Below are 57,671 nucleotides of genomic sequence, written 5' to 3'. Positions count from 1 at the left end.
ACTTCAAGGATATCTGGCAACCGTTTTATCTGCCGATGAAGCTAAATTAATCGGCGAACAGGCTTCCGGAACCGGATGGATCGGAGGAAGTGATGCAGAAACTGAAGACATCTGGAAATGGGTTACAGGTCCAGAAGCCGGAACTGTTTTCTGGAATGGAAATGCAAATGGATCAACCCCTAATTTTGCCTTTTGGAATTCTAACGAACCAAATCAGCAAGGCGATGAGGATTATGCTCATATTACCCAGCCGGGAGTTGGAATTAGAGGTTCATGGAATGATTTGTCCAATACCGGATCATTAAACAATGGTGATAATTATCAACCAAAAGGATACGTTGTCGAATATGGCGGAATGCCTGGTGAAAGTCCGTTAGAAATTGCTGCAAGCACAAAAATCACCATTCCCGCAGTTACGCCGGGAGGCACCCCGGCGGCCGTTTGTGATTCGGGAAGTTTTACATTTAATGCCACAGCAAATATTGGAACTATCAATTGGTATGATGCTGCAACAGGAGGAAATTTACTCGCTACAGGAACGACTTACACTACACCAATAATTAATACAACTGCTGTTTATTATGTTGATGCAGGCTGTGAAATAAACCGTAAATCGGTGACTGCAACTGTAAACACAACTCCACCACCACCACTTGCCGAACAAAATGAGTATTCGAATTGCGGTGCGGGATCTGTAATTATAAAAGCCACCTCAAATATTGGAAGTATAAACTGGTATGCTTCATCAACGGGAGGCACTAGTTTATTTACCGGAACAAATTTTACAACACCCACAGTTTCGTCCAATACCACTTATTATGCCGAAGCTTCCAATAATGGTTGTATCAATCCTGACCGTACTCCGATAAATATAACCATTTATACTCCACCGGTTGTTACCAACGAAACCCTTACTATATGTCAGTCTGAAACTATAACTTTAGATGCCGGAATTCCCGGAATGAATTACCTGTGGTCAAATGGAGCGACTACTCATTCTATTGCAATTAATACCGGAGGCACATATACAGTTGACGTTACAAGCCCTTCGCCAGAGAACTGTACGAGTAGAAAAAGCATTTTGGTTGAAGAAAGAAAAATTCCACAAATTGATCGCGTTGATGTTGAAGGAACACGAGCAATTGTATATCCTGTCAAAACCGAAGATTACTTTGAATATTCTGTAGATGGCGTTAATTATCAGGACTCCAATATTTTCTTTGACGTTCCCGGCGGACTTCAGACAGCTTACATCAGAGAAAAAAGCGGATGTGGAAATGATGCTGTAAAACAATTTGTTGTACTGGTTTTTCCTCCTTTTTTTACTCCGAACAATGATACGTATAATGATGTCTGGGAAGTTACCGGAATGGAAAATTATCCTCAGGCTGTTATTACTATCTTTGACCGATATGGAAAATTAATTGCCCACCTAAGCAGATCCAAAATGAGCTGGGACGGCACTTTAAAACAAAGTCCGCTTCCCGCTTCTGATTACTGGTACGCTTTAAAAGTAGATGATTCGATGCCCATTTTAAGAGGCCATTTTACTTTGAAAAGATAATTTAATTAGAAAATTCGTTAATTTGATAATTAGATAATTTCTGCTGCGCGCTCCAAATTAATTAATTTTCTAATTGTCTCATCTCAAACTCAATTAGAAAATTCGTCAATTTGATAATTAGATAATTTATACTGCACACTTCAAATTAATTAATTTTCTAATTGTCTCATCTCAAACTCAACTAGAAAATTCGTCAATTTGATAATTAGATAATTTCTGCTGCGCGCTTCAAATTAATTAATTTTCTAATTGTCTCATCTCAAACTCAATTAGAAATTTTCTTCTGAATTTCTTCAAGAATATAACTATAATCTTCGTGTTTCTTTACAAAATCACGATCAGAAACGTCAATAATCAAAACATTCAAATCTGTTTGCGATTTGATATATTCTAAGTAACCGTTATTGATTTTTTCTAAATAATCAGCTTCGATATTTTGTTCGTAATTGCGTCCTCGTTTTTTAATATTTTGCAGCAGCCGTTCTGTATTCTGATACAAATAAATATAGAGATCGGGTTTTGGCATTTCTTTGTAAATGATATCAAAAAGATTTCTGTACAAACGATATTCATCTTCTGCAAGGGTTATTTTGGCAAATATCAGGGATTTAAAAATATGATAATCAGCTACAATGAAATCTTTAAATAAATCAAACTGAGCCAGATCATCTGATAATTGCTGATAACGATCGGCTAAAAAAGACATTTCTAAAGGAAAAGCATAGCGGTTTTGATCTTTATAGAACTTAGGCAAAAACGGATTATCTGCGAAGCGCTCTAAAACGGTTTTAGCATTAAAATCCTCGGCAATTTTTTTTGCCAATGTTGTTTTTCCCGCACCAATATTTCCTTCAAAAGCAATATAATTAAACTGATTGAGCCGAATTTCACTCAGCGGATTTTTCAAATCGCTTACCACGCTGCAGACACTTTCGTCCGGGCTCACTGCGATAAGTTCCGAAATTGTTTTCTGCAAAACAGGATGTTTCCAGTTTAGCTTTAAATCCTGCATCGGAAGAAGTACAAAATTTCTGTTTTGCATAAGCGGATGCGGAATCTGAAGTTTTTCAGAATCAATTATCTCATCATCAAAAGCAATCACATCCACATCAATAATCCTTGACTGATACCCTTCCTGATTCAAACGAATTCTTCCCAGTTCTTTTTCTACTTTTAAAACCTGACTAAGTATTTTATAAGCAGAACAATTGGTATGCAAAAGAAGAGCACAATTATAAAACGCATCGCTTTCAAAACCCCATGCCGGAGTCTCATAAAGTTTGGAAACCTGAATAACAGTCCCAACATTCTGATGTATTAAATCAATACAATTTTGAATGTTTTCCAGTCTGTTGCCCTGGTTGCTGCCTATCGATAAAACGACCTGATGCTGTAATTTCATAATTAATGCAAATTAACTAAAACTATTTTAGAATTAACCAATATATTTGTGAAACGACGTTGTAAAACTTAGCAATAATTTACATGTCTAATTTGTAACATTTTGCCCCTTTTCGCTACTTATTAAAAAAATATACTTATGAAGTTTTTAGGAAATGTACTTGCCACGGTAATTGGTATTTTTGTTTTTATGATGCTCTTTTTTTTCGGAGTAATCTTTCTTGGAGCCATTTTTGGCGGAGACGACGCCGTTTCTGTTAAATCTGACTCGGTTATCGAACTAAATTTAAAAGAAATTAATAATGACTACGCGGGGAAATATAAAGATCCGTGGGTTACTGTCTTTTCAGACAAAAAAGGCATTGGGTTAACCGATGTAATTAATGCCATTGAAGCCGCTAAAACCGATGATAATATCAAAGGAATTTCGATTCTAAACGATGAATCTTCTCTTGGTCTGGCACAATATAAAGATTTAAGAAATGCTCTTGAAAGTTTTAAAAAATCAGGAAAATTTGTCTGGGCTTATGCCAATACTTATTCCCAGAAAGAATATTATTTAAACTCTGTAGCCAATACCGTTTATATTAATCCGGCGGGAGATTTAGATTTTAAAGGACTTTCTTCTGAAATTATGTTTTTCAAAGATTTTCAGGATAAATCGGGAATTCACATGGAAGTTATCCGTCACGGAAAATACAAAAGTGCTGTTGAACCTTTCTTAGAAAATAAAATGAGCGACGCCAACAGAGAGCAGATTACGGCGCTTTTAAATTCGGTTTGGTCTACTATTTCTACAGATATTTCTAAAAGCAGAAATATTTCGCTTCCGAAACTAAATGAAATTGCAAACGGACTTTTAGCCCGAACTCCCGAAATGGCAAAACAGCAGCGTCTGGTAGATATTGTTGCTTATGAAGATGTTTATCATGATGCCATCAGAAAAGCGCTAAAAGTAGACAAAGAGGAAGATTACAATAAAATTTCCATCTTAGATTATACTCAAAATAACATTACAACAGCTTTAGCCAATACAGCTACTGATCAAATCGCTATTATTTACGCTCAGGGCGAAATTATGGGTGGCGAAGGCGATGTAAACACAATTGGGGAAGGTTCTATGCGTCGCTCCCTGCAGGAAGCGAGAAAAAACGATGATGTAAAAGCTATCGTTCTTAGAATTGACAGTCCCGGCGGAAGCGCCTTAACTTCAGATTTAATCTGGAGAGAGATTGAAATCACTAAAAAAGTAAAACCGGTAGTGGTTTCTATGGGAAATTATGCCGCATCGGGAGGATATTATATTGCCTGCAACGCTAATAAAATATTTGCCGAAAGCAACACTATTACGGGATCTATCGGAGTTTTTGGAATTTTACCCAATTTCAGTCCGCTTGCGAATAAATTAGGGATTAATTCTGAACAAGTTAAAACTCACGAAAACGCAGCCAATTACAGTCCGTTTCGTCCTGTTGATGAGAACTTTAAAGCTTTTACGTTAGAAGGAGTAGAAAAAATCTACAATACTTTTGTTACTCATGTTGCAGAAGGCCGTAAAATGACTTTCGAACAAGTTGATGCGATTGCACAAGGCAGAGTATGGTCTGGAAGTGAGGCTATTAAAATTGGCTTAGTAGATAAAATCGGCGGATTGAATGACGCTGTTGCGGAAGCAGCACGAATTGCTAAAATAAAAAAATACAGCACTCAGAATTATCCTGAATATGAAAAAACTCTAAATGACTTACTTTCTGGTCTTCCTTTTGCAAAATCAAAAGAAGCCTTTATTAAGGAAGAAATCGGAGAAGAAAATTATCTTCTGCTGGAGCAGGTAAAAAAATTACAAAAACAAAAAGGAGTGCAGGCGATATTGCCTTACGGAATCAATATTTATTAATTGAAAGATGAATAAAGTAATTCTTTTTTTAACAGTTTTATTTTGGAGTTTTATAAATGCACAAAATAAAAAAGAAATCACTTTTAAGGAAACTCCCGCAGTTCTTAAAATAAATAAAGATCAGATTTTTGGTACACTGACAACTCCGGATCTGACAAAAAAATATCCTGTTGCTTTAATTATTGCCGGATCCGGGCCAACGGACAGAGACGGAAATAATCCGATGATGAAGAACAACTCGTTAAAAATGCTGGCCGAAGCGCTAGCCAAAAACGGAATTGCTTCATTACGATTTGACAAGAGAGGAATTGCCGAAAGTAAAACCGCGGGAGGAGTTTCTGAAAGCCATTTGGTTTTTGAAAATTATGTAGAAGACGTTAAAAGCTGGATAAATTATCTAAAACAAGACAAACGCTTTTCTAAAATTATCGTAATTGGTCATAGTGAAGGTTCCTTAATAGGAATGTTGGGCGGCTTAAAAGCTGATAAATTTATTTCGATTGCAGGAGCCGGAGAATCTGCCGATCTGCTTTTAAAAAAGCAAATTGGTTCTAAGTCGGTCAAACAAATTGAAAATATGACTTTTCCCATTATCGACAGTTTAAAAAACGGTTTTACGGTAAAGAAAGTCGATCCAATGCTGAATTCTCTTTTCAGGCCAAGTGTTCAGCCCTATTTAATCTCGTGGTTCAAATACAATCCTCAGACAGAAATTAAAAAGCTGACCATACCGGTCTTAATTTTACAGGGAAACAATGACATACAGGTTTCGGTTAAGGATGCCGAAAATTTATCTCAGGCAAACAAAAACGCAGAACTTCTAGTTGTAGACAAAATGAATCACATCATGAAAATTGTTGAAGGTGACATTCAGGCTAATATGGCAAGCTATAGTAATGAAACACTTCCGGTCTCAGAAACCCTGATCGACAAAATAGTCTCATTTATACATAAATAAATAAAATAAAGACACTTAAAAATCCGTTTTGAATTATATCAAAGCGGATTTTTTTTTTAAAAAATTACATATTATTCTTACATTTTAAGAAAAATTTATCTTTGGGCTCTCCTAAAAAAAACTATTTTTGTGAAGTCAATTCTAAAACCCTCAAATCTATTAATATGCTAAAAAAAGTTTTAAAAATAAGTGCCATTGTTCTGGTGGTAATTATTGCGGCATTATTTGCCATACCGTATTTATTTAAAGATCAAATTAAAGCCAAAATTGTCGATGCCATTAACGAAAGTGTCGATGCTAAAGTAAGTTTTGCAGATGCCGATTTAAGCTTATTCAGGAACTTTCCCAATGCTACCGTGGGAATTGAAAAGCTTGTAATTATCAACAAAGCTCCTTTTGAAGGCGATACATTGGTTTCTCTAGGCGAATTGAATTTAAAAATGAGTATTAAAGAACTTTTCAAAGGAAAAGAAGAGCCTTTAAACATTGAAGGCGTTAGTTCTTCTAACGGATTAGTTAATATTATTTTTAATAAAGACGGTGTCGGAAACTTTGATATTGCTTTAAAGGATAAAAAGGACGATAAAAAAGAGGAAGCAGGAAAACCGCTTTCATTGAAAATTCAGAACTATAAAATCGAAAATTTCACTTTCAGATACATCGATCAGGGTTCTAAAATTAAAATGGTAATTGACAGTCTGAATCACGAAGGAACAGGAGACTTTACCAATTCCAAATTAGACCTGAACACCAAGACTACCGCTAAAGTGTCTCTGGATATGGATAAAATGAATTACATGAAAAATGTAAAGCTGACTCTGGATGCAGTTCTTGGGATTGATCTGGACAAAAGCAAATATACTTTTAAAGAAAATAAGGCTTTAATTAACCAATTGCCATTGGAGTTTGACGGATTTATTCAAATGGCTGAAAAAGCTCAGATCTACGACTTAAAATTTAAAACTCCTACCTCATCCTTTACCAACTTTTTAGGCTTAATTCCTTCAGCTTATTCTTCAGGGCTTGATGGCGTGAAAACGACGGGAGATTTTACAGTTAATGGTTTTGCAAAAGGAGAATTAACAGAAACGACAGTTCCTAAATTCAATATTGAGATTGCATCCAACAATGCTTCATTCCAATATCCAAATCTGCCAAAATCTGTTCAGAATATTGTAATTGACACGAAAATCATCAACGAAACCGGTATTTTGAATGATACCTATGTCAATTTAGATAAGCTGTCGTTCAGAATTGATCAGGATGTTTTTAGCGCTAAAGCGAATATTAAAAATATTACCGTAAATCCAATTGTCGATGCGGCTTTAAAAGGAACAATTAATTTGGCTAACCTTTCAAAAGCTTATCCAATTAAAATGGAAAAACCTTTAGCAGGTATTTTAAAAGCAGACGTGACTACCAATTTTGATATGGCCTCTGTAGAAAAAAGTCAATATCAAAACATCAAAAATGCAGGTACTATGAGTTTGTCAGGATTTAAATATACTGATGAAAACAACAAATCAATGAACATTAGTACAGCATTAGTGCAGTTTAATACAAGTACAATCAACCTGAAGCAATTTGAGGCAACAACCGGAAAAAGTGATTTGAGCATAAACGGAGTTTTGGAAAACTTCTACGGTTTTATGTTTAAAAAACAAGAACTGAAAGGTAACTTCAATATGAGTTCTAACCAGTTGGCTGTTGATGATTTTATGACATCGGGAGAACCGGCGAAAACAGAAAGCAAAACACCGGCGAAACCTGCTGAGGCAATGAAAATTCCGGCTTTTCTGAATTGTACCTTAAATGCAAAAGCTACAACTGTTTTATATGACAATCTAAAACTAAAAGATGTATCCGGAAAACTGATTATCAAAGATGAAAAAGCAATTTTAGAGAACTTTAAAACCTCAATTTTTGGCGGTTCGATTGGTTTGACCGGGACAGTTTCTACAAAAGAAAAAGTACCGACTTTTGATATGAACTTAGGCTTTAACCAAGTAGATATTGCGCAGACTTTTACGCAGTTGGACATGATGAAAAAAATCGCTCCTATTGCCGGAATTATCAATGGAAAATTAAATTCTACTATTAAGCTAAACGGAAATCTGGATGCAAAAGAACTGACTCCTGATTTAAAATCTCTATCGGGAGATTTATTAGGGCAATTACTTTCTACTACTGTAAATTCTAAAAATTCTACCCTTTTAAATTCGTTGAGTTCAAACGTTAAATTTCTGGACTTAAACAAATTAAACCTAAACGATTTAAAAATGGCTTTGACTTTTGATAACGGAAAGGTCAACGTAAAACCTTTCGATATTAAATATCAGGATATTAAAGCAACCATTGGAGGAACTCACGGTTTTGACCAAACCATGAATTACAATATCAAATTTGATGTACCGGCTAAATACTTAGGAACAGAAGCTAATAATCTGATTAATAAGCTCTCATCTGCAGATGCTGCAAAACTGGACAATATTCCGATTAATGCTGCTTTGACAGGAAACTTTTCCAATCCTAAAATTAGTACCGATATGAAAGCTGCTGTGAGCAACCTGACTACACAATTGGTAAATCAGCAGAAAGAGAAACTTACACAAAAAGGAACTTCGGCCTTAACAGATCTGATTAATAAAAACACTAAAGCAAAAGACACAACACAAGCTGCAAAGACAGAAAAAGAGCAAAAAACTCAGGAAGTGACTAAAAAAGCAAGTGATTTATTAAATGGTCTTTTTAAGAAAAAATAAAGACGTTACCAGATACTTAGTTAGTGAGGAACTAAGCTTTTATTATAAAAAGAAAATCCTGTTCAGATGAACAGGATTTTCTTTTTTACTTATTCAGAACTTTATCAATTGCTTTAATGAAATCGGGAATTCCTAAAACTTGTGTATCTAAGCCTCTGCTTCCATTTCCGTACGGTTCATATTTTTTCATGTTGGTACTTGAAAACAAACCTAAAGTTGGTGCTTTTGCAGCACTTGCCAAATGCATAATTCCACTGTCTGCTCCTACAAATACATCAACATTTGCGAGAACAGAACCAATTTCGCGAACATCCTTACTGTAAAAAGTTGGTGCTTCAAAATTGATTTGGGAAACATTTTCGACTGGGAGAACTTCTATAATATTACATGCGCTGTATTCTTTTTTTAGGGCTGTGTAAAATTCATTCCACCATTCTACGCTATAACATTTTTCTCCTGTTGCAAAGGTAAAAATGGCAATTGTCTTTTTAGCAGGATCAATAATCGCGTTCAGAATAGCTTTTCCGTTGGCAATTTCTTTTTCTGATAATTTTAAATCTAAAAGCGCAACAGGTTCATTTTTATTTTCAATTCCAACCTGATTTAAAAAATACCTGAAATTATATACAGGATATTTTGCAATATGATCGTAATCTTCATTGTCGAGAGTTACACCTTCAGGAAGATTTCCGAAAAATTTATATTTAGCGCTTGAAAATTTAACAGCTAATCTTCCGGAAGAAGAGTTCTGATCGACGTTTATAGCGATATCATAGTTTTGTTTTCGAATTAAGGTCCAGACTTTAAAATATTTTATTAATTCTTTAAAAGGCTTTTTAGGAAGGGGAATAATTTTATCTACGTTCTCGTATTCTTCAAAAACAATTGGCGCGACAAAACCCTTTACAAAAACATCAATTTTGCATCCGGGAAAAGTTTTAGATACTTCCTGTACCAACGGCGTAATTAAAAGCATATTACCTAATCGACCATTTGGTCTGGAGATTAAAACTTTTTTTATTTTACTCTTATCAATTGGTCCAACATTGCCACTGCCTGAATTACCAACATTCTTGGTTAAACTCTGCATTAGCGAACGTCTAAAAGCATTTACTTTATTTTTGTTACTCATGTGGTACTTGTTTTTGAAAGATTAAATTAGCTTCTTTACTTCAAAGCTATAATTATTCATCAAGTAATTAACACAAAAAGGCAAATAAAATTGCAAATTTTAAATTAAAATAACTTAAACCTAAAAAAGGGAAACAATTTAGTAATAAAATATTACACGTTAATTGTTACGACATAACCTTCTGAACCGCGAATATTAAAAACAGTTCCGTTTTCAAATAGTAAGTACTGTCCTTTAATTCCAGTTAATCTTCCGGTAAAAGAAGGCGTTTTGTCCAGATTTAGACTATTTACTTTTGCAGGGTAACTTAAAACGGGATATTGTAACTCGTACAAATCATCTTTTTGAGTATAAAAATATTCTCGCGCTTCTGCGGGAATTAAGTTTTCTAATTTTGCTTTCTCTGCTATTAAATCGAATGTTTCAACCGAATTTTGAAGCATTTTTCTCCAATTGGTTTTATCTGTATAATATTCTTTTAAAGCAACCTCTGTAATTCCCGCAAGGTATCGATTTGGAACCTCAATAACAGCTATAGCCTGAGAAGCGCCCTGATCGATCCAGCGGGTAGGAACCTGCGTTTTGCGTGTTACGCCAACTTTGATTTCGCATGCCGATGCCAGATACACAATATGAGGCTGTAACTGCACTTTTGTTTCGTAATCCAGATCGCGGTCGGCAATTCCTAGATGTGCCGTACTTAATTCGGGTCTCATAATCCAGTCTCCCACCGCAGGACTGGAATAAAAGCAGTCGTAACAAAAACCCTGTCTGTATATTTTTTTCTTTTTACTGCAATTTAAACATTGAAAACCAACAAAATTAATTTCAATTTCTTTGTCCAGCAATTGGTTAACATTCAGAAAACTATCTTCAAAAACCAGGTAATATTGAATTGGACTTCCAAGTTCTGTTTGCATTTTTGTCAGGACACCTTGATATTGCATTCGTATTTTATTTATGTTGCTGATTTATAATTATCAAAAGAATTAAAGATTTTAGTGTTAAAATTCGACTTAATGTATAGAATCTTTATCCGAAATCTCATGGTTTTTTACAAAAAAACATTATTTTTGATATGGTGACAAAGTTACTGTTTGTCTGGCTATATTCAAATTTTAAGTTTTTTGTTTTACACAATTGTAAGATTAAAAACAAAAGTAATCTAAAAAACAAATTCATGCCTTTATCTATAATTAATTCGTTTGCATCCTGGGTTCTGAAACAAAGAATTCATCAAATTGAACTATTCTTAAAATATCCAAATGAAGTTCAGGAAGAATTACTGCACAACTTATTAACGGCATCTGAAAATACGGTTATTGGCAAGCAATATGAATTTTCCAGTATTAAATCTTACCAGACATTTGCAGAAAGAGTACCAATTGCAACTTATGAAGAACTGCAGCCTTTGATTGAGCGCACTCGACTGGGAGAACAAAATGTTTTTTGGGAAACCCCAATTAAATGGTTTGCCAAATCAAGTGGAACTACTAACGCTAAAAGCAAATTTATTCCGGTAAGTAATGAAGCTTTGGAAGACTGTCATTATAAAGGCAGTAAAGATTTATTGTGCCTTTATCTGAATAACAATGAGGACTCAGAATTATTTTTAGGAAAAAGTCTCCGTCTGGGAGGAAGTTCTCAGATTTACGAAAATAACAATACTTATTTTGGAGATTTATCTGCAATTTTAATTGAAAATATGCCAATCTGGGCAGAATTCAGCAGTACGCCAAGCAGTAAAACTTCGCTGATGAGCGAATGGGAAACGAAAATTGAGGCAATAATCAACGAAACGAAAAATGAAAATGTGACCAGTTTTGCAGGTGTACCTTCGTGGATGCTGGTTTTGATGAATAAGGTTCTGGAAAATACCGGAAAGCAAAGCTTACTGGAACTTTGGCCAAATCTGGAAGTTTATTTTCACGGTGGCGTGAGCTTTTCTCCGTACAAAGAACAATATAAAAATATACTTCCAAGTAAAGATTTTAAATACTATGAAATCTATAATGCTTCTGAAGGCTTTTTTGCCATTCAGGATTTGAATAATTCCAGCGATTTACTGTTAATGCTTGATTACGGGATTTTTTATGAATTTATTCCAATGGAAACTTTTGGAACTCCGGAGCAAAAAGTAGTTCGTCTTGCCGAGGTAGAACTGAATAAAAACTATGCGATTGTAATTACGACAAATTCCGGTTTGTGGCGCTACTTAATAGGTGACACGGTTCGCTTTACTTCTTTAAATCCGTATCGAATCAGAGTTACCGGAAGAACCAAACATCATATTAATGTTTTTGGCGAAGAATTGATGGTAGAAAACACTGATCAGGCTATTGCTAAAGCCTGCGAGGTTACAAAAACAGAAGTAATCGATTATACTGTAGCTCCTATTTTTATGCAGGACAAGGAAAAAGGGGCACACGAATGGATGATTGAATTTAAAAAACATCCCGCCGATGTTGGCCTTTTTCAAAAAGTGCTGGATGAAACGCTGCAGACGTTAAATTCTGATTACGAAGCAAAACGTTACAACAATATGACATTAAATCCTTTGGTAGTAAATGTTGCCAGAGAAAACCTTTTTTATGACTGGCTAAAAGAAAGAGATAAATTGGGCGGTCAGCATAAAATTCCGAGACTTTCGAATCAGAGAGATTATTTGGAGCAGCTGAAGGAGATGTGTTAATTTTTTCGCCACGAATTCACGAATTAAAAATTGACAAACGCATTGATATTCTAAAACTATTTTATTTAATAACATGATGAAAAATACAAAATTCAGCGAAATGACCACAGAAGAACTGATTAAAAATCAGAAGACTTTGAAAACGGTCAATAGTATTTTTGCAGTTGTGTTGTTGATGTTATTTGCTCTTAACGTATATATCGTTTTGAGAAAAGGTTTTAGTGCTATGAATGTCGTTCCTGTTGCTTTGTTGCCAATTCTTTTTTTGAATATTAATAATTTGAAGGAGATTAAAAGGGAATTGGAATCGCGAGAATAAAAAGCTATTTTAACTTTCACTTCTAACTTTTTTGAATTGCCACTAGCTTTAGCTAGTGGTTTGTAAAAAAGTCTCATTAGGGGCTTTAGCCAAATTTAAACTATTTGGCTAAAGCCTTTTTTTTGTATTTTCCAAACCTCCAGCTAAAGCTGAAGGCAATTCATAGTTTTTTTTACTTTTAAAATTATATTTCAATGAAAAACCATAATTCCACTAAACCCGCATGAGGGATAGAAGTGGAAATCCTTTTTTGTCTCGTTTTTTAACGAGACAAAAAAGATTGGGAGCGGATATGGCGGGTCATGCCCAAATAAAAAACCTCAGATCTCTTACTAAGAACTGAGGTTTTGTTTTTTTATTTTGTTGTTGAGCTACTTGCGTTCCTTCTCCCGAAGCCTCGGGATCGATCAGGATGACAAAACTATCGTGACTATTTTATTAATAGATCTACATCATATCAATATACCTGTCATGATAACCTAAAAGATATAAAACTCCGTCAAGACCTAAACTGGAGATTGACGTTGAGGCACTTTCTTTTACTTTCGGTTTGGCATGGAAAGCAATTCCTAAACCTGCGAGATTAAGCATTGGTAAGTCGTTTGCTCCGTCACCTACTGCAATGGTTTGGTTAATGTGAATACCTTCTTTATCTGCTATTGCTTTTAAGTGTTCGGCTTTCTTCTGACCGTCGACAATATCGCCGATATATTTTCCGGTTAGTTTTCCGTCTTTAATTTCTAATTGATTGGCATGAACGTAATCTATTCCCAGTTCTTTTTGAAGGTATTCTCCAAAATAAGTAAATCCTCCGGAAAGAATGGCCGTTTTGTAGCCGTAATATTTTAAAGCTTTCATTAAACGATGCGCGCCTTGTGTGATAGGCAGATTGATGGCAACGTTTTGCAAAACTTCTTCGCTCAAACCTTCGAGCAATGCCATACGCTGTTTGAAACTTTCGTTGAAATCAATTTCTCCATTCATAGCCGATTCTGTAATGGCACGCACCTGCTCGCCTACTCCGTTTAGTTCGGCCAATTCATCTATTACTTCGGTCTGGATTAAAGTAGAATCCATATCGAAGCAAACCAAACGGCGGTTTCTTCTGTAAATATTATCTTCCTGAAATGAAATATCGACATTTAATGTTCTGGAAATTTCCATGAAACTTGCTGTCATGATAATCTTGTTGACAATTTCGCCCGTTACAGACAATTGAATGCAGGAACGCGGATATTGCTCCTTTTCGACAATCGATGTTCTTCCAGTTAATCTGATTATCGAATCGATATTCAGGTTCTGATCTGACATTATTTTGGTTACTGCTGCCAATTGGGAAGCGGCCAGTTTTTCTCCTAAAATATTAATTATGTAACGTTGTTTGGATTGCGATTTTACCCAGGTTTCGTAATCTTCGATGGAAATCGGAATAAATTTTACTTTTATTTCAAGTTCATAAGCTTTAAACAAAAGATCTTTTAAAACCGGTGCAGAAGAAGATCCCGCTTCGATTTCGAATAAAATACCTAAAGAAAGTGTGTCATGAATATCAGCCTGGCCGATGTCCAGAATATTAGCGTTATAGGCTGCCAATACAGCTGTTAAACCTGCCGTTACTCCAATTTTATCATGTCCTGAAACTTTTAATAAAATTATCTCTTTATCTTCTGCTGTCATTTTTTCCTGTGAATTTGAAGCGACAAAAATCGACAATCTCCCGTTGATAAAAAAGAATAATCTTTGTTTTTTTGAAAAGAAAAAGCACATTTTCATGTGCTTTTTCGAGTAATTTAACAATTATGTTCCGCTATTAAAATAACGTAACTTTTAAGTTATTTATTTGGAACATTCTTATCAAAATTAACCATCCAATTTATTCCGAACTTGTCTTTAAACATTCCAAAATAAGCTCCCCAGAAAGTATCATTTAGAGGCATTTCAACTTTTCCTCCGGCAGATAATCCGTTAAAAATTTTTTCTGTTTCTTCTCTGCTGTCGGGGTTTACTGTTACAGAGATATTATCTCCAAAAACAACATCTCCATATCGGGGATGACTGTCGCTTCCCATTAAGATGGTATTTCCAATTGAAAGGGAAATATGCATGATCTGATTTGAATCTGCTTCAGATAAAGGTGCTTCTCCATCTTGTAAAGGAGCATCTTTATACCTTCCAACATGTGGAAATTCACCGCCAAAAACGGATTTGTAAAATAGAAATGCTTCTTCGCATGTTCCGTTAAATAATAAATAAGGGTTTACTGTTGCCATTGTTTTTTGTTTTTTTTTAGTCCTTAGTTTTTTAGTCCTTAACCCATAGGGTCTGTTTTTTAGTATTTAGTTCCTAGTATTAATTAGTGTTCTAATCTAAAGACTAAAAAACTAAGGACCAGGGACTAAGTACAAGACTATTTTTCAGCCAGTTCTTTTATAACTTGTAAGCCTTTAGGAAAAGCTTCTTTAAAATAATCTATATGTTTTTCTATTACATCCACTTCAGACTGAAGATCGACCATATCTCCCTTTTGAGTGAGTCGGTAGGTTTCCATGGCACCAACCCACTTTTGGGTTTCTTCGTTTGGCGGCACTTCTTTAAAATCTTTAATTTCTCCCATATGCTTAAATGCCATGTATTCGTTCGGAATTTTAGTTTCTATAATACTATTCATTCCTTCTCCGGTAGGTCCTAAAAAATAAATTTTATCACCTTCGTTCCAGTTCGTTTCAACGTAACTTCCTTCACAGAACGCGCTTGTCCATTTTCTGTAAGTTTCGTCATCCCATAAAACTTTCCAGACTTTTTCTCTGGTAGACTTGATACTGATATTAAATACTAATTTTTCCATCTTAATTGGGTAATTTATTAAAGTCCATGAATAAAACATTCCAGCGATGACCATCCAAATCGGCAAATCCGAAGCCGTACATCCAACCCTGACTCTCGGCAGGAGGAGCAAAAACAGTTCCCCCGGCATCCTCTACTTTTCTTGCCAGTTCATCAACTTCTTCTTTACTTTCTGCATCAATAGAAATCAAGATTTCCGAACTTGTTTGGGTATCTGTCAGACTGTTTTGCGAAAAACTGGAGAAAAGCATTTCTTCAAAAAGCATTACCACAAAATGTCCTTCACCCACAACCATACAAGTAGAACTTGGTGTATCGTGCTGTTCATTAAACGAAAAACCAATTTTCCAGAAAAAATCTTTTGCTTTTGCTACATCCTTTACAGGAAGATTCAACCATATTTGTTTTGTCATTTTTTTTTATTTTTTGTGTTAGATATTTTGTAAGATATATACTTTTTGCAATTAATTTTATGCTTTAATCTCGGTTGCCCTATTGTGCACGTTGAATCTAATTTGACTCCACATAAGTTTTAAAATTATTTAAAATTGCCTGCCAGCCGCCTTTTTGCATCTCTTCTGAGTTTTCACTTTCGGGTTCAAAACGTTCCGTTATTACTACTCCGTCCGGAGTTTCGGCGAAGGTTATTTCTACTTTCCTGCCGTCGCCCATTGTATAATTTATGGCCTCGTTATCTCTGACCAAAGTATATTCTCCCCAAAAATCAAAACTCATGCTGCCGTCTTTGGCCGCCATAGTTGTTGAAAATTTACCACCTTCCCTCAAATCATTTTCAGCTTTTGGTGCGTGCCATTCCGGCGAAGCAAAAGCCCATTGCATTACATGTTCAGGCTGGTTCCAAAATTTCCAGACTTTTTCAGGCGATGCGTTTACGGTTGTTTGTATTGTTATCATTTTTAGTTTTTAAGAATTATATTACTATCTTTTAATGTAGTTCTGCATATTTTTTGAAATTGTCAATTACAGCCTGACACCATTCTTTCTGCATATTTTCCGAATCATGAATATTCGGCTCAAATATTTCAGAGATTGTGACAAGACCATTGTTCTCTTCAAAATGGATACTCCCCTTACGGTTATCAAAAAGTTGATATTCAATTAAGGAAAAATCTTTTAAATTGGTATATATTCCTTCAAAATCAAACCCTGTACTTTGGTCTTTAGCCTGCATGGTATATTTAAACTTACCATTGATACTTAGATCATTCTCTGCAAAAGTAGTATGCCATTCCTGCGAAGGATAATTCCACTTAATAATGTGCTGTGGCAAAGTCCATAATTCCCAGACTTTTTCAATCGATGCGTTTATAATGGTTTGTACCGAAATCATTATGAATTACTCGGAATGTTGTTTTCATCCATATAAAACACTTCCCAGTGATGTCCGTCTATATCAAGAAAAGTTTTTTGGTACATCCACCCATAATCATTTGCCTGATTATAATCGGTTCCACCGGCTTTTACCGCTTTTTGCATTATTTCATCTACTTGTTCCCGGGAATCTACAGAAATCGCAATAAGAACTTCGCTGGTAGTTTTGGTGTCACAAATTTGTTTTTTGGTAAACGTTTGATAAAACTCTTCCACCAAAAGCATTACGTTTATATTTTCTCCCACAATCATACAAGTTCCCTTGTCGTTAGTAAACTTTTCGTTAAACGAAAAACCCAGCTCAGTAAAGAAAGCTATGGAACGGTTTAAATCTTTTACGGCAATATTTAAGAAAATTTTTGTTTGCATCTTTATAAAATTACGAATTTATTAAAACAAATTTAAAATATTAAGATTAGTATAAAATGCCATTAAAAGTCATTTTTAGGGTCATTTAAGACAAATTGACTATTTTTGCATGGAAGCAGAATTTCAAAAATCACAAAATTATGAGTACGAAACTAGGTTTAATCATACCTCACGATTATAAATTACTAAGTATTGCTGCCATTTTAGAAGTATTTGAAACAGCAAATAAACTGACATCCGGAAAAGAAAAACCATTTGAAATTATAATTTTCCAGTCACAGGATCAAATCGATCACGGCAATTTATTTGGCTATAAAAGCAACGTAATTGAAACTTCGGATATTGTTCCGGATCTGATTTTGATTCCAGCCTTTACAACAGACAATATGGGTGAAATGATTAAGAAGAATAAAAATTTTATACCGTGGTTACAAAAACAACATCGCAGCGGCGCAGAGTTGGCCAGTTTTTGTACAGGTGCATTTTTATTTGCGGCGTCAGGTTTATTAAATGAAAAATTAGCTACTACTCATGTCGATGCCTGCAGTGCTTTTACAAAAGCATTTCCGATGGTTAAACTCAAAGCCGAAGAAACCCTGACCGCCGACGGAAGTCTATACACCAGCGGCGGATCTACTTCCACTTTTCATTTATTAATTCTTTTGGTTCAGAAATTCTGTGGAAACGAAATGGCTGTAAAAATCGCCAAAATATTTTCCATCGATTTAAATCGCTACAAACAAAGTTATTTCAGCACTTTCAGACCCAATCATTTACACAATGACGCCTTAGTCGCCCAATTGCAGCAAAAGATCGAAAGTCAATATCATTCTATCGAAAAACTCGAAGAAATCACAAAAGATATTCCGACCAGTGCCCGAAACATGACACGTCGTTTTAAACAGGTTACGGGAATTCCTCCAATTGAATATCTTCAAAATATCAGAGTAGAAAGTTCAAAAAAATATCTGGAACAGACACAACTTTCCATTTCTGAAATTATAGAAAAAACAGGTTATAATGACCCAAAGGCTTTCCGGAAAGTTTTTTACAAAATGGTTGGTATGAAACCTATTGAATACAGGGAGAAATTTAGGGTTCAATAATTTTTAGAAGCAGAAATTTAGTTTTCAAAAGACCACCATTCCTGCTCTACGCTATATCTTTTGCTCTCAACCCGAGAGCAAAAGGATGCCGCTTCGATCAGGGCTAAAGTAGAAGTTTTATTTTTCAAAAGAAACGATGATATGTATTCGTGCACATTAAACTCGCTTTTTGTCTTAGCTAAATTTCTTGTTTCTGAGGCTTTTCCTAAATAAAAACAAAATAGACAAAACAGAATTTATTGGGCTGAATGTTAGAGTTGGTCACCAAAAAACACTCACTTCAAAACGATAGATTAACTTATTCATAATTTCATTTTAGCAGTTAAAACACAGGAAATACTTTATGTTATGGATATAAAAAAACCTGCTCAAAACTGAACAGGTTTTTAAAAATATAATTTCAATATTTAAGAAGCAATTTCCATACGCTTCAATAAGTTTTTACTTAGTGTATGTTCTGCATATTCTCTGTCGATTGTCAAAGTGGTATCATTAGAAGTTGGCAATTCGTACATCGCATCTGTTAAGATTGCTTCACATAACGAACGTAATCCGCGAGCCCCTAATTTGTATTCTAACGCTTTGTCAACAATAAAATCTAATGCTTCGTCTGTAATGGTAAATTCTACTTCATCCATTAAAAACAATTTCTGATATTGTTTAATCAGTGCATTTTTAGGTTGTGTCAAAATTGCACGCAATGTTTCTTTATCTAAGGGATCCATGTGCGTAAGAACTGGCAGACGACCAATAATTTCAGGAATTAAACCAAAATCTTTAATATCTTTTGGAATAATATATTGCAGTAAATTGTCTTTATCAATATTATCTGCATTTTTTGAAGTAGAATATCCAACTGCCTGACGGTTTAAACGTTTAGAAATAATACGCTCTACACCATCAAAAGCTCCTCCTGCAATAAACAGGATATTTTGAGTATTTACCTCAACAAATTTCTGGTCCGGATGTTTACGTCCTCCCTTCGGCGGTACATTTACAACTGTTCCTTCCAATAATTTTAATAATGCCTGTTGTACACCTTCTCCGGAAACGTCACGGGTAATTGACGGGTTGTCGCTCTTACGGGCAATTTTATCAATTTCGTCAATAAATACAATTCCTCTTTCGGCTTTAGCCACATCATAATCGGCTGCCTGAAGCAAACGTGTCAAAATACTTTCTACGTCTTCTCCAACATAACCGGCTTCTGTTAATACAGTTGCATCAACAATTGCCAAAGGAACGTCTAACATTTTAGCAATTGTTTTTGCTACCAATGTTTTTCCTGTTCCGGTTTGACCAACCATAATAATGTTACTTTTTTCAATCTCTACTTCGTCATCTAATTGCTGTTGCATTAAACGTTTGTAGTGATTGTAAACCGCAACCGACATTACTTTTTTTGTCTGATCCTGACCAATAACATATTGATCTAAGAAAGCTCTGATTTCTTTTGGTTTCTTTAAAATTAAGTCGCCAACTAATTTTGCGCTTCCGCTAGATTTTAATTCTTCTAATACAATTCCATGTGCCTGCTCAATGCATTTATCACAGATGTGCGCATTGATTCCAGCTATTAATAAATTAGTTTCTGGCTTTTTTCTTCCACAAAACGAACATTCTAATACTACTTTTGCCATTCTTTATTTAAGTTATTAAGCTGCAAAGATACTAAGTTTCTGAGCTTTTATAGTTTTAAGCTTAAAAAGTTAGCAACCTATTAACTTTTTTATTTTTGTTTCAGGTTTAAATGTTTCAGGTTTCAGGTTAAAAGCAAACGCCTGAAAACCTGAAACCTGAGACTTGAAACTATTTTTATCCTCTCCTCAAAACTTCATCAATCATTCCGTATTCTTTTGCTTCGTCTGCTTTCATCCAGTAATCACGCTCACTGTCTTTGTGCACTTTATCAAAAGTTTGTCCTGTATGTTGTGAGATGATATGGTACAATTCATCTTTTAATTTCAACATTTCTCGTAAATTGATTTCCATATCTGTTGCAACACCTTGTGCTCCTCCCGATGGCTGGTGAATCATTACTCTTGAATGTGGCAATGCAGAACGTTTTCCTTCTGCTCCTGCACATAAAAGCACTGCTCCCATAGAAGCTGCCATTCCTGTACAAATTGTAGCCACATCTGGTTTGATGTACTGCATAGTGTCATAGATTCCTAAACCTGCATAAACGCTTCCTCCCGGAGAGTTTAAGTAAATCTGAATATCTTTTGAAGCATCAGCACTTTCTAAAAACAATAACTGTGCCTGAACAATATTAGCGATCTGATCATCTATACCTGTTCCTAAAAAGATAATTCTGTCCATCATTAATCTGGAAAAAACATCCAATTGAGAAACATTCAGCTGGCGCTCCTCTATAATATAAGGTGTCATGTTTGTCGGGTTCATAGCTGCAACGATTTTATCGTAATACATCGCATTTACTCCCTGGTGCTTTGTAGCAAATTTTTTAAATTCTTTACCGTAGTTCATATGTGTCTGTTCTAAGTTTATGTTTATAATGATATAATTCTCTTATCAAAGGTTGTACCTCTTTCTAAAGAATGTCAATTTGTCTTCTTTTTTTTAAAATTGTTTCAGGTTTAAAGTTTCAAGTTTATTGAAGTTCTAAAACCTGAAAACTAAAACGAAAAAAACTGAAATAAAAAAAAAACGTCGATAGAAATAACTTCCATCGACGCTAATATAATTATTTTTCAGAAATTATTCTCCGTAAGACGCAGCAATAAATTCTTCATAAGTAACTTCTTTTGTTGTTGGATTTGCTTTTTCTTTAAATAAATCTAACAATTTAGCGGCTACAACCTGCTCAGAAAGTCTTTTCACTTCTTCCTGGTTAGATAAAACTCTTGCCACAATTCCTTCTACTTCTTCGTCAGTTGGATTTGTTTGTCCAAACTGAGCCATTTGTTGTCTGATTGCTCCTGAAGTAAATGATTTTAAGTCTTCGAAAGTAATCTGAATATTACTTTGAGCCATTGCTTTTCCTTCAATTAGCTGGAAACGTAAACCTTTCTCAGATCTTGCGTATTCCACTTCTGCTTCTTCCGGAGTAAGTTGTTTTTCTCCAACAGTCTGCAACCATTTTTTAAGGAATTCTGCAGGTAAATCAAATTTTGTATTTTCGATAAGGAAATCCTGAACGTCTAACAATAATTTTTGGTCAGCCTGCTGTGCGAATTGTGCTTCAGCATCTTCTTTAATTTTTGCTTTTAAATCTTCTAAAGAAGCTACTTTTCCTTCTCCAAAAAGTTTATCAAACAATTCCTGGTTTAATTCTGCAGGCTCAGATCCGTTGATTGCGCTGATAGTAAAATCAACTTCAACATCTAAACCGTGAACACCTTCGTGGCTTACTTTTAGGTAATCCATTAATTGGTGATCATCATCAAATAATCCTTTAGTACTTACTTTAACAACATCTCCAACTTTTTTACCGATGAATTGCTCTGCAGCAGCTTTACTAAATGCACCAACAGCTATTGTAGTTGTGTTGTCGATTCCGTTTGCTTCGTTTGAGAAGGTTCCTGTCAAGTCAGAATCTGCATCAGATACTTCTTGTGGAATTGCTTTTCCGAATTGTTTTTGGATACGCGCTACTTGTCCGTCGATTAATTTATCGTCAGCAGTTACAATGTATTTTACGATATCATTTTTAGCTTCAAGATCAATTTCGAAGTTTGGTACTAAACCAATTTCATATTCAAAAGTTAACTCTTCTGCATCCCAATCAAAGTTTTCATTTTCTTTAGCAAGAGGAGTTCCTAAAAGATTTAATCTTTCAGACTGAATAAAACGCTCTAAAGCCAAATCAACTACTTTTTTAACTTCTTCCTGCTTAATCGCTTTTCCGTATTGTTTTTCAACAAGATCTTTAGGAACTTGTCCTTTTCTAAAACCTTTAACGGTTGCCAAAGGCATTTTTTCGTTAATTCTTTTTGCTACCTGGCCTTTATAATCCATGTGAACAACTGTCATTACGATAGTTTCATTCACAGCGTCTTTTGCTACTCTTTTAATATCCATCTTCTTCTTTAATTTACATAATAAAATTGGGTCGCAAAATTATGAAATTTTTGCAACCCAACCAAGTTTTTAATTTATTGTATTTGAAGCAGTTTTAATCTGCTTTGGAATTTAATTCATTTTATTTATCGTCTCCTAATATTTTATAGGTGATTGATTGTAAAACAGACAAAATAACACTAAAAATCAATGCTGTCCAGAACGAATCTATTGCAAAGCCGCCCACAATATTTGTGCACAGCAATATTATGATGGCATTTATCACCAATAAAAATAATCCCAGCGTTACAACGGTAACAGGCAAGGTTAAAACAACTAAGATTGGTTTTATAAAGAGATTGAGCAATCCTAAAACTACTGCAACAATTACTGCCGTACCAAAACTGGCAACGTGCACTCCGGTTAAGAGATTGGACAATAATAAAACCAGGGCAGCGGTTACAAGGAGTCTAAGTAAAATTTTCATAGTTCTTGGGTTTAAATTTTATTTAAAAGTAATAAAATTTCATCAAAATAATTATTATTTTAAAAACGCCGTTGTCAATTCGAAAAACATTTTTGGGTTTTCAGCATGCAGCCAATGTCCGGCATTTGGAATGGTTTCTACTTTTAAATCCGGAAAGTGCTTACGAATTTCATCAATATCTGCATCCGGAACGTAACCCGAATTTCCACCCCGAATAAACAAAGTTGGTTTATCAAAAGTTAGTCCGTCTGCCAAAGGCTTTCCTATGGCGTCCAGATTATTATTAAAAACTTCAAGATTGAATCTGAATGCCAATTGTCCCGGTTCTTTCCAATATAAATTTTTCAGCAAAAACTGACGCGTTCCAAAATCTGAAACATATTGGGATACAATTTCTTCTACATCATTTCTACTCGGTTTAACCGAAAAGTCAACTGCATTTAATCCTGCCAAAATATCCTGATGATGTTGTTTGTACATTTTAGGACCAATATCTGCCACGATTAATTTGTCTACCATTTCCGGATGTGTTGTCGCAAAAAGCATCGCCACTTTTCCTCCCATCGAATGTCCGAGCATGTCAATTTGCGTTAAATTATTACCCTGACAATATTCAAAAACATCCTGAACCATTGCTTCATAACTCCATTCGTCTGAATGAAAACTGCGGCCGTGATTTCTTAAATCCAAAATATGAACCTGAAATCCGGCTTCTACATATTGTCCTGCAAGTGTTTTCCAGTTATCAGACATCCCCAGAAAACCGTGCATGATGATAAATGGTTTTCCTTCGCCTTCTATTTTTGAGTAAAGCATTTATGTTGAATTTAAATAAAACTCAAAGATAAAAAAAAAAGACCTAATAGATAGGTCCTGACTTTTAATCATTTACATTTTAATGTGATTTATAATCAACTATTTTATCTACAAATACGGGAAACCGTAAACAATTTTAAATATTAAATTATAAATTCGCATCATAAATAAATAATTATATTCTTACAAAAATTAGTTAACAAATTAAAAAATTACACATGATCAAAAAAGTTATTTTAATGTCATTAGTTCTTTCTCAATTGGCAATTTCGTGCTCCAGTGATGAGAATAACGACGAAACAAAACCAGAAACAGAATTAACCATGGAAGAGCAAATTGCTGAACTGGTAAAAAAATCATATTCTGAACTAACTCCGGAGCAACAAAAAGTAAAATTAGAAGCCGAAGCAAATGAAATGCTTAAGCAACTTGATAAAACAAAAAATTCGGGAGCAATCGAAGCTTTAGAAAACCTGAGTCGTTTATTAGATCAAAATCATATTGAGATCTTTGATGGAAAAACCAGAAATGGTGTAGAAGAAATACTTAGTATCTCTGGAGTTTACGGAGTCTACACATGGGATAATGCTAAAAAAATCTGGGTTAAAACAGCTTCTACTACTGAATTAAAATTTGTTTTCCCGGCTAAAAGAAGCCAAACTACAAATAACGCTTCGGTATCATCTAAAAGTACTTCATCGGATGTAAAGTTCAAAAATATTGATACATACGGAACTTGGACTTATAATCAGGAAACAGGATATACACAAAGCACTCCCGATGTTTTCGATTGGCTTTACCTTCCAACATCTGTAGATGCAATTTTAACAATTGATAATGCTCAGGCAGCAACGTTGAATCAAACTGCAAAATACTCTAATGGAAAGCAAACTCCTGATGATTTTACATACAAAGTAACATTAAATGACGGTTACACCTGGGAAATGAGTTCTAAAAAAGGAACGCAGAACACTGCAAAAGCATCTCTTGTTTATAACACTAAAACGTTGATTGACTTTAATGCCGGAAGTACTGCAAGTATTGATGCTTTAATTGACAATGATGAACTAGTTCAATACAGAGGAAAAGCAAATGGTTTGTTTAAATTAATGGATAACTTCGTAATTGTTGCTGAAATGGATTTAGCTACAGAAGCAGCTGATAAAATTTCATTGGAAAAAAGCCTGGTTTATCCGGAATCGTTAGATTACAAAAATCCTGCTAATAATTACAAAGCATACTATACTGCTCTTAATGCTTACGAATTAAAAAAATCACAAGGAGAAGCTGCGAATTTCAACAAAAACATAAAGTTAATTTTAGTGTCTAAAAAAGACGGAACTAAAATAGCCGAAATTATCAAACATTCTGAAAAAGTTGGAAGTGATTTTACTTTCAATTTGCCAATTTGGAATGCTGAATATGAGTACTGGAATAACTGGAATCAAACTGGTGAGGTATTTGCAAGACCATATCTTGACGAGGTTTTATATTTAAAATTTAATGATAAAACTGAAGTTTCTATGGAAACTTATTTCTCAGCTGGATTCAGCACTTTTGAATCTAAGTTTGAAGATTTCATCAAAGCTTTCGAAAAAGAATAGTTTTAAAAAAGCAGCCTTAAAGCCGATTTGAAGATTTCAAATCGGCTTTATTTTTTTGGAGGTGTCTTAATTATAATAGTGCTTTGCCCATATCCCGACCAGATTCCTATTCCTCCTTTTATATTTGATTTCAAACTTGCATTTGACGGATAAATTGGATTTTTAGCATTTACAATTTCGTTTTGCCAGCTGTTCCAAAAATCTAAAGATTCTTTAGTCTGAGTTCTCAATTTAACATGAATTAAGTCTCCATCAGCAAAATATGGTGTAAATTTTGTTTTGGGAAACAATATAACTCCCCTGTTTATCTGTACAGAAACAGAAGAATTTTCGAAATTTTTATCGTCCAGATTGCCATAAAAAGACGGTACAAAAATGGGTTCTTCACCATCAATTTTTGTAGCTATTTGATAATAGTTTTTTTCTGAAACGGGATCATCAAATTGCACAAAAATATATCCTGTTGTATCTGCCGGACTTTTCTTTACGTACTCTGCACTATTTAACTGTACCGATTTCGGAATGGTGGTTTTCGCTTCTACAACACGGTCTAAATATTCAATTTTAATCGAATATTCCTTTCCTGATTCACCTTTTAATACCGAACCAAAATATACGAAAGGAGGAATACGGTTTTTATCATTTTTGACTCTTAAGATTTCTGAACGCTCTCCGTCGGAAACTGTAATTTTTGCAGATCTGATCACATGGTTTAATACATTTGTGGAATCAACAACATCTGATACAGGAATGCTGCTTGAGAGCAGAACATTTGCATAATCACCATCTTCAATCCAGCCTTCCACAACTATTTTTGATTCTGCGCTTTTTTGTCCACTAAAATTATCATTGGAACAACCCATAATCAATAAGCTAAAAAGAAACAATAAATACTTTTTCATATTCTTAAAATTTAAATCTCCAGCTAACCGAAGGAAGAATTCTGTACAATACTTTCTTTTCCTGTTTTACCACCACTTTATCCTTACTTTCGTTTACTTCTACGTCCAAGACTACATAGATTGGGTTGGAAATATTAAACGTGTTGTAAATAGAAAAATTTAAAGCGCTCTCTTTCTTAGCGGTTTTTATAAAATAATAATTGACAGATAGATCGGTTCTTATATAATTGGGCATCTGAGCATTATTATATTCTGAATACTCCTTAACGGGATTATTATTAATGAAATACCAGGATGTTGGCATTGTAAATCGGTTTCCCGAGCTAAATATTTGTGTTAGTCCAAAGTTCCATTTTGCATTCAAATCATACATTCCCACCACAGAAAGATTATGACGTCTGTCGTATTTGGCAAAGTAAGTATTTCCGTTATTTAATTGATCAAAATTACGGTCAGACCAGCTTAAAGTGTAACTCAGCCAGCCAGTAAATTTCCCATTGCTTTTTTTGAGCATCATTTCAAATCCGTACGCCTTTCCTTCACCCACATACAAATCATTTTTCAACGTTGTAATTTCATTAAACTGAGTAATTCCGTATGGATATTCCAGCAGATTTTTCATCGAACGATAAAAACCTCCAAAAGAAGAAGAAAAATTACGGGTAATATTTTGATTAGAACCAAAAGCAAATTCATTAGACGACTGTGGCTTTATTCCGTCTGAACTTGCAATCCAAAAATCCGTAGGAATACCGACACTTGATGTAGTGATCAAACTTAAATACTGATATTGTCTGTTGTAAGAAGCATAGAAAGAATAATTTTCATTCGCAAAATAATTCAGCACCGCCCGAGGCTGAAAGTGCAAATAGGAATCTTTTCCAGATGAGTAATGATTAATTCTAAGTCCTAAATCTGCGGTTACATTTGTAAATAATTTAGGATTGGCGCTCAAAAAGACTGCTGCTTCTTTTGCTTTGATTGTTCTTTGCGAATAATTATCGACTGTTGTCAGGTTTTCTACATTTACTTTTTGAGGCTGCAGATCATGATATACATATTGCAAACCTGATTCAAAAGGAACAGATCCAATTGAAAATTTTACAGCATTTGTAAAACCAAAATCTTTTACATACGAAGAAACACCAAACTGAATTGTCGCTTGCTCCATATTCAACTCATTAGAGTATTGACTAAAATAAACAGCATTAAACATACTGACTTTATCAGAGAATATCGTATTTACAGAGGGCGAAACCGTAAAATTGCTCCACTCCAAATTGGTTTTCAACGCTAAATTTCCATCTTTTACTTTAAGCTCATCTCCGCTTACAAACGCATTTAACGAGAGTAAATTATTTTTAGAAATTTGAGATAAAAAAGTTAGATTGGCATCAGAGAATCCATATTTCATATTCTGAACATCATTATTAGAGCCTGATTTCAATAAAGGACCCACGACTTCATCAATATAAGTTTTTCTTCCGGAGATATAGAATCCGGTTTTGCTTGTTAAAGGCACTCCGAGTGTTAACTGTGAAGCTAAAATCCCAGCATTTCCCTGCATTGAAAACTTGGAAGGTATTTTCTTATTACTATTTAAAAGTGTTGTAGAACTTAAACGTCCTCCGTATTTAGGATTGGAACTTGATTTATCAAATTCTACATCCTTAATATGATCTGTGTTATAAAAAGGAAAGATTCCCAGTAAATGAGACATTCCATATATAGGTGTTTCATTATACAAAATAGCATTATGTCCAGGATCACCACCCCGAACATATAGGTATCCATTTGCATCTCCTGAGTTCTGTACTCCCGGGGTTAACTGCAAAAGCTTAATAATATCCGTCGTTCCTAAAAGTGTCGGGACGTTATTTAACTCTTTTAAATTGAAAGTCAATTTCCCGGCAGGTAATGTTTTTATACCGCTTTTCTTATCATTAGCGATAACGACTTCTTTTAATTCTGAAATATCTTTTTCTAAAACAATTGAAATTGCAGTATCTTTTATAATATCAAAAGTTATTGTTTGGGGTGCAAAATTGAGATGATTAATTTTGATTGTCAAATTTCCCGAAGGAATATTTTTCGAAAAATCTCCTGAAGAATTGGTTACGGCACGAAATTGTTTGTGATTTATTTCCAGGGAAACAACTACATCAGCAATATTGTAGTTTTCAGAAGATTTTATGTTCCCTGTTATTCTCACATTGGTCTGCCCAAAAATGTTAGAAAAACAGAATAAAAAAATAATAATTAAAGATTTTGACACTGAATTTTAATAAGAAAAGTGCGAAAGTAAACAATTATAACCCAATTACATCAGGTTATAATTGTTAATTTTAATCTTATTTCAATTTATTCAAATACATATTCACAACATTATCCAAACCAAGATAAAGTGCTTCTGCAATTAGCGCATGTCCGATAGAAACTTCTAACAATCCCGGAATATTTTGTTTGAAAAACTGAATATTATCCAGACTCAAATCATGGCCGGCATTAATTCCTAAATCTAATTCGTTTGCCAGAATTGCCGCTTTCGTATAAGGTTCAATTCCTTTTTCGTTTCCTAAACTATACTGATGTGCAAAAGCTTCTGTGTATAATTCAATTCGGTCTGTTCCTGTTTTTTTTGCTCCTTCAATCATTTCAGAAATCGGATCCACAAAAATCGAAGTTCTGATTCCGTTTCTTTGAAATTCCTGAATAACTTCAGACAAGTATTCCTGATTTTTAATCGTATCCCAACCTGCAGAAGATGTAATGGCACCAATTGCATCGGGAACCAAAGTAACCTGATCTGGTTTGCATTCCAAAACTAAATCAATAAAATTATGCTGCGGATTTCCTTCAATATTAAATTCTGTGGTAACAATTGTTTTTAAATCGCGTGCATCCTGATAACGGATATGACGCTCGTCCGGACGTGGGTGAATAGTGATTCCCTGCCCTCCAAAACGTTCGATATCTGCCGCTACTTTTAATAAATCCGGAACATTTCCGCCTCTCGCATTTCGAAGCGTTGCAATTTTATTGATATTTACACTTAACTTTGTCATATAAATAGATAATTAATTCTAGTAAGACTATATTTGTTACGACAAAAATACAAAGTAAAACAGAGCGGTTTTCGGTATTTTTTGATTATTTTGCATCAAATATCTTCAATTGATTTATGACAGAAATTACAAACTATATCACCAACGATTTCAGAGCGATTGATAGTCAGGAAACGATAGCTTCGATCCAGGACTTTTTTATCGATGTCAATTTTTCTCATTTCCCGATTTTAGAAGATGGTATTTTTATAGGAAGTATCTCTTCTGATGATGTTGAAACATTTGACACAGACAAAAAAGCAATCGATTATAAATATACTTTAGAACGTTTTTTTGCCAGAAACTCTATGATCTGGCTTGATGTTCTTGAAGTCTTCGCTAAAAATCACACCAACATTCTTCCGATTCTTGATGAAAACAATAACTATTTAGGTTATTATGAAATGCAGGATATTATGAAGTTCTTTCAGGAAACTCCGTTTTTAAAAGAGCCGGGAGCCATTATTATTGTTCAAAAAGGACTCTTAGATTATTCTATGAGCGAAGTTACACAGATTGTAGAGAGCAATAACGGTAAAGTGTTAGGGTGTTTTATGTCTGAAGCCGATTCAGAAAATGTTCAGATTACAGTAAAAATAGGTTTGGGTGCCGTAAATGAAATTATTCAGACCTACAGAAGATATGGATATGAAATTATTTCAGAGCATCAGGAAGACAATTATATCAACAGCCTTAAAGAGCGATCAGATTATTTAGACAAATACCTTAACATATAAAATTGAGATAATTAAGTAATGGGTCAATTAGATAATTTTCGCATTTTTTAATTTTCCAATTGAGACATTATCAAATTTTCTAATTATCTAATTAAAAAGATGAAAATAGCCATTTACGGACAATATTATCAGAACAGCACAGAACCTATTATAAAAGACATATTTTCATTTTTCAATTCGAATAATGTCGAAATGGTAATTGAAGATAATTTCCTTAATATGCTTTACGAAAAGCAATTGATTAAAAAGGAATACAAAACATTTTCTTCAAACAGTGCTCTGGATAATAGTTTCGAAATGCTTATAAGTATTGGTGGTGACGGAACCATTTTAAGGGCAGCCGCATTCGTTCGAAATTCCGGTGTTCCGTTATTAGGAATTAACGCAGGAAGATTAGGTTTTCTTGCTAAAGTTCAAAAAGAGAACATTGACATTCTATTGCAATATGTTATCGATCAAAACTATACTACTTCTGAAAGAACATTACTAGGCTTAACATCCGAACCTAAAAATGAAGCTTTTGAAGAGCTTAATTTTGCCATGAATGAAGTTACGGTAAGCAGAAAGGACACAACTTCTATGATTACTGTAGAAACCTATCTCAACAATGAATATTTAAATTCTTATTGGGCAGACGGTTTAATCATCTCGACGCCAACCGGTTCTACGGGATATTCCCTTAGCTGCGGAGGTCCGATTTTAACGCCAGACGTCAAAAGTTTAGTAATAACACCTATTGCGCCACATAATTTAACCGCCAGACCGCTTGTTATTCCAGATGATACAGAAATTACTTTGCGCGTAACAGGCAGAGAAGACCAGTATCTGGTTTCGTTAGATTCCAGGATTTCGTCGGTAAAAAATGAATCTGTTTTAAAAATTAAAAAAACAGATTATAAAATAAAAATGGTAGAAATACCTGGAGAGACTTTCCTAAAAACCCTAAGAAATAAATTGCTCTGGGGAGAAGATAAAAGAAATTAAACTCTTTTCTGATTCCCAACTATACGATAATACCACATTTTCTCGTTCTGCATGTAGTGAATCATCATTAAATGGCTCAAAATCATATTGTAAATTGAAAAAAAAGCACATTTAACCACAGGAACTTTGATTCGTATTGATAATTATTATATTTGCACGCAATTTTTAATTAAATGAAGAAAATTTTTAATTTATTGTTATGTTTTTTCCCCTTTATTACACTTCATGCTCAAATCAATGAGATTGGTGTTTTTCTTGGCGGAAGCAACTTTGTAGGCGACGTGGGGAAAACAACTTACATCGCCCCTGAAAAACTAGCTTTTGGCGTTCTTTACAAATGGAACAGAAGTCCAAGACATTCATGGAGATTTTCTTATACACAATCAGAAGTTACTGGAAATGATTTTAAATCAAATGAAACAGGACGAAATCAAAGAGGTTACCGTTTCGACAATACTGTAAAAGAACTTTCTGCAGGATTAGAATTTAATTTTTTTGATTTTAATCTGCATGATTACCATCAAAAAATAACTCCATACGTTTATTCCGGATTAAGTTTTTTTATCTACGATAATCTGTACCGATATACTACAAGTCCGAATGTGATTTATTCGCAAAATTCTAACTCTCTTTCTATACCTATTATATTAGGTATAAAATCGAACATAACTCCACGCTTAGTTTTAGGACTTGAAGCTGGTGTTCGTTATAGTTTTACGGACAACATTGATGGAAGCAATCCTGATACAAGTAGTACAAATATTTTAAAATTTGGAAATTTAAATAATAATGACTGGTATGTTTTTTCAGGTGCTACTCTAACGTACACCTTTGGAAAAAAACCTTGCTATTGCGCAGAATAAAAAAAATGAATTTACTAGAATCAATAGATCACACGAATTTACCTAAACACCTGGCCATTATTATGGACGGAAACGGGCGTTGGGCAAAACAACAGGGCTTTTTACGTGCTTTTGGTCACGAAAATGGAACAAAATCGGTAAAAGAAATAATCAAAACCTCTGCAAAACTGGGTATTGAATATTTAACCCTTTATGCTTTTTCGACAGAAAACTGGAATCGTCCAAAAATTGAAGTTCAGGCATTGATGAAGATATTGATTAATTCCCTGAAAAAAGAACTTACCACTTTGCAGGAAAACAATATTCGCTTAAATGCTATTGGAAATCTTGACAAATTGCCCAAAACGGCTCAGAAAGAACTGTTGGATGTTATAGAAAAAACCAAAAACAATACCAGACTGACTCTAACTCTTGCGTTAAGCTACGGATCCAGAGAAGAATTAGTAAATGCCGTAAAGTCAATTAGTGATAAAGTTAAAAATAATATAATTTCAATAGACACTATTGACGATTCAATTATAAATGAGCATCTTTACACGCAAAATTTACCAGACGTAGATTTATTAATACGAACCAGTGGAGAACATAGAATAAGTAATTTTTTGCTATGGCAGATCGCTTACGCAGAATTGTATTTTACTAATGTCTTGTGGCCAGACTTTAAAGACCAAGATTTATATGAGGCTATTATTAGTTATCAAAAAAGAGAACGCAGATTTGGAAAAACCAGTGAACAAATTAAATAATTTTTTAGTGTTGCAAAAAAAAATACAAATAGTCTTTACCCTAATACTTTTGGGTAGTTTTTCACAAATTAAAGCACAAGAAAGAGTTCCTTTTGATCAAGGGAAAAAATACATTCTGGCCAAAGTTTCTGTTGTTGGTAAAATAAGCTTCAATGAGCAAACTGTGGTGACTTTTTCCGGTCTTCAAAAAGGTCAGGAAATCACCGTTCCCGGAGAAGAAATAAGCAGCGCAATCAAAAAATTAGGTAAACTGGGACTTTTTGATGAAATCGCTTTCTACGTAAATAAAGTAGAAAATGACAGTATCTATTTAGATTTAGATATTGTTGAGCTTCCTAAATTAAACGAAGTTAAAATCGTCGGCGTTAAGAAAAGTAAAGTAGAAGCTTTAATTAAGGACAACAATCTGACCAAAAACAAGATTGTCAACGAAAACTTAATTACCACCACAAAAAATTATATAGAAAACAAATACAAAAAAGAGGGTTTTTATAACACTAAAGTTACTATAACAAATACTCCCGACACTATCAACGGCCATCAGGTTAACATGCTTGTCAGGATAGATAAAGGTGATAAGGTAAAAATAAGCAGTATTGATTTTACCGGCAACAAGCAACTTACAGACACACAGTTACGTGCTGCCATGAAAGACACGAAACAGAAAAACTTCATTCGTGTATTTAAAGCTTCTAAATTTATACCGGAAAAATACAAAACTGATTTAGAAAAAGTAATTGCTACTTACAAAGAAAAAGGGTACCGTGATGCACGTATCATCTACGATTCCGTTCAATACAACAAACAAAAAAACACGTTAGCAATTAAGATTAATGTTGAAGAAGGAAACAAATACTACTTTGGAAACATTAAATTCTTAGGTAACACCGTTTACTCTGATCAGCTTTTAAACCGTTATTTAGGAATCAAAAAAGGAGAAACTTATAACGGAGTTTTATTGGAAAAAAGAATTGCAGATAAAACAAAACCTGATGCAGAAGATATTACGAATTTATACCAGAACAATGGTTATTTATTCTCAAATATTAATGCTGTAGAGGTAAAAACGGTAAATGATACAATCGATTTTGAAATCAGAGTTACAGAAGGCCCTATCGCCTACTTCAACAAAATTACAGTTGTTGGAAACGACAAAACAAATGATCATGTTATTTATCGTGAATTAAGAACTAAACCTGGAGAGAAATATAGTAAAGAACAATTAGTCAGAACTATTCGTGAAATCGGTCAATTGGGTTTCTTTGATCCGGAAGCAATTGATCCTAAATTTAAAAATGTAGATGCCGGAGCAGGAACTGTTGACATCGAATACAATGTTGTAGAAAAAGGATCCAGTCAGGTCGAGCTTCAGGGAGGTTATGGCGGTGGAGGTTTCATCGGAACATTAGGACTTTCTTTTAACAACTTCTCTGCACGAAAACTATTTGATAAGGAAGCGTACAAACCTTTACCGATGGGTGACGGACAAAAAGTTGCGCTTCGATTACAAGGAAGTACATATTTCCAAACTTATAGTTTATCCTTCTCAGAACCTTGGTTTGGAGGAAAGAAACCAGTACAATTTAGTTCATCTATTTCATATAGTAAGCAATTTCTTAACAATTATATCACCAGAACTGTTGATAGAAACAAAAGTTTTAATATTTTTACAGTGCAGGTTGGTTTAGCAAAAAGACTTACTGTGCCAGATGATTACTTTGTACTATCACAATCTGTAAGTTATCAGCATTATGATTTGAATAATTATAATACAGGTTTGTTTACATTTGGTAATGGAGCATCAAGAAACTTAGCATATACTATTGGACTTTCAAGAAGCAATAAAGGGGTGAATCCGATATTCCCAACTTATGGTTCTGAATTTAGTATCTCTGCTAAAGTTACCCCACCTTATTCATTATTGAATGGAATTGATTATGGGGATTTACAAAATCAGAAAGAATACAAAACACAGTATACAGGAACATCAGGAAGTGGTGTAGACGGAAAACCTCTTAATACAGGAGATTACGTAAAAACAGAAACAGTTAACGGAACATCTGGTTATGTAAGTGTAGGTTCAGATTATTCAAGTGCAGATACAGATATTGCGAAAGTCGATCAGAAGAAATACAATTGGTTAGAGTACTATAAAGTTAAATTTAAAGGAGACTGGTATACTAAAGTTTATGGAAAACTAGTATTAAGAACCCTAACAGAATTTGGTTTCTTAGGAGCGTATAATCAGGAACGAGGTGTAATTCCGTTTGAGCGTTTTTATTTAGGTGGAGATGGTATGGCAAATTACTCTATGGATGGTAGAGAGACGATACAGTTAAGAGGTTATCCAAACAACTCTTTAACGCCGGTTAATACGGCAGGAGATCCAATTGGAGCCACTATCTATAACAAATTCTCTATGGAATTGCGTTATCCTATTACATTGAAAGCATCGGCTTCTATTTATGCATTGACATTCCTTGAAGCAGGTTCTTCTTATCCAACATTTAAAGATTACAACCCGTTTGATTTAAATCGTTCTGCCGGTGCCGGTTTACGTGTATTCATGCCTGCATTTGGATTATTAGGTATTGACTTTGGTTATGGATTTGACGCTCTTCCCGGACAGACAAAAGCGAATGGATGGGAAACTCACTTTATCATTGGACAACAATTTTAAAGAAATAACGTTAGGTTAAAAATCATCAAATAAAGTTATGTTATGAGAAAACAATATTTATTTATATTTTTAGCCTTGATTGTAGCAATTACAAGTCAGGCACAAGGTAAAACGACTAGAATTGGCTACATCGACATGGAATATATCCTTGAAAATGTTTCTGATTATAAAGAAGCTACATCACAGTTGGAGTTAAAAGCTCAAAAGTGGAAGCAGGAAGTTGAGTCTAAAAAAATAAATATTAATACCCTGAAAGAAAGTTTAAAGACTGAAAAGGCTTTACTAACCAAGGAATTAATTGAAGAGAGAGAAACTGAAATAAAGTTTCAGGAGCAGGAAATGATGGATTATCAACAGAAACAATTTGGATCTGACGGTAATTTGATGCGACAGAAAGCAGCTTTAGCAAAGCCAATTCAGGATCAGGTTTTTACAGCTGTTCAGGATATTGCAGAAGCAAAAAATTATGATTTTATTTTTGATAAATCATCTGATCTTACAATGCTTTTCAGCAATAAAAGATTTGATATAAGCGATCAGGTTTTAAGAGTTCTAAATCGTTCAGAAAAACGCGAACAATTAACGAAGAAACAATTAAAAGATCAGGAAGTAAAAGAAAATCTTGAAAACGCAATTGATGAAAATCCAGCTATGCAAGATCGTCAAAAAGCACTTGACGAGAAAAAAGCAGCAAGGGAAAAACTGATTCAGGACAGAAAATTAGAGCAGGACGCCAAGAGAAAGGAATACGAAGACAGAAGAAATGCCATAGCTGCTGAGAGAGAAGCTAAAAAAAATGGCACGGTTTCTGGAACAGCTAAAACAACAGAAAATCCGGCTGCAGCAAATCCGGCAAATGTGAATTCTAGTGCTAAACCGGCCACAACAGGTACAGAAACACCTACTGCTGAGCCAACAATGACAAAAGCTGAAGAAAGACAACTATTGTATGAGCAGCGCAAAAAAGAATTAGAAGAAAAGAGAAAGAAAATTTTAGAAGAACGAGAAGCGGCTAAAAAAGCAAAAGAAGCCGAAACACAAAAAACAAATACGACCAATAATTAATTAATATTTTTAAAAATGATGAAACAAATCAAAACTTTACTAATTGCTGCGATTTTAATTTTAGGAGCAAGTAACACAATGAATGCGCAAGCGAAGGTAGCCCATGTTGATGTAAGCGAGATCATGTCGAAAATGCCAGCTATGTTAGATGCTCAAAATCAACTGCAAAAATTAAGTGGGACATACGATGCTGAATACAAAAAAATGGTTGAAGAATATCAAACTAAAATGAAAAAGTACGAAGCGGAAGTTGCAACTGTAACAGAAGCGGTGAATAATGACCGTTCAAAAGAAGCTCAGGATATGCAAAAAAGAATTGTTGATTACAGAGACAATGCACAAAAAGAACTTCAACAAAAAGAAACTGATATCGTAAAACCTTTAATGGAAAAAGTTAGAGCTTCTATCCAAAAAGTTGGTAAAGCTAAAGGTTTCCAATACGTTTTAGACGGTTCTACTTTATTATTAGCTGATGGTCCAAACATTACTGCTGATGTTAAAAAAGATTTAGGTTTCTAAGAAATTTAATCGTTATAATTAAACTGCTCAATTTGTATAATTTGAGCAGTTTTTTTTTACAAAAAATTAAAACTAATCTGTACAATTATTGCCGGATTTGAATTAATTTTGAGCACCGAATTTATTCAAAAAATACTAAATTTGCTTTATGATAAACAACAATCCTATAGGCGTTTTTGATTCTGGTATCGGCGGAACTTCCATCTGGAGTGCCATTCATGACCTTCTTCCCAATGAAAAAACCATTTATCTGGCTGACAGCAAAAATGCACCTTATGGTCAAAAAAGCAAAGATGAGATTGTTGCTCTGAGTAAAAAAAATGTAGAATTTTTACTTGAAAATAATTGCAAAATAATTGTTGTCGCCTGCAACACGGCAACCACAAATGCTATCGTAGAACTTCGTGCAGATTATGATATTCCTTTTGTCGGAATTGAACCTGCAATTAAACCTGCTGCAAATAATTCCCAAACTCAGGTAATTGGAATTTTGGCAACCAAGGGCACTTTGAACAGTGAGTTATTTAATAAAACCGCTGAGATGTTTCAGAACACCACCATAATTGAGCAAGTTGGCTACGGACTGGTACAGCTAATTGAAGACGGAAACCTGTATTCTCCTGAAATGACACAATTGTTAGAGTCTTATCTTCAACCAATGATTGATGCCAATATTGATTATCTGGTTTTAGGCTGCAGCCACTACCCTTACCTGATTCCTCAGATACAAAAAATTCTCCCAGACCATATTAAAATAATAGATTCAGGAGAAGCTGTTGCCCGTCAGACTAAAAATCTGCTTCGCGATAAGGTTGGTTTCTCAGAAAGTACAGATAATAATCCGTTGTTTTATGTTAATTCTAATCCTGCTGTTTTAGAATCAATTTTAGAATATAAATATCCGGTAATCCAAAAAGACTTTTAGAGATTATTCAAATTTTCGCTTGACGAACCAAATTCCGTCCAGTGATAAACTGAGTGATATTTTATGATAATTTTCTTTGATCAGATCGTTTGCGATTCTTGCTTTCTGTCCATAAGAATAAGATACATTTAGCGATGAAAATGTATTTTCAATTGGAAGAGTTAGTCCAATAGAAATCGATGCATTATTCACGCGATGCCCATCAACTTCAAGATATCCCGTGTCATAGTTTGCTCCCACCGCATACCCGACTCTATCCCAATATTTTCGGACGTTTTTTTTGGCACTATACGTAAATCCAAGTGCAAAACGATCCTGATTTACAAAGGCTCCGTAAAGTTCAGATTGTTTAGTATTTTCCCAAAAACTTTTTTCATAATCTGCAGTCAGATTCAAATTGTTTTTGAATCTTTTACTGACTCCAAAACCAATTTCCACAGGCATAAAATAATCATCGGTATCAGATGCCACATTTGTTTCGATAGCAGATTCTACTTCATCTGCAATAGTGGTAACAGACTGAACTTTTGAAGCTTTAATCCTGGTCGGAGCTTTAAATGTTGTCCCGATCGTAAATGTAGAATCTATTTTAACCTGTGCTCCCAACGTTGCGCGAATACCGCTATAATCTGTTTGTTTGTGTATTGTCGTGATTGTGTTCGAAATCAGAAAAGCCCGATCATCAATTGTATTTCCAAACAAAGTAGTGGCTGTTAAACCGAGACTTAATTTTTTGCCAAAGTTATATCCATAAGAGAAATCTAAATTATTTAAACCTCCCGATCCTTCTGCAGAAACATAATAAAATTCCTGACTGTCAGCAATTGGCAGTTTTAAATTTGCAATTTTAAATACTGAACTCGAATAGGGCCGCAGTGACAAACTAAATCCGGATTTTTTTGTGACAGGAAAAGCAAAAGCCAAATGAGAAAACTGAAAATTATTTCTCTTTTCTGTACGGCTACTACTCTGATACGTTGTCGCAATCGCTTTTCCTCCTATATCAAAAAGAAAATGGTTTTGATACATAAATCCCAGCGATGCCGGATTTAAATTATTAATAAAAGTGTCTGAAGGCAAAGCAATTCCCGATGAACCGATGGAAGGCAGATAGCCAAAATCTGAATCATATAGACTTCCAACACCATACAGTGAATATGGTGAACTTGAAATACTCTGCGAAAACGAAGTCAGCGACACTAAAAGGAAGCAGCTCCATAAAACAATTTTACTTTTCATTTAATAAGAGATGTAATAAATTTTCAGCTGAATTTTATTATTCAAATGCTTTTGATTGCCCAAAACTATTCGGTTTACGGACTGGGCAATTCCCGGCAAGGTTAGAATAAGAGATGACCTGGAATCGGATTGTTTGAGCATTTCCTTTTGAAGGAATGCACCGATTGAAATAGAATAACCCACATTTTCATTGAATTCGTCGGTTTTTTTATTTAGTTTTCCATAAACTGTAGTGCCTGCAGAATTGACCAGCGTCGTGCTAATTCTGTTTAAATTATCTCCAACATACACCGTCAGGGAATCTGCCAAAGGATATTTTTCGGAATAGGAATTATTAACCGGTTTCAAAATTAATTCTGCATCGACAATTGCACCGTTGGCCGCAATATTCTTAAACTGCTTTATATTGGGAAAATCGACCCGACAGGCAACGCCCGTTCCCGATTGTATAAATCCCTGATTATTGGTGAGTGCACTCGATAATTTGCCCGTAGAATTGGGGAGACTTTGAAGGATAGTCCCTGTTTTATCTGAAGATATTGAATTAAACTGTTTAGTTGCATCCAAAATCTGAAAATCAATTATATAGGAATTCTCATCTGTATCTGCCTGGTACTTTGAATAATACATTCGCAATTTACTCGCTGTAACACTAAATCCTATTGCACTGGAAGAATTAGAAGTTTCCGGCACTAAAACCAATCCTTTTAAATATTCTGTAAAACTGTCAAAATCTGTAATTTCTCTTTTTTTGATTTTTTGAAAAAGAGCATCTCCAAATTCACTGCTCATTTTGACATTAACAGAATCTTTCTGAACTGGTCCTGGCGTATAGGAAATTGTTCCAAGACTTTCAGAATCATAACTTAAAGTAGAGTTATTGTAAAAATTAGAATCTTCTGTATTAGGCTTGACCTTCTGAGTTAAGCGATGAATATTAAATGTCTGCACTTTTGTGGTATCTCCGTAAAAATAGCGGTCATATTTAAGAATCATAGAAATTGAATCGAAAACATAATTGACAGATTCCGTATCTGAACCAACACTCGACAAAGCGTATGTACTGGCTGAAAGCTGAAAATAGCTGTTTGATTTTACCTTCCCAAAAATCGGATCATCATAATTCCCTACCAGAATCCGACTACGGTTTGACGTAGCGAGGGAGTCGAAATTTATAGTTGACATATCTACCGTTAAAGTATCTATCAAGATTACTTTATTACTTAAAGCCAAATAATCTGACCCAACCGTAAACTCACCCGTATCTGTATCTGTACCGCATGAAAATATGGTTAATACAAAAAACAGAATCCATATGTACTTGTGCATAATTTAATTTTTGGACAAATATAAATGGCACTCTCTGGCAGCACACTATAACATATACTATCCAGCTGTTTTACGCTACAAAATGTCCAAAATGATCTACAATGGCATTTTTATATTGCAAACTCAATTCGACATTAAAAATGACGATTTTGTCTATTAAAACACGTCATACATATATCTTCTTTTTTTTAAGGAGGCCATACGACTAATTTTGGATCAATAAATTATATATGAAAATAAGATTTTTGATTTGTTCTCTTTTTATCATTTCAGTTTGTGAAGTAAAAGCACAGGAAAATTTTAGCATAAGTGCGGATTTGAAAACGGAGTCAACCAATAATACAGATTTCAATGCAACTAATATTGCTGTCTTTTATCAAAAAAAAATTGGCGGCAAAAGTAAAATAGCTAATACTTTGGAATACTCCGGTTTAAAAGTGAATTATGAAACCTTACCGTATAATTTTCACACTAAACCCGATCAATTCAACCAGATGCAGAACAATTTTGAATATTTATGTGAGATATCAGAAAAAACAAAATTTAAGGTTTCGATTATTCCAACAGCAAATTTTCAAAACCAATTGGATTTTTCGGATATCACTGTTATGGGAAATTTATCAATTAGTCAAAAGCTAAATTCAAAAACAAACCTAACCATTGGGGCTGGTCGTACAACCATTTTTGGAACACCCAAAATTACCCCGATTGTTGCTGTTGATTATAAAATGAATGAAAAAATCAATTTTAAAATTGGTTTCCCGGATTCGAAAATTTCTTATTCTAACAATGAACGAAATCAATTTAGTCTGACAAATATTTTTAACGGAAATTTTTATCATTTAGACCGTAACATAAATATGGATTACAACGCTGAAAAAGCGGTTTTATCCCAAATGACATCGGCTTTGGAATATGAACGAAATGTAGAAGGAAGTTGGTTTCTAAATTTTAAGGCAGGTTACAATTTTAATAAAAAGTACAATTTATCAGATAGCAGTAACCATATAGTATACGATTATAATACGGGCAATGGTTACGTTTTGGGAATAGGGATCAAATACAAACATTAATATTAAAACACACTATGATTAATCTAAAAAAAGGAATTTTATTTACCGCGCTTTTTTCGAGCCTCTTTTTTATAAGTTGCAGCAATGACGATGACGATGATGATTTAATGGGAAACTGGATCAAAAAATCAGCTTTTGATGGTCCTGCAAGGTCTAGTGCCACAAGTTTTGTTATTGGAGATTTTGCTTACGTGGTTGGAGGTTATACCGGCGATGTCTATCTAAAAGATTTATGGGCTTACAACTCAACAGGTGATTACTGGGAACAAAAAGCTGATTTTGGCGGTGTAGGAAGAAGTGCTGCTTCTGCTTTTGCATTAAACGAAAAAGGGTATGTTGGCCTTGGTTACGACGGAACAAATAAACTAAAAGACTTCTACCAATACGATCCTTCTGCAAACATCTGGACGCAAAAAACTGATTTTGCAGGCACGGCACGTTATTCTGCCGTAGGCTTTCAGGCTGGTGGAAAAGCGTATTTTGGAACTGGTTATGATGGAAATTACCTGAAAGATTTCTATCAATATGATGACCAAGCAAACACCTGGACTCTTGTAAACGGCTTTAGCGGAAACAAGAGACGTAATGCAACTGTTTTTGTAATTTCAGATAAGGCTTATTTAGCAACTGGTGTCAACAATGGTGTTTATCAGGAAGATTTCTGGGAATTTGATCCATCGACTGATGTCTGGACCAGAAAAAGAGATATTGACAAAGATACTGATGACGATTATAGCTATAATGACGACTACGCAATCATACGTTCGAATGCTTCAGGTTTCTCTATGAACGGATTGGGATATGTTGTTGGTGGTGAAAACGTAAAAACAATCTGGGAATACAATCCCTCTACAGATTTATGGACAGAAAGAACACCAATGGAAGGCGCTACAAGAACTGATGCTGTTGGTTTTGCCATCAATAACCGTGGATTTTACATGTTGGGCAGAATTGGTTCTACTTACTTTGATGATGCCTGGGAATTTAGACCTTTAGAAGAACAAAATGACGACGATAATTAATACCAAACAACTTTTGCGGATCACAATCCGTAAGAATGTACTATTTGTGCTTCTTATATTTTGTACCGCTTGTACCAAAAAAGAAGCTTTAACATCTGCTGCTTTTAAAACCAATTCAGGATGGGGATACACCATTTCTTATAAGAAAAAAATTGTAATAAAACAGTCGATTATCCCGGTGATAAGTGCTTTTAAAAGTTTTGAGACAGAAACCGAAGCTCTTCAGGTTGCAAATCTTGTAAAACAGAAACTCGAAAACAACTTATCGCCAACGGTAACCAAAAATGAATTAATTTTATTAAAAATAAAATTGTAAATGCAGATCGATACCATTAAAAATACAGGCTACAACAAAATTTTATTCCATTGTGCGATATGGGTTTTCTTTATTCTGACATCTTTAATTCAGTTTTACGAAAGTCCGTTTAAAATGAATAATGACTTCTACGTGCAATGGTTTACCGGAATTGTATTGTTTTATCTGAATTATTTTTATTTGGTCCCTTATTATTTACTGCAAAAAAAATACTGGCTTTATTTTACCTTTGTTTTTGTTCTGATTGCCATTTTTATGGTTATCCGGATTAATTATTTTATTCCTGAATTTAGACATCTCAGACCCGAAAATGTGGTACCAGCCAATATGCTGCCTACTAGTCCCAACGTTCCTTATGATCAGCACTTTTTTCCCGGAAGAAAATTTTCTGAACGAATTGAAATGAGACAGCCGATTTTCTTCAAAATTGGACCGTCGTTTTTCTATATTCTGATTATTACAATCTCTGCAATTATCAGAACACTGACTGAATTTTATAATAATCAGCAAAATAAACTGATTGCCGAAACACACCGGACCAATACGGAATTAATCTATTTGCGAAAGCAAACCAACCCGCATTTTCTGTTTAATTCACTAAACAGTATTTATTCTCTGGCACATAAAAAATCTGATTTGGTCCCTGATGCCATCGTGACATTGTCTGAACTTATGCGATATATGTTGTATGAAACAGATAATAAAACGGTGGCTTTAGAAAAAGAAGTAAACTACATTCAAAATTATATTGAGTTACAAAAACTGCGATTAAACAATATAGAAGACATTGTAATTAATGTACATGGCGATACTAAAAACAAATTTATTGAGCCTTTACTATTAATATCCTTTGTCGAAAATGCCTTCAAGTATGGAACTGACTACAAAGGAGCTGCTCACGTAAAAATTAAAATTCTGATTACCCAAAATAATCTTGACTTCTGGATTGAAAATACAATTGAAAATTATGTAAAGGATCCTGAGAACTCGGGAATCGGATTGATCAATATCCAAAACCGTCTGGATTTACTTTATCCTAACGCTCACGAATTAAGCATTTCTCAGGATAATAGTTACTACCGGGTTCATTTGAAATTAAAACTAGATGAGATAAAAACTGCAGTAAATTAAACAGATATAACGAACTACATAACGACAAAAACGTTCAGCATCTAATTTATTTGACAACTGCAATTTATGATAATTTTAAACTTAATATATGGGTTTAAAATTACTTTTGAATGCCAAAACAAATTGTACTAACTTAATCCTGAAAAAATGAAATGTGTAATTATTGACGACGAGCCTTTAGCAGTAGAATTATTGCAGGATTTTGTCCAGAAAGTAGAGTCATTAGAATTGATTAATTCTTTTAACAATGCCATTGATGCCGTTTCATTCATCAATCAGAATAATGTTGATTTGGTTTTTCTGGATATCCAGATGCCTCATTTTTCAGGAATTGATTTTTTAAATACGATTGAAAAAAAACCTTTAGTAATTTTTACCACCGCTTATTCAGATTATGCGGTAGAAGGATTTAATCTCGGCGCAGTTGATTATTTGGTTAAACCGATTCCTTTTCACCGATTTCTAAAAGCAGTTGTAAGAGCTCAACAGGTTTTGCAGCCAACAGCTTCAAATGCGTTAATTCCTGAAAATAGTAATACGCCTGAAGTCGATCAGGATTTTATGTTTGTACGGGCCGAATATGAAAATGTAAAATTAAATTTTGCCGATATTCTTTTTATAGAAGGACTTAAAGATTATGTCAAAATCTACACCACGGACCATAAATATACATTGACATTAATTAGTTTGATTAAATTGGAAAATTTGCTTTCCAGTAAAGGTTTTTCTAGGATTCACAGGTCTTATATTATCAACATCAAACATGTAAAATCGATTCAGAAAAATAAAGTTCTGATCAGTGACAAAAGAATCCCTATCAGCGAAAGCTATAAAAACACTTTTTTCGAAAAGATTAATCTCTAATTATTCAAAAGCTATTCCTCGTTTTTAAACCAGCCAGAATACATTACGTAATTATTAGAAATACGTTCGATTTCACCTGCAAAATCTGACTGATCAATGTCTTTTACTTTTTTCGCCGGAACCCCTGCATAAATACTTCCCGAAGTTACCACTGTATTTTGTGTTAGTACCGCTCCGGCGGCCACAATAGAATTACTTTCGATAACACAGTTATCCATTACTATAGCTCCCATTCCGATTAAAACATTGTCATGAATGGTACAGCCATGCACAATCGCATTGTGTCCTATTGAAACATTATTACCAATAATAGTTGGATGTTTCTGGTAGGTGCAGTGAATAATTGCGCCGTCCTGTATGTTTACTTTATTTCCAATTTTTATAAAATGAACATCTCCTCTAACAACAGCATTAAACCAAACGCTGCAGGATGCACCAAAAGAAACATCTCCTACAATAGTGGCATTTTCGGCTACATAGCAATCCTCTGGAATAAGAGGTGATTTTCCGTTTACAGATTTAATCAGCATAAAAATAAAGTTTAGTTAATTGCCGGACATTTACAATCGTAACGTTCCTTTTTACAGAATAAATTAATTCCCAAAGTAATCTGATGGTAACCGCCTGTATCAAACTTCACATCTCCCATGACATGAGAATAGGTATAAGCAAACATGAAATTATTAAAATTAACTCCGATAATCGGCGTAAAGAATTCTAATTTTTGAGAAGCTATTCCACTTCCTGAAAGATATTGAGCACCATCAAAACCTCTTCTGTAAGATAAAGCAGCCCAAAGACTTCCAAAATCCATGCTTTTATAGGTTTTTATATTTACATCAAGTGTTTTTTCTTTGGTCTGATCAAAAAACTGAAAAAGAATAGAAGGTTCCCAGGTCCAGTTTTCGTTTTTTCCAAAGACATAACCGGCACTTAATAAAAATTTTCTAAGATTATCACTTTCATAATCAGTGTACAATTCTCTTCTTGTTTCTAATAGCCCCTGAACGGTAGCGTGTGCATAAAAATCCAGAAAATTATACGAAGCTCCAACATCTATATTAAAATAAGAATCTTTCTGAATAGAGCCGAAAACGATTGGATCAAAAGTACCTCCAAATTTCGTTTCATCCAATTGATTCTGTATTAAACCCCCACTAATACCAAAGGACAACTGATTCAAATCCAGTTCATCTCTTGAAAACATGATATGATGGGCGTAGGTAAGTTTCACACCTTTTTGAGAATGATATCCATTTTTATCATTAAAAATAATAATCCCCGCTCCCGAACGTTCCCCTACTCTGCCGTTAAAACTTAGAGTCTGTAAAGAAGGAGCATCATCTTGTCCAAACCATTGTTTTCTCGCCGTTAATCTAACTTTAGCACAGTTCGCAGCACCCGCCATCGAAGGATGAATTAGATAGTAATTATCGGACAAGTAATCTGAATATACCGGTATTCCTTCCTGAGAATAAGTATAAGCAGAGACAATGAGAAAAATTAATAAAACCCTGATTTTAAATTTCATAAAGGTAATTTTGTGTACATATAATTTTTACTCCTGCAATTTAACACGATTTCTTTGAGAAGAGTCTTAATTATTTCATTAAAAAATCAAATATAGGTATTAGTAGAAAATAACTTTATTAAATTTGCAAAAAATATACTACCATGACAAAAATCACTATAAAAGAGACTCAAAATCCAACTATTTTAAAGTTCGAATTTGAAGACTTCATCACTCAGAACCAAAATTTTGAATTTAAAAACATTGATGAAGCTCAGGATTCTCCTTTAGCACAACAATTATTTTATTTACCATTTGTTAAAACTGTTTATATCTCAGGGAATTTTATCGCTATCGAAAGATACAGTATTGTGGACTGGGACGATGTAAAAGATGCTGTAGCAGAACAAATTAGCGCTTTTATTGAAAAAGGCGGCGTGATTATTAAAGTTGATGAAACAAAAGCAAAAAAACAACCTATTACAGTTTACGGCGAAACAACTCCAAATCCTTCTGCATTGAAATTTGTGGTTAGCAGAATGTTGACGCGCACTGCAGTAGAGTACAAAAATATTGACCAGACTGCTTCTTCTCCACTAGCTCAGGAATTGTTTAAATTTCCTTACGTGAAAGAAGTTTTTATTGACGAAAATTACATTTCGGTAACCAAATATGAAATTAACGACTGGTCTGAAATTACGCTGGAATTAAGAACTTTCATTAAACAATTTATTGAAAACGGAGGAACTGTTTTAGACGAAAATCTGATTCAGGTTACAACAAAAAATGACGTTACAAAAGATGAAGCTTTTGACAAACTGGATGTTACTTCACAACAAATTATTAATATTTTAGAAGAATATGTAAAACCCGCTGTAGCTGCTGATGGAGGAAACATTGCTTTTGAATCTTTCAATGAAGAAAGTAAAACTGTAAAAGTACTTTTACAAGGTGCCTGCAGCGGATGTCCTTCCTCTACTTTTACTTTAAAAAGCGGTATCGAAAATATGCTGAAAAGTATGTTGAATGATGAAGCTATTAATGTAGAAGCGGTGAATGCTTAAAAAGAAAAATGCCTTTTCAATGGCTTTTGTGATTAAATAATATATCTATATTTGCATCATTAATATACACCTTCTCTTTATGAGAAGGTTTTTTTTATTCAAATAAATATGAATCTCGATCCCAATCAGCTTGGCAATTACGCCACCCGATTTTTAAACGTCTTACTGGATTATTCCCCAAAACTAATTTCTGCTTTTTTAATTCTTTTTGTTGGTTTGTATGCCATCAGGCTTATTAACAGAATCATTAGAAAGGTAATGGTAAAGAGAAATCTTGATCCGACTCTGACTAAATTTTTGGCAGATATTTTATTGTGGGCTTTACGAATCCTGCTTTTTGTTACTTTTATTTCGAAGTTAGGAATTGAAACGTCTTCTTTTGTAGCTATTTTAGGTGCAATGGGACTTGCAGTTGGATTATCACTTCAGGGTTCACTATCTAATTTTGCCGGCGGAATGCTGATTATTGTTTTCAAGCCTTTTAAAGTAGGAGACACAATTGAAGCTCAGGGAATAATTGCAACTGTCGAAGAAATTCAGATTTTTGTGACTAAAATGGTTACCGGAAACAATCAGATTGTTTTTGTACCGAATGGCGCTTTATCTAACGGAACCATAATTAACTACTCAATGCAGCCTGAGAGAAAAGCAGACTTGACTTTTTCTGTTTCTTACGATTCTGATATTAAAAAAGCAAAAGATCTTCTTTTGAATGTTTTATTGCAGAACCCAAAAGTTCTTGACCATCCCGCACCAGAAGTATTTGTAAAAAATTTATCTGCCAGTTCTGTTGATTTTGCTGTTCGTCCCTGGGCAAAAAAAGAAAATTTCGGATCTGTAGTTGCCGATACTTTAGAGAATTGTAAAATTGCTCTGGATGAAGCCGGAATTTCCGTACAGCCTTTTACAGTTCAGAAATAAAAAAGATTACTCTTTTTTTGAAGGAGCAGTAATCATAAAATCTTTTAAATAATAAGGTTCAAAATAAGCGACATCAACAGTGTCGCTTTTTTGGTACTTCTCAAAACTGATTTTACTCATTGCCTTTGCCGAAGGATATTTTACCTGTTCTAAAAATACAAAATTTTCTGCTGTTAAAACAGGTTTGCATTTATCGGCACAATCGCCAACAAAGTAAATCTTCTCTTTATATTCCTGGAATGAATTTTCGTCAATAACTTCGGCTTTAATCGATCTTTCTATAGATAAATCTGAATTAAAAACAGCGCTGTAAACCTCCATACGACGGGCGTCTAACATAGGAACTATTCTGCCATCTGAAACTTCTGCCTGAGAGGCCAGCGTTTGAAGTGTGTCAACAGCAATTAAGGGAATATTTAAAGCGTAGCACAGTCCTTTTGCTGCAGAAACTCCAATTCTCAAACCTGTATAAGATCCAGGTCCCTGACTTACTGCAATTGCGTTAATATCCTGAACTGAAATTCCCGCTTTTGCAATTACTTCTTCTATAAAAACATGAAGCTTTTCTGCATGAGAATAACCTTCATCGGCAAGTTCATTACAAGCAATGGTCCGGCCATCTTTTGCAACAGATACAGAACAATTTTTTGTAGCAGTTTCGATGTTTAGGATAAAAGACAAGGTATTATTATTTTAAATTATTGTATTATTTCTTTGGAGCTTCAGCTTTCTTCAGCTTTACTTTATCACCAGAATTAAGATCTTTTGAAACCGTAGTATAAGGACCTGTAATGACAACATCACCCGGTTTTAATCCCGACATAACTTCGATATTGGTGTCGTCCTGAATTCCGGTTTTAATTACTCTGATTTTGGCTTTGTCACCGACTTTTACAAAAACACATTCGAATTTTTTATCATTTTTCGGAGCTGCTTTTTTATCTTCATTCGGATCTTCAACCTTAAAATCTTTCACAGCAGTAGTATCCGACTTTACAACGACAGAACTAATAGGCACTGCCAGAACATTTGTTTTCGTAGTGGTAATAATGTCAACCGTAGCAGTCATCCCAGGTCGGAAAGGCGAATACGTGCTTGGTTTTCCTTCTAACAAATCCTGATATGATTCTTTAAGAATACGAACTTTAACTTTAAAATTGGTAACCTGATCTGAAGTTAAGGTTGTGCTGGCTGAATTTGAAATACTGGTAACGATTCCTTTAAATTTCTTTTTAAGATAAGCATCAACTTCAACATTTGCTTCGTCACCAATTTTGATTTTAACGATATCATTTTCATTGACATCAACTTCAACCTCCATATTATTAAGGTTAGCAACACGTAAAAGTTCTGTTCCGGCCATTTGCTGCGTTCCTAAAACTCTTTCTCCTAACTCGACATTCAAAACAGAAATGGTTCCGTCTGCCGGCGAATAGATAGTGGTGCGGCCTAAATTGTCGCGCGCTTCACTCACTGATGCAGATGCACTTTGTACACTGTAATACGAATTTTGTTTGGTTGCTTTTGCTACTTCAAAAGAGGCAATTGCCTTATCCCAGTCAGATCTTGAAATTACACCTTTATCGTACAATGTTTTATTACGTTCGTAATTGGCCTTGGCTTCTTTAAAACTTGCTTCAGACTGCGTTAAACCCGCTTTTGATCCGGACAGATTGGATACCGAACGATTGTAACTGGAAGTATATAAATCAGGATTTATTTTAACCAATAAATCTCCTTTTTTCACGACCTGACCTTCTTTAACATTCAGTAAAATTATTTCTCCTGAAACTTCAGGTGAAATTTTTACCTCTATTTCTGGTTGGATCTTACCGGTTGCAGAAACAGTTTCAACAATTGTTGAAGCGTTAACTTTTGCAATTTCTACTTCTTTTCCCTCATCTTTATTTCCTATTACACCGGCCTTTGAAAGACCGATTAAAGCTGCAATAATCACAATTGCGCCACCTACTAAGAAATAAACTGTTTTTTTTGACATAATAAATTATTTTGTAATAATTGGAACAATTGGAATATCGAAATAAAATTCTAATATCTTTATTTTAAACATGTAATCATACTTTGTTCTGATAACATCAGACTGCGCATTAGTGAGTAAAGTTTGAGCTTGTGTAAAATCAAATGAATTCATCAACCCAACATCATATTTTTCTTTTGCGTAATTATAAGCTTGTTGTCTTGCCTCTAAGGTTACTGTAGACGCTTCATACGTATTTAAAGCAGCTCTGGCATCTGTAAAAGCAGTGTAAACGTTACGTTGCAAATCTAAACTTTTTTGCTCTAAATCTATTTTAGATTTTTCTAAAGTTACTTTATTACGCTCTACATTATTCTTAACCGAAAATCCATTAAAAACAGGAACATTCAATTGAAAGCCAAAATTATGACCTTTATTATCGCTAAACTGTTGAAAAATTGGATCTGGCCCAACAGTATAAGGCTGATTGGCTGCATCAAACTTTATCTGATCACTATAACTTGCTCTGGTATTAAAACCATAAAATCCGCTAAGGGTTGGCTGATAAGCACCTTTAGCTATAGCTACATTCTTTTCGGCAATTTCAAGATTAGTTTGTGCCAATTTTAACTCCGTTCTGGTTTCTCTTGCTTTTTCGTAGATTTCAGTTGGAGTCTGAGCCAGAATATTATTTTCGTCTGTGACCTTTGTATCATCTGCAACATCAAAATCTGCAAATTCTTTTAATTGTAAGAGCTGTGCTAAACTTAATTTCGAAATCAATAAGTTATTTTCAGCAACTGCTATGTTTTGTTTATCAGTTGCAACGGTTGCTTTCAGGTCAAACAAATCGCCACGGGGAATTGTTCCTGCATTTACCATTTCCTCAGAACGGGCAAATCTTTTCTCATCGATTGCCAATTGTTCTTTCTTTACTTTTAAATCCTCTTTGTTAGATAAAATCTGTAAAAATGCGCTGGCAACATTCAAAGAGATGTCTTCCTGCATTTTCAACAATTGATATTGGGAAGCCACTATAGACAACTTAGCTCTGCGGTAGGCATTTTGATTCTGAAGTCCTTTGTAAATATCAACTCCTGCGTTAAGACCAACAGAGGAGTATTGTGTGGTTTGATTACGTAAAAGTCCCGTCGTAACATCCTGGTTCAAACCAATATTCCAGGAGTGAGAAGCGTTTCCGTTTACCGATGGTAGGTAACTTCCCAAAGCTCCTCTTTTATCGATAGCGGCATTTTTAACATCCAGTTCAGATAATTTTATCGAAATATTATTTTCAAGTGCATATCGCACACATTCTTCCAAAGTCCATTTTTTTGATTGCGCGTTTCCAGACATTCCTAAGCCAAATAACAGCGCAAAAACAAAACTATTATATTTATTTATTTTCATATATTCTGAATGAAAGCACAGTAAAGATACTGTACAAATTTAACATATTTTAAAACCAAAAAACTTGTTATAAGTTCAAATTATTTTTTGTCTTTTTCATCAATAAGCCCCTGATTCCAGACTTTAATTTTATCCGTATTTTTCAGTCCGCTTTTAACCTGAACATAAATTCCGTCACTCACACCCAGCACCAAATCTTTTCTCTGAAATTTTTGCGGAGCAGTTTCTACTTCAACATAAGGTTTTTGTGTTTTTTTGTCAAATTGAACCAGTGATTCTTTAATTGCCAGAACTTTATCTGCTTTTTCTAAAATAATGGAAGCATTAGCACTTAAACCGGCTCTGATAAAAGTATCATCCCTGTTTACCATTTGCGCTTTAATCTCAAATTGAATTGCCCCATTTTCTGTAATTCCTTTTGGTGCAATATAATTTAAAACAGCATCGAATTTTTTATTTTCAATTGCTCCAACCGTGATTTCGATCGCCATTTTTTCTTTGATTTTTCCCACTTCCGATTCATCGATTTTACCAATAAAAATCATTCTTCCCACATCGGCAACACTTGCAATTGTAGTTCCTTCGTTAAAGTTATTACTTTCAATTACCTGATTTCCAACTTTCACAGGAACGTCTAACACCATTCCGTTTACCGTAGAACGAATTAATGTATTGGCATAACTTCCTAAAGAAGAGGTTGTTCCGGTTTTTACGATATCTAAACTTTGTTTTGCAGCAAGATAGGTTTGTTTTGCCTGATTGTAAGCCACTTGAGCAGCATCAAAATCATTCGCAGAAATTACATCTTTATCAAACAATGTTTTTTGTCTTTTATACAGTCTTTCCTGATTATCTAATGCAATTTTAGCTGTTTGTACCTGGTTCTGTGTACTGCTTACATTAGAAACATTTGCCACAACTCTAATTTTGGCAATCATATCTCCGGCTTTGATTTTCTCTCCGGCTTTGATATATACCTGTTCAATAATACCTGAAATATTAGGTTTGATTAATACCTCTTCATCAGGCTGAATGTTACCGGTTGCAATCGTATTTTTGACGATTGTTTTAATTTCTGCTTTCTCCGTTTTAAATATAATCGGTGATTCCTGATTTTTAGCGTACAAGTAATACAGTGCGCCAAAGAAAATGATCGCAATAAATATTAAAATGGTTACGGTTACTCCTTTTTTCATTTGTTTTTGGTTTAATCGATTTTATAGTGATTGATAATTTATTCTGTTCTTAATGCGTCTACCGGTTTGACATTTATAGCGGTCTGCGCCGGAATAAATCCTGCCAGCAAACCGGATCCTACTAATATTAGCAACGCTACAAATACAACTCCCAGGTCTACACTTGGATTAGCAAACATGGTATCTCCGCCAGGAGGCATAGCATCCAGAGCCATATTTAAAAGGGCAATAATTCCGGTTGCTACCGCAATTCCTAACATCCCGGAAATAATGGTTAAAAATATAGATTCAGATAAAATCTGTCCGCGAATAGCTGCCGGCGTTGCTCCCAAAGCTCTTCGGATTCCTATTTCTTTAGTACGTTCTTTAACTACAATAAGCATGATATTGGAAATTCCGATAACGCCCGAAATCAAGACTAATGTTCCTACAAAATAAGCGATGATTTTTAAGATATCAAACAAACTTTGCACTTTATTAAATTGCTCGTACAGGTCAAAATTTCCCACAGCCCTTTCATCTGTAGGATTTACAGAGTGAAGTGCTTTTATAGTTTCTAAAATTTTTGGTTTTAATTCGGTAATCGACGAATCATCTGTTGCGGTAATGGCCATCCAGCCTACTTTGTCTCCGTAATTAAATGCCTGAGAGAAAGTAGTAAAAGGAATAAAAATATTTTTTTGTTCCTGTTCGGCATTTCCACCCTGTTGTTTGGATGAATAAACCCCAACCACCATAAAATTGATTCCGTTAATTTTTATGTAAGTTCCAATACATTCTTCTGCTTTGCCGTAAAGTTCGCTTATAACACCTTTACCAATAACGCAAACTTTTCTTTTTCCCTCAATATCCTGATGATTTACAAAACGGCCTTTTATAATATCCATTGGCTGCTGCTTAATCAGTTCGGGATAATCTCCGTAAATCGTAAAAGAAGAAGTTTTAGTGCCGCGCACCACATTATTTGTGCCGTTAAAATCTCCCAGCTGATTTCTGGGCGAAACATATAATAAATTCGGAACAGCCTGTCTTAAAGCTGCAACGTCACTATTTCTAAAATCATAACGACGGGTTTTTGGCAGCCCTTTGTAAGCTTTAGAAGTTGTTTGACTCCACATAAACATGGTATTGGTCGCAATACCGTCAAAGCCTTTTTTAACGCCGTTTTCAAGGCCTTTACCGGCTGCAAGTAATATCACTAAAATGAATATTCCCCAAAAAACTCCAAAAGCAGTCAAAACTGTTCTAAAGACATTTGCCGTTAACGCCTGTAATATTTCGTCCCAATTATCTTTACTAAACATGATTATTCGTCTCTAAGTGCTACAATAGGTTTAATTTTAGCCGCTCTGTAAGCAGGAAAAAATCCGGCCATAGCTCCAGCAAATACAAGAAGAATTAAAGTAGTCAGAGCGACACTAAAATCTACTTCAGGATTTCTAAAAAACTCACTCTCCACCATCGGACCCACAAATTCCAACAACAACAAACTTCCTAACAAGCCTGTAAAACCTGCAATTGTCGTAATAAAAATAGATTCATGAAGAATCATCGAAATAATCGAAAAAGGTGATGCACCAAGGGCTTTCCTAATTCCGATTTCTTTTGTTCTTTCTTTTACAATAATTAGCATAATATTACTAACACCAACTACGCCGGCAATAATAGTACAAATTCCGACCCACCAGAAAAACAGTCTTATATACAAATTAAGATCATAAAACTGCTTTGCATCCTTAACAGAATTATATACCCCTACACCACTATCATCATCCGGAGCAACCATATTTTTGCTCTTTAACAAGTCTTTTAAATCTTGTGTAAATTTTTCTGATTGTGCCAGTGCTTCATCATAATCTGCTGTCTTTTTTAGTGTAAAAAACAAATTACTGATTTTATCTCCTCCGCCAAAAGTTTTTTGCACAGTCGTCAACGGTAAATAAGCACGTGTCTCTTCTCTTTCTCCTCCGGGATCGGTAAATACTCCGACGACCGTAAAGCTAATATTGTTTATTAGGATTTCCTCGCCAATCGCCTCCTTCTCTTTTAACAAATCGTTCTTTAATTTCAAACCAATAACCGCTACTTTCGCATTGCTTTGCATGTCTTTGGCATTTATATAACGACCTTGTATAATGGTAAGATTTTCGATTCCGCCATAATCAGGGTCAACACCCCTAAACTGATAACTGCCGGATTCTTTTCCATAAGCAAAAGGTTGTCCCCAATAATTATTTGTTGAAGCACGAAGGTCTAATTTATCCTCAAATTTCTGGACAGACTGATTATAATCGCTATTGCGAAACTGCACCTGTCTTCCTGGGTTGAGACCTTTATATTCTTTAGTTGTTGTTCCTGCCCAAACTTCGACAATTCCGGCGGCATCACGCTCAAATTGTTTTTCGATTCCATTTTGAAGGCCCTTACCTGCGCCAAGTAAAATCACCAAAATAAAAATACCTGAAGCAACCGAAATCCCTGTCAAAAAAGTTCTAAGACGGTTTTTAGAAATGGCTTCAAATATTTCCTGCCAGCGTTCAATATTAAACATAAGACGAAGCTCTAACTTGTTCTACTTTTTTATCATCGATAATCAATCCGTCTTTCAGGACTACATTTCTTTTGCACATTGCGGCAATATCAGGTTCGTGTGTCACAATTAAAATGGTTTTGCCTTCATCATTAATACCCTGTATAAGTTCCATAACCTCGTAAGAAGTTTTAGTATCCAAAGCTCCTGTTGGCTCATCGGCCAATAAAACTTTAGGATTTGAAGCCAACGCTCTTGCAATAGCTACACGTTGTTTCTGACCGCCGGAAAGCTCGCTTGGTAAATGATGAGAATGGGAACCAAGTCCCACTTTCTCTAAATATTTCATTGCGATCTCATAACGCTCTTTTCTATTTACTCCCTGATAATATAAAGGCATAGCAACATTATCCAGCGCAGTTTTATAATTAATCAGGTTAAAAGACTGAAAAACGAAACCCAGAAACTTATTTCTATACCGTGAGGCTATGGTTTCATTAAGATTTTTAATTGGTGTTTTATCTAAAATATAACTTCCCGAATCTGCTTCGTCTAAGATTCCTAAAATATTTAGAAGTGTAGACTTTCCCGAACCAGATGATCCCATGATTGCTACTAATTCACCTTCTTCAATATTAAAATTAATACCTTTTAACACGTGAAGTTCAGAACTTCCCATTTTATAGGATTTATGCAGATCTTTTATTTCAATCATGGTATTGTTAATTTTTTTAGACAATAATAACATTTTTATTAAGTAATTTATGATAATAAAAAGTTAATAATTGGGTTATCTCTTTTGTATTAGACTTTAGTATTTTGTATTTGTTACACATTTACAATAAAATATGATTGTTTTTGTAATTTTACTTCGCATTTAAAATTCATCTTACATGAAGCTTACTTCTATAATTTCAATGTTTTCAATACTTGCCGTGCTGGCAGGTTGTTCTTCTACTACTCAAAAATTAGAAACTTTAAAACCAGAACCGGATGATGCCAGTCCGTTAGTTTATGACAGCAATCCTTCTTTTGTCAATCTTCCGATTACGATAAAATTAAGTGATATCGAAAATCAGACGAATTCGCTGTTAAATGGATTAATTTATGAAGATAACACTATCGAGGATGATGATATCGAAATGAAAATCTGGAAACAGGCGCCAATCAAAATTCAAAATGACCCGTCTAATCCGGACAGGAAAATCAAAACAATTTTGCCGCTTAAAGCGAATATCAAATACCGCATCGGAACAAAAAAATTAGGAGTTGAATTGTATGATATCCGGGAATTTAATCTGAACGGAACAATTACTTTGTCAAGTGAAACCACTCTGACAAACTGGAAACTAAATACCAAAACGGAATTTAAATCGTTAGACTGGGCAGAAGCTCCTACCATGACCGTCTTTGGAAAAAACATGCCGATAACATATTTGATTAATCCGGCTATTTCTATTTTTAAAGGTAAACTGGAAAAGAAAATCGACGAAGCAATAGAAAAATCTATGGATTTCAAACCAAATGTTTTACAAGCGGTTGAAAAAATCTGCACACCATTTCAAATGAGTGATACGTATGAAAGCTGGCTTCGTATAGTTCCTGTCGAAATATATTCAACAAATGCAAAACTTAAAAATGATTCTTTCTTGCTGGAAATGGGGATGAAATGCAATATGGAAACTATTGTAGGAAAACAACCTGAATCAAAATTTAATGCCAGCAAAATTGTTTTAAAACCAGTTGCTAAAATTCCAAATCAGATTTCTGCCAATATTGCTGCTATTTCAAGTTATGTGGATGCATCTAAAATCATGACCAAAAATTTTGCCGGTCAGGAATTTGGAGAAGGAAGCAAAAAGGTAACCGTGAAAAATGTTTCAATCTGGCACAAAGATGGGAAAATGGTAATTGCCTTAGATGTTTTGGGATCAATAAACGGAACACTTTATTTAAACGGATTTCCACAATATAACCCACAAAAAAAAGAAATTTACTTTGATAAGCTGGATTATGTTTTAGATACTAAAAGTAAATTGATGCGAACTGCAAACTGGCTCGCCCAGGGTTATGTTTTAAGAAAAATGGAGGAAAGCTGTCGTTATTCGATACAACCAAATCTGGAAGAAGGTAAAAAAAGCATGGCAGCTTATTTAAAGAATTATTCTCCGATGCCCGGTGTATTTGTAAACGGAAA

53 protein-coding genes (2 of these 53 running past the window's edge) are annotated in these 57,671 nt (G+C 34.4%); 24 read left to right on the top strand and 29 right to left on the bottom strand.

Annotated elements, in window-relative coordinates:
• Positions 1–1,564, top strand: partial view of an Ig-like domain-containing protein gene (locus ABEB31_RS06405; protein WP_347050522.1) — the 3' portion only. Its footprint begins 632 nt before the window's first position; only the last 1,564 of its 2,196 coding nucleotides appear in the window; the start codon falls outside the window, past its left edge; the stop codon is at positions 1,562–1,564.
• A 265-nt stretch (positions 1,565–1,829) separates the two neighbouring features.
• Here the strand turns inward: ABEB31_RS06405 and folK are convergent, their stop codons facing one another.
• Positions 1,830–2,966: a 2-amino-4-hydroxy-6-hydroxymethyldihydropteridine diphosphokinase gene (gene folK, locus ABEB31_RS06400; RefSeq protein ID WP_347050521.1), complete on the bottom strand. Its 1,137-nt coding sequence runs from the start codon at positions 2,964–2,966 to the stop codon at positions 1,830–1,832.
• A 138-nt stretch (positions 2,967–3,104) separates the two neighbouring features.
• Here folK and sppA point away from each other — a divergent pair, with 138 nt between their 5' ends.
• From sppA to ABEB31_RS06385, 3 genes are all read left to right on the top strand, one after another.
• On the top strand, positions 3,105–4,862 hold the full coding sequence (gene sppA / locus ABEB31_RS06395) for a signal peptide peptidase SppA (RefSeq protein WP_347050520.1): 1,758 nt from the start codon (positions 3,105–3,107) through the stop codon (positions 4,860–4,862).
• Positions 4,863–4,869: 7 nt separating this feature from the next.
• Entirely contained in the window at positions 4,870–5,820 is a 951-nt protein-coding gene (locus ABEB31_RS06390) for an alpha/beta hydrolase family protein (protein ID WP_347050519.1), read from the top strand.
• Positions 5,821–5,984: 164 nt separating this feature from the next.
• A complete protein-coding gene (locus ABEB31_RS06385) occupies positions 5,985–8,582 on the top strand; it encodes an AsmA-like C-terminal region-containing protein (protein ID WP_347050518.1) in 2,598 nt (865 codons plus the stop codon).
• 85 nt (positions 8,583–8,667) lie between these two features.
• On the opposite strand, the gene ABEB31_RS06380 is transcribed toward ABEB31_RS06385, so the two are convergent.
• A complete protein-coding gene (locus tag ABEB31_RS06380) occupies positions 8,668–9,714 on the bottom strand; it encodes a glycosyltransferase family 9 protein (protein ID WP_347050517.1) in 1,047 nt (348 codons plus the stop codon).
• A gap of 152 nt (positions 9,715–9,866) precedes the next feature.
• Positions 9,867–10,661, bottom strand: a complete 795-nt coding sequence (locus ABEB31_RS06375; protein WP_347050516.1) for a DUF2797 domain-containing protein — start codon at positions 10,659–10,661, stop codon at positions 9,867–9,869.
• 233 nt (positions 10,662–10,894) lie between these two features.
• Between ABEB31_RS06375 and ABEB31_RS06370 the strand changes: the two genes are divergently transcribed.
• Both ABEB31_RS06370 and ABEB31_RS06365 read left to right on the top strand, forming a co-directional pair.
• Positions 10,895–12,406: a GH3 auxin-responsive promoter family protein gene (locus ABEB31_RS06370; RefSeq protein ID WP_347050515.1), complete on the top strand. Its 1,512-nt coding sequence runs from the start codon at positions 10,895–10,897 to the stop codon at positions 12,404–12,406.
• 100 nt (positions 12,407–12,506) lie between these two features.
• Positions 12,507–12,725, top strand: a complete 219-nt coding sequence (locus tag ABEB31_RS06365; protein ID WP_347050514.1) for a redox-active disulfide protein 2 — start codon at positions 12,507–12,509, stop codon at positions 12,723–12,725.
• A 447-nt stretch (positions 12,726–13,172) separates the two neighbouring features.
• Here ABEB31_RS06365 and serB read toward each other — a convergent pair whose 3' ends face one another.
• The 7 genes from serB to ABEB31_RS06330 all read right to left on the bottom strand — a co-directional run bounded on the left by serB (position 13,173) and on the right by ABEB31_RS06330 (position 17,330).
• Positions 13,173–14,402 carry a phosphoserine phosphatase SerB gene (gene serB, locus ABEB31_RS06360; protein WP_347050513.1) on the bottom strand — a complete coding sequence of 410 codons (1,230 nt, stop codon included), beginning with the start codon at positions 14,400–14,402 and terminating at the stop codon, positions 13,173–13,175.
• Positions 14,403–14,557: 155 nt separating this feature from the next.
• Complete coding sequence (locus ABEB31_RS06355; protein WP_347050512.1) at positions 14,558–14,995, bottom strand: VOC family protein; 438 nt, start codon at positions 14,993–14,995, stop codon at positions 14,558–14,560.
• A gap of 137 nt (positions 14,996–15,132) precedes the next feature.
• Entirely contained in the window at positions 15,133–15,570 is a 438-nt protein-coding gene (locus ABEB31_RS06350; RefSeq protein ID WP_347050511.1) for an SRPBCC family protein, read from the bottom strand.
• A gap of 1 nt (position 15,571) precedes the next feature.
• On the bottom strand, positions 15,572–15,982 hold the full coding sequence (locus ABEB31_RS06345) for a VOC family protein (RefSeq protein WP_347050510.1): 411 nt from the start codon (positions 15,980–15,982) through the stop codon (positions 15,572–15,574).
• A gap of 97 nt (positions 15,983–16,079) precedes the next feature.
• Entirely contained in the window at positions 16,080–16,484 is a 405-nt protein-coding gene (locus ABEB31_RS06340; protein ID WP_347050509.1) for an SRPBCC family protein, read from the bottom strand.
• Positions 16,485–16,515: 31 nt separating this feature from the next.
• Entirely contained in the window at positions 16,516–16,920 is a 405-nt protein-coding gene (locus ABEB31_RS06335; protein ID WP_347050508.1) for an SRPBCC domain-containing protein, read from the bottom strand.
• Positions 16,920–17,330: a VOC family protein gene (locus tag ABEB31_RS06330; protein WP_347050507.1), complete on the bottom strand. Its 411-nt coding sequence runs from the start codon at positions 17,328–17,330 to the stop codon at positions 16,920–16,922. Before ABEB31_RS06330 ends, ABEB31_RS06335 begins: the two co-directional genes overlap by 1 nt.
• Positions 17,331–17,470: 140 nt before the next feature.
• On the opposite strand from ABEB31_RS06330, the gene ABEB31_RS06325 reads away from it, so the two are divergent.
• The gene (locus ABEB31_RS06325) at positions 17,471–18,436 is read left to right on the top strand and encodes a GlxA family transcriptional regulator (RefSeq protein ID WP_347050506.1); all 966 of its coding nucleotides are present in this window, start codon (positions 17,471–17,473) and stop codon (positions 18,434–18,436) included.
• A gap of 407 nt (positions 18,437–18,843) precedes the next feature.
• Here the strand turns inward: ABEB31_RS06325 and clpX are convergent, their stop codons facing one another.
• The 5 genes from clpX to ABEB31_RS06300 form a co-directional block, all read right to left on the bottom strand.
• Positions 18,844–20,076 (bottom strand): ATP-dependent Clp protease ATP-binding subunit ClpX, encoded by a 1,233-nt coding sequence (gene clpX, locus ABEB31_RS06320; RefSeq protein ID WP_347050505.1) that lies wholly within the window; start codon positions 20,074–20,076, stop codon positions 18,844–18,846.
• A 175-nt stretch (positions 20,077–20,251) separates the two neighbouring features.
• Positions 20,252–20,926, bottom strand: a complete 675-nt coding sequence (gene clpP, locus ABEB31_RS06315; protein WP_347050504.1) for an ATP-dependent Clp endopeptidase proteolytic subunit ClpP — start codon at positions 20,924–20,926, stop codon at positions 20,252–20,254.
• A 231-nt stretch (positions 20,927–21,157) separates the two neighbouring features.
• Positions 21,158–22,480 carry a trigger factor gene (locus ABEB31_RS06310; protein WP_347050503.1) on the bottom strand — a complete coding sequence of 441 codons (1,323 nt, stop codon included), beginning with the start codon at positions 22,478–22,480 and terminating at the stop codon, positions 21,158–21,160.
• 121 nt (positions 22,481–22,601) lie between these two features.
• Positions 22,602–22,946: a phage holin family protein gene (locus ABEB31_RS06305; RefSeq protein WP_347050502.1), complete on the bottom strand. Its 345-nt coding sequence runs from the start codon at positions 22,944–22,946 to the stop codon at positions 22,602–22,604.
• Between the two features lie 54 nt (positions 22,947–23,000).
• A complete protein-coding gene (locus tag ABEB31_RS06300) occupies positions 23,001–23,762 on the bottom strand; it encodes an alpha/beta fold hydrolase (protein ID WP_347050501.1) in 762 nt (253 codons plus the stop codon).
• A 218-nt stretch (positions 23,763–23,980) separates the two neighbouring features.
• Here ABEB31_RS06300 and ABEB31_RS06295 point away from each other — a divergent pair, with 218 nt between their 5' ends.
• Positions 23,981–25,366, top strand: a complete 1,386-nt coding sequence (locus tag ABEB31_RS06295) for a hypothetical protein (RefSeq protein WP_347050500.1) — start codon at positions 23,981–23,983, stop codon at positions 25,364–25,366.
• A 47-nt stretch (positions 25,367–25,413) separates the two neighbouring features.
• On the opposite strand, the gene ABEB31_RS06290 is transcribed toward ABEB31_RS06295, so the two are convergent.
• The 3 genes from ABEB31_RS06290 to ABEB31_RS06280 all read right to left on the bottom strand — a co-directional run bounded on the left by ABEB31_RS06290 (position 25,414) and on the right by ABEB31_RS06280 (position 29,333).
• Positions 25,414–26,268 carry a DUF4249 domain-containing protein gene (locus tag ABEB31_RS06290; protein WP_347050499.1) on the bottom strand — a complete coding sequence of 285 codons (855 nt, stop codon included), beginning with the start codon at positions 26,266–26,268 and terminating at the stop codon, positions 25,414–25,416.
• Positions 26,269–26,272: 4 nt separating this feature from the next.
• Positions 26,273–28,543, bottom strand: coding sequence for a TonB-dependent receptor (locus ABEB31_RS06285; RefSeq protein ID WP_347050498.1), 2,271 nt, complete (start codon positions 28,541–28,543; stop codon positions 26,273–26,275).
• A 76-nt stretch (positions 28,544–28,619) separates the two neighbouring features.
• A complete protein-coding gene (locus ABEB31_RS06280) occupies positions 28,620–29,333 on the bottom strand; it encodes a pyridoxine 5'-phosphate synthase (RefSeq protein WP_347050497.1) in 714 nt (237 codons plus the stop codon).
• A 116-nt stretch (positions 29,334–29,449) separates the two neighbouring features.
• Here ABEB31_RS06280 and ABEB31_RS06275 point away from each other — a divergent pair, with 116 nt between their 5' ends.
• The 8 genes from ABEB31_RS06275 (at position 29,450) to murI (ending at position 37,891) form a co-directional block, all read left to right on the top strand.
• Positions 29,450–30,109 carry a CBS domain-containing protein gene (locus ABEB31_RS06275; protein ID WP_347050496.1) on the top strand — a complete coding sequence of 220 codons (660 nt, stop codon included), beginning with the start codon at positions 29,450–29,452 and terminating at the stop codon, positions 30,107–30,109.
• Between the two features lie 99 nt (positions 30,110–30,208).
• On the top strand, positions 30,209–31,093 hold the full coding sequence (locus ABEB31_RS06270) for an NAD kinase (RefSeq protein ID WP_347050495.1): 885 nt from the start codon (positions 30,209–30,211) through the stop codon (positions 31,091–31,093).
• Between the two features lie 173 nt (positions 31,094–31,266).
• A complete protein-coding gene (gene porG / locus ABEB31_RS06265) occupies positions 31,267–31,956 on the top strand; it encodes a type IX secretion system protein PorG (protein WP_347050494.1) in 690 nt (229 codons plus the stop codon).
• A 5-nt stretch (positions 31,957–31,961) separates the two neighbouring features.
• Positions 31,962–32,702 carry an undecaprenyl pyrophosphate synthase gene (uppS, locus tag ABEB31_RS06260; RefSeq protein WP_347050493.1) on the top strand — a complete coding sequence of 247 codons (741 nt, stop codon included), beginning with the start codon at positions 31,962–31,964 and terminating at the stop codon, positions 32,700–32,702.
• Positions 32,635–35,382 (top strand): BamA/OMP85 family outer membrane protein, encoded by a 2,748-nt coding sequence (locus ABEB31_RS06255; RefSeq protein WP_347050492.1) that lies wholly within the window; start codon positions 32,635–32,637, stop codon positions 35,380–35,382. Before uppS ends, ABEB31_RS06255 begins: the two co-directional genes overlap by 68 nt.
• A 42-nt stretch (positions 35,383–35,424) precedes the next feature.
• Complete coding sequence (locus ABEB31_RS06250) at positions 35,425–36,447, top strand: OmpH/Skp family outer membrane protein (RefSeq protein WP_347050491.1); 1,023 nt, start codon at positions 35,425–35,427, stop codon at positions 36,445–36,447.
• Positions 36,448–36,462: 15 nt separating this feature from the next.
• A complete protein-coding gene (locus ABEB31_RS06245) occupies positions 36,463–36,966 on the top strand; it encodes an OmpH/Skp family outer membrane protein (RefSeq protein WP_347050490.1) in 504 nt (167 codons plus the stop codon).
• 148 nt (positions 36,967–37,114) lie between these two features.
• On the top strand, positions 37,115–37,891 hold the full coding sequence (gene murI / locus ABEB31_RS06240) for a glutamate racemase (protein ID WP_347050489.1): 777 nt from the start codon (positions 37,115–37,117) through the stop codon (positions 37,889–37,891).
• A 3-nt stretch (positions 37,892–37,894) separates the two neighbouring features.
• Here the strand turns inward: murI and bamG are convergent, their stop codons facing one another.
• Both bamG and ABEB31_RS06230 read right to left on the bottom strand, forming a co-directional pair.
• Complete coding sequence (gene bamG / locus ABEB31_RS06235; RefSeq protein ID WP_347050488.1) at positions 37,895–39,130, bottom strand: BamG family beta-barrel-assembly machinery protein; 1,236 nt, start codon at positions 39,128–39,130, stop codon at positions 37,895–37,897.
• Positions 39,131–40,459: a DUF4270 family protein gene (locus tag ABEB31_RS06230; RefSeq protein WP_347050487.1), complete on the bottom strand. Its 1,329-nt coding sequence runs from the start codon at positions 40,457–40,459 to the stop codon at positions 39,131–39,133.
• Positions 40,460–40,689: 230 nt separating this feature from the next.
• Between ABEB31_RS06230 and ABEB31_RS06225 the strand changes: the two genes are divergently transcribed.
• The 5 genes from ABEB31_RS06225 to ABEB31_RS06205 all read left to right on the top strand — a co-directional run bounded on the left by ABEB31_RS06225 (position 40,690) and on the right by ABEB31_RS06205 (position 44,865).
• On the top strand, positions 40,690–41,532 hold the full coding sequence (locus tag ABEB31_RS06225; protein ID WP_347050486.1) for a DUF6268 family outer membrane beta-barrel protein: 843 nt from the start codon (positions 40,690–40,692) through the stop codon (positions 41,530–41,532).
• Between the two features lie 14 nt (positions 41,533–41,546).
• The gene (locus ABEB31_RS06220; protein ID WP_347050485.1) at positions 41,547–42,554 is read left to right on the top strand and encodes a Kelch repeat-containing protein; all 1,008 of its coding nucleotides are present in this window, start codon (positions 41,547–41,549) and stop codon (positions 42,552–42,554) included.
• Positions 42,538–42,870, top strand: coding sequence for a DUF4907 domain-containing protein (locus ABEB31_RS06215; RefSeq protein ID WP_347050484.1), 333 nt, complete (start codon positions 42,538–42,540; stop codon positions 42,868–42,870). Before ABEB31_RS06220 ends, ABEB31_RS06215 begins: the two co-directional genes overlap by 17 nt.
• Positions 42,871–44,001 carry a sensor histidine kinase gene (locus tag ABEB31_RS06210; protein WP_347050483.1) on the top strand — a complete coding sequence of 377 codons (1,131 nt, stop codon included), beginning with the start codon at positions 42,871–42,873 and terminating at the stop codon, positions 43,999–44,001.
• A 147-nt stretch (positions 44,002–44,148) separates the two neighbouring features.
• On the top strand, positions 44,149–44,865 hold the full coding sequence (locus tag ABEB31_RS06205) for a LytR/AlgR family response regulator transcription factor (RefSeq protein ID WP_347050482.1): 717 nt from the start codon (positions 44,149–44,151) through the stop codon (positions 44,863–44,865).
• An 11-nt stretch (positions 44,866–44,876) separates the two neighbouring features.
• Here ABEB31_RS06205 and ABEB31_RS06200 read toward each other — a convergent pair whose 3' ends face one another.
• Complete coding sequence (locus ABEB31_RS06200; RefSeq protein WP_347050481.1) at positions 44,877–45,395, bottom strand: gamma carbonic anhydrase family protein; 519 nt, start codon at positions 45,393–45,395, stop codon at positions 44,877–44,879.
• A gap of 11 nt (positions 45,396–45,406) precedes the next feature.
• On the bottom strand, positions 45,407–46,396 hold the full coding sequence (locus ABEB31_RS06195; RefSeq protein WP_347050480.1) for a PorP/SprF family type IX secretion system membrane protein: 990 nt from the start codon (positions 46,394–46,396) through the stop codon (positions 45,407–45,409).
• Positions 46,397–46,539: 143 nt separating this feature from the next.
• On the opposite strand from ABEB31_RS06195, the gene ABEB31_RS06190 reads away from it, so the two are divergent.
• Both ABEB31_RS06190 and ABEB31_RS06185 read left to right on the top strand, forming a co-directional pair.
• A complete protein-coding gene (locus ABEB31_RS06190) occupies positions 46,540–47,439 on the top strand; it encodes a NifU family protein (protein ID WP_347050479.1) in 900 nt (299 codons plus the stop codon).
• Positions 47,440–47,547: 108 nt separating this feature from the next.
• On the top strand, positions 47,548–48,360 hold the full coding sequence (locus ABEB31_RS06185; protein ID WP_347050478.1) for a mechanosensitive ion channel family protein: 813 nt from the start codon (positions 47,548–47,550) through the stop codon (positions 48,358–48,360).
• 6 nt (positions 48,361–48,366) lie between these two features.
• Here the strand turns inward: ABEB31_RS06185 and tsaB are convergent, their stop codons facing one another.
• From tsaB to ABEB31_RS06150, 7 genes are all read right to left on the bottom strand, one after another.
• Positions 48,367–49,041 (bottom strand): tRNA (adenosine(37)-N6)-threonylcarbamoyltransferase complex dimerization subunit type 1 TsaB, encoded by a 675-nt coding sequence (tsaB, locus tag ABEB31_RS06180; protein ID WP_347050477.1) that lies wholly within the window; start codon positions 49,039–49,041, stop codon positions 48,367–48,369.
• 25 nt (positions 49,042–49,066) lie between these two features.
• Positions 49,067–50,359 (bottom strand): efflux RND transporter periplasmic adaptor subunit, encoded by a 1,293-nt coding sequence (locus tag ABEB31_RS06175; RefSeq protein ID WP_347050476.1) that lies wholly within the window; start codon positions 50,357–50,359, stop codon positions 49,067–49,069.
• A 6-nt stretch (positions 50,360–50,365) separates the two neighbouring features.
• Positions 50,366–51,748: a TolC family protein gene (locus ABEB31_RS06170; RefSeq protein ID WP_347050475.1), complete on the bottom strand. Its 1,383-nt coding sequence runs from the start codon at positions 51,746–51,748 to the stop codon at positions 50,366–50,368.
• An 80-nt stretch (positions 51,749–51,828) separates the two neighbouring features.
• Positions 51,829–52,944 (bottom strand): efflux RND transporter periplasmic adaptor subunit, encoded by a 1,116-nt coding sequence (locus ABEB31_RS06165; protein ID WP_347050474.1) that lies wholly within the window; start codon positions 52,942–52,944, stop codon positions 51,829–51,831.
• A 38-nt stretch (positions 52,945–52,982) separates the two neighbouring features.
• The gene (locus ABEB31_RS06160; protein ID WP_347050473.1) at positions 52,983–54,248 is read right to left on the bottom strand and encodes an ABC transporter permease; all 1,266 of its coding nucleotides are present in this window, start codon (positions 54,246–54,248) and stop codon (positions 52,983–52,985) included.
• A gap of 2 nt (positions 54,249–54,250) precedes the next feature.
• The gene (locus tag ABEB31_RS06155; RefSeq protein ID WP_347050472.1) at positions 54,251–55,495 is read right to left on the bottom strand and encodes an ABC transporter permease; all 1,245 of its coding nucleotides are present in this window, start codon (positions 55,493–55,495) and stop codon (positions 54,251–54,253) included.
• On the bottom strand, positions 55,488–56,189 hold the full coding sequence (locus ABEB31_RS06150; RefSeq protein ID WP_347050471.1) for an ABC transporter ATP-binding protein: 702 nt from the start codon (positions 56,187–56,189) through the stop codon (positions 55,488–55,490). The genes ABEB31_RS06155 and ABEB31_RS06150 overlap by 8 nt, the downstream gene beginning before the upstream one ends.
• Before the next feature lie 178 nt (positions 56,190–56,367).
• Between ABEB31_RS06150 and ABEB31_RS06145 the strand changes: the two genes are divergently transcribed.
• Positions 56,368–57,671 carry the 5' portion of a DUF4403 family protein gene (locus ABEB31_RS06145; RefSeq protein WP_347050470.1) on the top strand. 106 nt of this gene lie beyond the right edge of the window, so only the first 1,304 of its 1,410 coding nucleotides appear in the window; its start codon is at positions 56,368–56,370; the stop codon falls past the right edge of the window.

Source organism: Flavobacterium olei (genome assembly GCF_039749035.1).
GTDB classification, from domain to species: domain Bacteria; phylum Bacteroidota; class Bacteroidia; order Flavobacteriales; family Flavobacteriaceae; genus Flavobacterium; species Flavobacterium olei.
This window is presented reverse-complemented; position numbering and strand designations above follow the sequence as displayed.

Coding starts and splice junctions, on each gene's coding strand:
- folK (WP_347050521.1), bottom strand. CDS start 2,966: ATGAAATTACAGCATCAGGTCGTTTTATCGATAGGCAGCAACCAGGGC.
- sppA (WP_347050520.1), top strand. CDS start 3,105: ATGAAGTTTTTAGGAAATGTACTTGCCACGGTAATTGGTATTTTTGTT.
- ABEB31_RS06390 (WP_347050519.1), top strand. CDS start 4,870: ATGAATAAAGTAATTCTTTTTTTAACAGTTTTATTTTGGAGTTTTATA.
- ABEB31_RS06385 (WP_347050518.1), top strand. CDS start 5,985: ATGCTAAAAAAAGTTTTAAAAATAAGTGCCATTGTTCTGGTGGTAATT.
- ABEB31_RS06380 (WP_347050517.1), bottom strand. CDS start 9,714: ATGAGTAACAAAAATAAAGTAAATGCTTTTAGACGTTCGCTAATGCAG.
- ABEB31_RS06375 (WP_347050516.1), bottom strand. CDS start 10,661: ATGCAATATCAAGGTGTCCTGACAAAAATGCAAACAGAACTTGGAAGT.
- ABEB31_RS06370 (WP_347050515.1), top strand. CDS start 10,895: ATGCCTTTATCTATAATTAATTCGTTTGCATCCTGGGTTCTGAAACAA.
- ABEB31_RS06365 (WP_347050514.1), top strand. CDS start 12,507: ATGACCACAGAAGAACTGATTAAAAATCAGAAGACTTTGAAAACGGTC.
- serB (WP_347050513.1), bottom strand. CDS start 14,402: ATGACAGCAGAAGATAAAGAGATAATTTTATTAAAAGTTTCAGGACAT.
- ABEB31_RS06355 (WP_347050512.1), bottom strand. CDS start 14,995: ATGGCAACAGTAAACCCTTATTTATTATTTAACGGAACATGCGAAGAA.
- ABEB31_RS06350 (WP_347050511.1), bottom strand. CDS start 15,570: ATGGAAAAATTAGTATTTAATATCAGTATCAAGTCTACCAGAGAAAAA.
- ABEB31_RS06345 (WP_347050510.1), bottom strand. CDS start 15,982: ATGACAAAACAAATATGGTTGAATCTTCCTGTAAAGGATGTAGCAAAA.
- ABEB31_RS06340 (WP_347050509.1), bottom strand. CDS start 16,484: ATGATAACAATACAAACAACCGTAAACGCATCGCCTGAAAAAGTCTGG.
- ABEB31_RS06335 (WP_347050508.1), bottom strand. CDS start 16,920: ATGATTTCGGTACAAACCATTATAAACGCATCGATTGAAAAAGTCTGG.
- ABEB31_RS06330 (WP_347050507.1), bottom strand. CDS start 17,330: ATGCAAACAAAAATTTTCTTAAATATTGCCGTAAAAGATTTAAACCGT.
- ABEB31_RS06325 (WP_347050506.1), top strand. CDS start 17,471: ATGAGTACGAAACTAGGTTTAATCATACCTCACGATTATAAATTACTA.
- clpX (WP_347050505.1), bottom strand. CDS start 20,076: ATGGCAAAAGTAGTATTAGAATGTTCGTTTTGTGGAAGAAAAAAGCCA.
- clpP (WP_347050504.1), bottom strand. CDS start 20,926: ATGAACTACGGTAAAGAATTTAAAAAATTTGCTACAAAGCACCAGGGA.
- ABEB31_RS06310 (WP_347050503.1), bottom strand. CDS start 22,480: ATGGATATTAAAAGAGTAGCAAAAGACGCTGTGAATGAAACTATCGTA.
- ABEB31_RS06305 (WP_347050502.1), bottom strand. CDS start 22,946: ATGAAAATTTTACTTAGACTCCTTGTAACCGCTGCCCTGGTTTTATTA.
- ABEB31_RS06300 (WP_347050501.1), bottom strand. CDS start 23,762: ATGCTTTACTCAAAAATAGAAGGCGAAGGAAAACCATTTATCATCATG.
- ABEB31_RS06295 (WP_347050500.1), top strand. CDS start 23,981: ATGATCAAAAAAGTTATTTTAATGTCATTAGTTCTTTCTCAATTGGCA.
- ABEB31_RS06290 (WP_347050499.1), bottom strand. CDS start 26,268: ATGAAAAAGTATTTATTGTTTCTTTTTAGCTTATTGATTATGGGTTGT.
- ABEB31_RS06280 (WP_347050497.1), bottom strand. CDS start 29,333: ATGACAAAGTTAAGTGTAAATATCAATAAAATTGCAACGCTTCGAAAT.
- ABEB31_RS06275 (WP_347050496.1), top strand. CDS start 29,450: ATGACAGAAATTACAAACTATATCACCAACGATTTCAGAGCGATTGAT.
- ABEB31_RS06270 (WP_347050495.1), top strand. CDS start 30,209: ATGAAAATAGCCATTTACGGACAATATTATCAGAACAGCACAGAACCT.
- porG (WP_347050494.1), top strand. CDS start 31,267: ATGAAGAAAATTTTTAATTTATTGTTATGTTTTTTCCCCTTTATTACA.
- uppS (WP_347050493.1), top strand. CDS start 31,962: ATGAATTTACTAGAATCAATAGATCACACGAATTTACCTAAACACCTG.
- ABEB31_RS06255 (WP_347050492.1), top strand. CDS start 32,635: ATGAGGCTATTATTAGTTATCAAAAAAGAGAACGCAGATTTGGAAAAA.
- ABEB31_RS06250 (WP_347050491.1), top strand. CDS start 35,425: ATGAGAAAACAATATTTATTTATATTTTTAGCCTTGATTGTAGCAATT.
- ABEB31_RS06245 (WP_347050490.1), top strand. CDS start 36,463: ATGATGAAACAAATCAAAACTTTACTAATTGCTGCGATTTTAATTTTA.
- murI (WP_347050489.1), top strand. CDS start 37,115: ATGATAAACAACAATCCTATAGGCGTTTTTGATTCTGGTATCGGCGGA.
- bamG (WP_347050488.1), bottom strand. CDS start 39,130: ATGAAAAGTAAAATTGTTTTATGGAGCTGCTTCCTTTTAGTGTCGCTG.
- ABEB31_RS06230 (WP_347050487.1), bottom strand. CDS start 40,459: ATGCACAAGTACATATGGATTCTGTTTTTTGTATTAACCATATTTTCA.
- ABEB31_RS06225 (WP_347050486.1), top strand. CDS start 40,690: ATGAAAATAAGATTTTTGATTTGTTCTCTTTTTATCATTTCAGTTTGT.
- ABEB31_RS06220 (WP_347050485.1), top strand. CDS start 41,547: ATGATTAATCTAAAAAAAGGAATTTTATTTACCGCGCTTTTTTCGAGC.
- ABEB31_RS06215 (WP_347050484.1), top strand. CDS start 42,538: ATGACGACGATAATTAATACCAAACAACTTTTGCGGATCACAATCCGT.
- ABEB31_RS06210 (WP_347050483.1), top strand. CDS start 42,871: ATGCAGATCGATACCATTAAAAATACAGGCTACAACAAAATTTTATTC.
- ABEB31_RS06205 (WP_347050482.1), top strand. CDS start 44,149: ATGAAATGTGTAATTATTGACGACGAGCCTTTAGCAGTAGAATTATTG.
- ABEB31_RS06200 (WP_347050481.1), bottom strand. CDS start 45,395: ATGCTGATTAAATCTGTAAACGGAAAATCACCTCTTATTCCAGAGGAT.
- ABEB31_RS06195 (WP_347050480.1), bottom strand. CDS start 46,396: ATGAAATTTAAAATCAGGGTTTTATTAATTTTTCTCATTGTCTCTGCT.
- ABEB31_RS06190 (WP_347050479.1), top strand. CDS start 46,540: ATGACAAAAATCACTATAAAAGAGACTCAAAATCCAACTATTTTAAAG.
- ABEB31_RS06185 (WP_347050478.1), top strand. CDS start 47,548: ATGAATCTCGATCCCAATCAGCTTGGCAATTACGCCACCCGATTTTTA.
- ABEB31_RS06175 (WP_347050476.1), bottom strand. CDS start 50,359: ATGTCAAAAAAAACAGTTTATTTCTTAGTAGGTGGCGCAATTGTGATT.
- ABEB31_RS06170 (WP_347050475.1), bottom strand. CDS start 51,748: ATGAAAATAAATAAATATAATAGTTTTGTTTTTGCGCTGTTATTTGGC.
- ABEB31_RS06165 (WP_347050474.1), bottom strand. CDS start 52,944: ATGAAAAAAGGAGTAACCGTAACCATTTTAATATTTATTGCGATCATT.
- ABEB31_RS06160 (WP_347050473.1), bottom strand. CDS start 54,248: ATGTTTAGTAAAGATAATTGGGACGAAATATTACAGGCGTTAACGGCA.
- ABEB31_RS06155 (WP_347050472.1), bottom strand. CDS start 55,495: ATGTTTAATATTGAACGCTGGCAGGAAATATTTGAAGCCATTTCTAAA.
- ABEB31_RS06150 (WP_347050471.1), bottom strand. CDS start 56,189: ATGATTGAAATAAAAGATCTGCATAAATCCTATAAAATGGGAAGTTCT.